This is a genomic window from Sphingobacterium sp. Ag1 (assembly GCF_000988325.1).
Classification (GTDB): Bacteria; Bacteroidota; Bacteroidia; order Sphingobacteriales; family Sphingobacteriaceae; genus Sphingobacterium.
The window spans coordinates 1-57,671 of the sequence record NZ_LBGU01000023.1; the positions used below are offsets into that span (position 1 = coordinate 1).

Here is a 57,671-nt window from a genome sequence, read left to right on the forward strand (position 1 = left end):
TGTTTTCTTAAAGAACTTTTGTCGCTTCAACTTCCGTATCCGCTATATTCCGACAGGCATTGCGCCCCTCTTTATCGTTTTGTTTTTCCCTTCGTTTCCGTTGGGACTGCAAAGGTAGAAATCTTTTCTGAACTTCCAAAAACTTTCTGAAGTTTTTTTTCTTTTCTCTTTTTCCGATTTCCGCGTTTAAAATAAACCCAGCGGGATTTTAAATCCTGCCAAACTCCCTTAAACCCTTCTTTTTTTCATGGTTTCTTCCTGCGAAGCAACCGTCCCTCCCTTGCGGAGTGGTGCAAAGATAGGGAGTTTGTTAACAAACTTCCAAGCCTTTTGTTTATTATTTTTTAATATTAAGGTTAACTAACTGTAACATTGAACGATTCATTTAAGATAGCTATGCCTTAAACCGTCCTATCAGGTAAAATTAACCAATTAAACGGCCAAGCTGCTCGCTATAAATTTCAGTTCACGCCCTCCCCTAACAAGCAATTTCACAGCTAAAAGGGTAGTTAAATATATTTTACGACCTTCTTCAATATCAAATAAGGTTACTATAGAAACAAGAAAGGTCCAGACATTCGTCTGGACCTTTCTATATAAAATAATCTATGATAGATTAATCTTCTTCTTTCGAAGCCAACAATTGATCGTACTCCTCGCGAGAGCCGACGATTAAATTGCTGTACTGACGGATACCTGTACCAGAAGGGATCAAGTGACCAACGATTACGTTTTCTTTCAAACCTAATAAGTTATCACGTTTACCTGCGATGGCAGCCTCGTTCAACACCTTTGTAGTCTCTTGGAAAGAGGCTGCAGAGATGAACGATTTCGTACCCAATGAAGCTCTTGTAATACCTTGCAACAATGGACTTGAAGTTGCCGGAATTGCTTCACGAACTTCAACAAGCTTTAAGTCACGACGTTTCAGGCTAGAGTTCTCTTCTCTTAACTTACGTAAAGAAACAATCTGTCCCGGACGTAAGTTATTGGAGTCTCCTGCATCAACGACAACTTTCTTGTCAAACAAGGAATCATTTTCTTCCATGAAATCCCATTTGTTAACCGCTTCTTTTTCTAAGAAACGCGTATCTCCCGGATCTTCGATGTTAACTTTTTGCATCATTTGGTGAACGATCGTCTCGAAGTGTTTATCGTTGATCTTCACACCTTGCAGACGGTATACCTCTTGGATACCATTCACAATGTAATGTTGTACCGCTGATGGACCTTTGATCGACAAGATATCCGCAGGAGAGATCGAACCATCTGATAATGGCATACCCGCTTTCACAAAGTCATTATCCTGAACAAGGATATGTTTAGAAAGAGGTACCAAGTATTTCTTGATTTGACCATCACGAGACTCGATAGACATCTCACGGTTACCACGTTTCACACCACCCAACGTTACCACACCATCGATTTCTGTTACAACAGCAGGGTTAGAAGGGTTACGTGCTTCGAATAACTCGGTTACACGTGGTAGACCACCCGTGATATCTCGTGTTTTACCTGTAGAACGAGGGATCTTAACAAGGATACCACCTTCTTTCACAGTCACACCATTAGCAACTGCAACGTGGGCGCCTACTGGGATATTGTAGGTACGAATAACCTCGCCTGATTTATCAAGAATCTTGATGGATGGGTTTTTCGTTTTATCACGTGTTTCAATAATTACCTTTTCTTTGTGACCAGTTTGCTCATCTGACTCCTCACGGAAGGTAACACCTTCAATGATTGCATCAAATTCAACTTTACCGGCAAATTCGGAAATAATTACTGCATTATATGGATCCCATTCCACTAATTTATCACCTTTAGACACGTTGCTGCCATCTTCAACAAATAACTGCGAACCGTAAGGGATATTTTGCTGGAACACGATTTTATTATGTGCATCGATAATCTTAACCTCACCAGAACGTCCTAAGACAACTTGATGTGTACCATTATCATTTGTTTGCGAAACAGTACGTACGTTTTCAAATTCGATTTTACCATCGTATTTAGAAATAATACTTGAATCAGCAGCAATGTTCGATGCCGTACCACCCACGTGGAATGTACGAAGTGTCAACTGTGTACCTGGCTCACCAATTGATTGAGCGGCGATAACACCCACAGCTTCACCTAACTGAACACGCTTACCTGACGCCAAGTTACGTCCATAACAACAAGCACAAACACCGCGCTTAGACTCACAAGTTAATACCGTACGGATCTCAATTCCTTCAATACCAGCTTTTTCGATAGTCTCAGCGATTTCTTCGGTGATATCTTCATTTGCAGAAACGATCAATTCCTCTGTATCTGGATGGAATACATCATGCAATGGCGTACGACCCAAAATACGATCGAACAATGGCTCAACAACATCATCATTATCTTTCAATGCTGTTGTATAAATACCACGCAAACCACCACAATCTTGTTCCACAACGATCATATCTTGTGCTACGTCATGTAAACGACGGGTCAAGTAACCCGCATCCGCTGTTTTCAATGCCGTATCGGCAAGACCTTTACGCGCACCGTGGGTAGAGATAAAGTACTCCAATACGGACAAACCTTCTTTAAAGTTTGATAAGATCGGGTTTTCGATAATCTCACCACCAGATGTACCTGATTTTTGAGGTTTCGCCATCAAACCACGCATACCACATAACTGACGGATCTGCTCTTTCGAACCACGGGCTCCAGAATCCAACATCATGTAAACTGAGTTGAAACCTTGATTATCATTCGAAAGAATATCCATAACGTGCGCAGTCAATCTGTTATTAATACGCGTCCAGATATCGATGATTTGGTTGTAACGTTCGTTGTTTGTAATGAAACCCATGTTATAGTTATTCATTACTTCTTCAACCTCGTTAGTTGCTTGTTGAATCAATTCAGCTTTCGCAGCAGGAATGTTCAAATCTTCCAAGTTGAAAGAAAGACCACCTTTGAAGGCTGTTTGATATCCCAATTCTTTCATATCATCCAAGAACTGTGCTGCACGAGCCATACCCGTAGTCTTCACAATCTCACCGATGATATTACGCAACGATTTTTTAGTAAGCAATTCATTGACAAAACCCATTTCATCAGGAACAACTTGGTTGAAGATCACGCGACCTACTGTTGTTTCTAACAAGGTATCAACGATGCTACCATCTTTTTGTCTAACTTTTGTTTTTACTTTAATCCAAGCGTGAAGGTCAATTTGCTTCTCATTTAAAGCGATGATAACCTCTTCAGCCGAATAGAAAGTCATATCTTGACCTCTTACGATATGATCGCCAGCAGTTCTACGGCCTTTAGTAATATAGTAAAGACCCAATACCATGTCTTGAGATGGTACTGTGATTGGAGAACCATTCGCAGGGTTTAAGATATTGTGCGCGCCTAACATCAAGATTTGGGCTTCCAAAACTGCAGCATTACCAAGAGGTAAGTGGACTGCCATCTGGTCACCGTCAAAATCGGCGTTGAACGCTGTACACACTAATGGGTGTAATTGAATAGCTTTACCTTCTACCAATGTAGGTTGGAAAGCCTGAATACCCAAACGGTGAAGCGTAGGTGCACGGTTTAGTAATACAGGGTGACCTTTCAATACATTTTCAAGGATATCCCATACCACAGGATCTTTACGATCCACAATTTTCTTAGCTGATTTTACTGTTTTTACAATACCACGCTCGATCATCTTACGGATGATAAACGGTTTGTAAAGTTCAGCAGCCATATCTTTAGGAAGACCACACTCGTGTAATTTCAAGTGAGGACCTACAACAATTACCGAACGAGCCGAATAATCCACACGCTTACCTAACAAGTTTTGACGGAAACGACCTTGTTTACCTTTTAAAATATCAGATAAAGACTTCAATGCACGGTTACCTTCTGTCTTAACAGCATTCACTTTACGTGAGTTGTCAAACAAAGAGTCTACCGCTTCTTGAAGCATACGTTTTTCGTTACGTAAGATTACTTCAGGAGCTTTGATTTCGATCAAACGTTTTAGACGGTTGTTACGGATAATCACACGACGGTATAAGTCATTCAAATCCGAAGTCGCAAAACGACCACCATCCAAAGGCACTAAAGGACGCAATTCAGGTGGAATGATTGGAACGATTTTCACAATCATCCATTCTGGACGATTCTCGATATTTTCACGTGAGCTACGGAAAGCTTCAACCACATGAAGACGTTTTAAAGCCTCATTTTTACGTTGTTGCGAAGTCTCATTAGCAGCTTGGTGACGTAAGTCGTATGACAATTGATCCAAATCAATACGTTTCAACAAATCTTCCAACGCCTCAGCACCCATCTTAGCAACGAATTTTTGAGGATCGTTATCGTCTAAATATTGATTTTCTTTTGGTAGGGTATCTAAAATATCTAAATATTCTTCTTCAGTCAAGAAGTCCATGAAGTTGATACCATCTTCTTCCTTAATACCAGCTTGGATAACCACATAACGTTCGTAGTAAATGATCATATCCAATTTCTTGGTAGGAAGTCCCAATAAATAACCAATTTTATTAGGAAGAGAACGGAAATACCAAATGTGTGCAACAGGAACTACCAAGTTGATATGTCCCATACGCTCACGACGTACCTTTTTCTCTGTTACTTCAACACCACAACGGTCACACACAATACCTTTATAACGGATACGTTTGTATTTACCACAGTGACATTCGTAATCCTTTACAGGACCAAAAATACGCTCACAGAATAAACCGTCACGTTCCGGTTTGTAGGTACGATAGTTAATCGTTTCCGGTTTTGTAACTTCACCACTTGAGCGTTCCAAAATAGTTTCTGGAGAAGCCAAGCTGATCGTAATCGAAGTGAAGTTGCTTTTAATTTTATTATCTTTTTTGTAAGACATACTTATTCAAAAGTTAAAGCTTTATAAAGAAGCCTTGAAGGACTGAGTCCTTCAAAGCCCTAATTGCTTAATTAATCCAATGTGATATCTAGACCCAATCCACGTAGCTCGTGTACCAATACGTTGAACGATTCTGGTACCGATGGTGTCGGAAGATTGTTACCTTTTACGATAGCCTCGTAAGTTTTGGCACGACCAACCACGTCATCCGATTTCACAGTCAAGATTTCTTGAAGGATGTTAGACGCACCGAATGCTTCCAATGCCCAAACCTCCATCTCACCGAAACGTTGACCACCGAATTGCGCTTTACCACCCAGCGGTTGTTGTGTGATCAATGAGTACGGACCGATTGAGCGTGCGTGCATTTTATCATCAACCATGTGACCTAATTTCAACATGTAGATTACACCCACTGTCGTTGGTTGATCGAAACGGTCACCCGTCAATCCGTTGTACAAATATGTACGTCCTGATTTTGGTAAACCAGCTTTCGCAACCCAATCCTGTACCTGATCCATTTCAGCACCATCAAAGATAGGTGTAGCAAATTTCACACCTAGTTTTTGACCAGCCCAACCCAATACGGTTTCGTAGATCTGTCCCAAGTTCATCCGTGAAGGTACCCCGAGTGGGTTCAACACGATATCAACTGGTGTACCATCTTCTAAGAATGGCATATCCTCATCACGTACAATACGTGCAACGATACCTTTGTTACCGTGACGACCGGCCATCTTATCCCCTACTTTCAACTTACGTTTTTTAGCAACGTAAACCTTAGCCATCTGCACAATTCCTGATGGAAGTTCATCACCGACAGATACTGCGAATTTATCACGTTTGAACGAACCTAACTCTTCATTAATTTTAATGTTGTAATTATGAAGGGCCATTTTGATCAACTCGTTTTTATCTTCGTCAGTTGTCCATCCCATTGGGTTGATGTTGTTGTAATCTAATTCAGCTAGAATTTTTTGTGTAAACTTAGCTCCCTTAGCAACCAACAACTCTTTATAGACATTGTATACCCCTTGGCTAGTTTTACCATTCACAACAGTGAATAATTTTTCAACCAAACGGTCTTTCAATGATTTAACCGCTCTATCGTGAGCAACCTCTAGTTTCTCTAAAGTTTTACGTTCAACCTCTTTAGACATTTTCTTCGCACGCGAGAATAACTTCGTATCGATAACAACACCTTTTAATGACGGTGGAGTTTTCAATGAAGCATCTTTCACGTCACCAGCTTTGTCACCAAAGATTGCACGTAACAATTTCTCTTCTGGAGAAGGATCAGATTCACCTTTAGGTGTGATTTTACCAATTAAGATATCACCGCCACCAACTTCAGCACCGATACGGATAATACCGTTTTCGTCCAAATCTTTTGTCGCTTCTTCAGATACGTTAGGAATATCAGCTGTTAACTCTTCTTCACCACGTTTTGTATCACGAACTTCAAGTTCGAATTCTTCGATGTGAAGAGAAGTAAACCAGTCTTCTTTCGCTACACGCTCAGAAATTACGATCGCATCCTCAAAGTTATATCCTTGCCAAGGCATGAACGCTACTTTCAAGTTACGACCTAATGCCAATTCACCATTTTCAGTCGCATAACCTTCACATAACACCTGTCCTGGTTCAACTCGTTGACCTTTCTTAACGATAGGCTTCAAGTTCATACATGTATTTTGGTTGGTTTTCTTGAATTTGATCAATTTATACGTTTTGACATCATCATCAAATGATACAAGACGATCATCGTCGTTTCTGTCGTAACGGATTTTGATTTCATCAGCATCTACATATTCTACTACACCATGACCTTCCGCATTGATCAATGTACGCGAATCTTTCGCAACACGACCTTCAAGACCAGTACCTACGATAGGCGCTTGCGGACGCAATACAGGCACGGCCTGACGTTGCATGTTTGATCCCATCAATGCACGGTTAGCATCATCGTGTTCCAAGAAAGGAATCAATGAAGCCGCAATAGATGTAATTTGGTTTGGAGCAACGTCCATATAATCAAGCATATTAGGCTCGATAATTGGGAAGTCACCCTCATATCTGGCTTTCACTTTCGCATCTTCGAAATTACCTTTGTCATCATACAAAGCATTCGCTTGTGCGATTGTTTTACCATCTTCATCCTCAGCAGATAAATATACAACCGGCTCATCAACCACAACAACCCCATCTTTTACCTTACGGTAAGGAGTCTCGATAAATCCTAAGTGGTTAATTTTCGCATGTACAGCCAATGAGGAGATCAAACCGATGTTTGGACCTTCAGGAGTTTCAATTGTACAAAGGCGACCGTAGTGTGTGTAGTGAACGTCACGAACTTCGAAACCTGCACGCTCACGAGAAAGACCACCTGGACCTAAAGCTGACAAACGACGCTTGTGCGTAATTTCAGCAAGAGGGTTAGTTTGGTCCATGAACTGAGACAACTGGTTTGTACCGAAGAACGAATTGATTACGGACGAAAGTGTACGTGCATTAATCAAATCAGTTGGCGTAAACACCTCATTATCACGAATATTCATACGCTCACGAATGGTACGAGCCATACGCGATAGACCTACACCAAATTGAGCATATAATTGTTCACCTACAGTACGTACACGACGGTTTGACAAGTGGTCAATATCATCTACTTCGGCCTTAGAGTTGATCAAATTGATCAAATACTTCACAATTGCAATGATATCCTCACGGGTTAATACTTTCGTATCATCCGGAGTTCCCAACTTCAATTTACGATTGATACGGTAACGACCTACATCACCCAAATCATAACGTTTGTCAGAGAAGAATAAACGATCGATGATACCACGAGCAGTTTCCTCATCTGGTGGTTCAGCGTTACGCAATTGACGATAGATATGCTCTACCGCTTCTTTTTCTGAGTTGGACGTATCTTTTTGTAAAGTGTTATATATAATAGAATAGTCTGCATTGTTTGACTCATCATCTTTCGCTAAGATAATAGACTTAACGCCAGCTTCGATGATCAAATCAATGTGATCTTCTTCTAGAACAGTTTCACGCTCAAGGATAATTTCGTTACGGTCGATAGATACTACTTCACCTGTATCCTCATCCACGAAATCTTCTACCCATTTTTTCAATACCCTAGCCGCAAGACGACGACCAACATATTTTTTAAGACCAGATTTACTAACTTTTACTTCATCCGCTAAATCGAACAATTCCAAGATATCTTTATCCGAATCGTAACCGATAGCACGCAATAAGGTAGTCACTGGGAATTTCTTTTTACGGTCGATATACGCATACATGACGTTGTTTACGTCAGTTGCAAACTCGATCCAAGATCCTTTGAAAGGAATTACCCTTGCAGAATAAAGTTTAGTACCATTTGTGTGTCTACTTTGACCAAAGAAAACGCCTGGTGAACGGTGTAACTGCGATACGATCACACGCTCTGCACCATTTACCACGAAAGTACCTTTAGGAGTCATATAAGGGATAGTCCCTAAATACACATCCTGAACAATAGTTTCGAAATCTTCGTGTTCTTCATCATTACAAGATAACTTTAACTTAGCCTTTAAAGGAACGCTATAAGTCAAGCCGCGCTCGATACACTCTTGGATATCATAACGTGGTGGATCAATGAAATAATCCAAAAACTCTAGCACAAAAATGTTTCTTGAATCAGAAATAGGGAAGTTTTCCGAGAATACCTTGAACAGCCCTTCCTGATGGCGGTTGTCAGAAGTAGTTTCTAATTGAAAAAACTCCTTGAAAGATTCCAATTGCACATCTAAGAAATCTGGATATTCCAATACTTTCTTACTTGTTGCAAAGTTTATTCTTTCTTGTTGAATATTATTGTTTGCCAAGGGAATATGAATTTTAGTTTTAAAAAAACTGCGCTTACATTTATGCTGTAAACCACGTGTCCACTGTGCCCAGCATATACACAGCATAGTGGCGTATTGATATAAATAGGAATAGACTCTGACGAAAAATCGTCAGAGTCTAAACCTTTTCGGGCTAATTAGTTGAGATTATTTAATCTCAACAACAGCACCAGCTTCTTCTAATTGTTTTTTCAAAGCTTCTGCTTCGTCTTTAGATACACCAGCTTTTAATTCTTTAGGTGCTCCGTCAACTAAATCTTTAGCTTCTTTCAAGCCTAATCCAGCTAAATCTTTAACCAATTTAACTACAGCTAATTTTTGACCACCAGCTTCTTTCAAGATAACGTCAAATGAAGTTTTCTCTTCTGCAGCAGCAGCACCACCTTCAGCTGGAGCAGCAGCTACAGCAACAGCAGCAGCAGCAGGCTCGATGCCATACTCGTCTTTTAAGATATCAGCTAATTCTTTAACTTCTTTTACTGTTAAGTTAACTAACTGTTCAGCAAGTTGTTTTAAATCTGCCATTTTATTTTGAATTTTTGAATGTACTTTATAAAAATTGTTAATTAAATTGTAACGAATGTTTCTGTTCTAGAGGATTCGTTAACCTCTTTCTTCTAAAGCTTTTACTAAACCTGCAACAGTATTTCCTCCTGATTGAAGAGCTGAAATAACATTTTTCGCAGGAGATTCCAAGGCTGCGATAACGTCCGCAATAAGTTCGTTTTTAGATTTAAGATTAACTAATGCAGTTAATTGATTATCTCCAACGAATGCAGTTGCTTCAATGAAAGCCGCTTTTAACAACGGTTTTTCACCTGATTTACGCAATTCTTTGATTAATTTCGCAGGTGCGTTAGCGACTTCTGAAAACATCATTGTAGACGCTCCTTTAAGCGTTCCAAAGATTTCTTCTTCATCAACACCAGCTTCGATTAATGCTTTCTTGATTAAAGTGTTTTTTACAGCTTTAATTTCGATGCCTTGTTCAAAACATTTACGACGAATGTTATTCACTTTTTCAACTGACAATTCAGCAGTATCGGTAATGTAGAAGTTACCGTAAGATTTAATCTGTTCGGCCAAAGCTAGAACAATTTCTTGTTTTTCTTCTTTTCTCATGATTAAATACCTGCTACTGATTTAGTCTCAATATGAATACCAGGACTCATAGTTGAGGAAATGTGAATACTTTTAAAGTAAGTTCCTTTAGCTGCAGATGGTTTCAAACGAGCTAGAGTTTGTAATACCTCTAGTGCGTTATCATATATCTTATCTGCATCGAACGACGCTTTACCAATAGAAGTATGGATGATACCGGTTTTGTCAACTTTGAAATCGATCTTACCACCTTTTACATCTGTTACAGCTTTACCAACTTCTGTTGTAACTGTACCAGTTTTAGGGTTAGGCATCAAGTTTCTTGGACCTAAAATACGACCCAATTTACCAACTTTAGCCATAACACTAGGCATAGTAATAATGATATCAACGTCAGTCCAACCACCTTCAATTTTGCTGATGTAATCATCTAAACCTACGTAGTCTGCACCTGCCGCTTTAGCTTCTTCTTCCTTATCAGGAGTACATAAAACTAAAACACGAACAGTTTTACCAGTACCGTGAGGTAATGTTGCAATACCACGAACCATTTGATTTGCTTTACGAGGATCTACGCCCAAACGAACGTCGATATCCACAGAAGCATCAAATTTGGTCAATGAGATTTCTTTAACTAAAGCCGAAGCTTCTTTCAAAGAGTATGCTTTACCAGCTTCAATTTTGGATAGTGCCGCTTTTTGATTTTTTGTTAATCTAGCCACTTTTCTTAAATTGATTTCTTAATTAATTGTTCCAAGGAGCATTACCTGATACAGTAATACCCATACTACGTGCTGTACCAGCTACCATTCTCATAGCAGCCTCTACAGTAAATGCATTTAAATCAGGCATTTTATCTTTAGCGATTGTCTCAACTTGTTCCCAAGTGATAGCCGCAACTTTTTTACGGTTAGGCTCGCCAGATCCACTTTTTAATTTAGCAGCGTCTTTCAACTGAACTGCTACCGGTGGAGTCTTGATGATAAAATCAAATGATTTATCAGCGTAAACTGTAATGACAACAGGTAATACTTGACCTGGTTTGTCTTGCGTACGAGCGTTAAACTGCTTACAGAAATCCATGATATTCACACCTTTAGCACCTAATGCAGGTCCTACTGGAGGTGAAGGATTCGCAGCTCCGCCCTTAACTTGTAATTTTACTAACGCACTGACTTCTTTTGCCATTTTGTTTTGAATTTAATTTTGTTAAATGTCTGTTAGTAAGTTGGAAGCAAATAACGTAACATTCATCGGCCAGGACGTAACACCCCAACCGAGGTGCAAAGTTAATAAGAAGATTTGAATCCTGCAAGTATCTAACTTTTAATTTTTCAGGAATTTATGTTTTTTTTATCCCCACCTAGATCCGACATCCTATTACAAAAAAAATAATCTTAGCACTTTTCTAAAAATCAAGGCTAAAAAAATCGGTTTTAACGAAGTCACAACAGCGCTACTGCCTTTTAATAATCTTCAACACCTTATCCAATACCGGATCCTTCCCTTTTACAACATCATCAACATTTCGTACAATGGAAACATCCGGCATAACACCCCGTCCCGCTTCGTTTACATGATAATAAGGCTTCACGTCCATTAAGCCAAAGCGCCACCGTAAATGGGAGTTTGGCAGTTTCAGTACAGGAAGAACTCCTGCAACCGTACCACTAGCAGCCCCGCCAGTCTCTTCACCAAAGAAAACAGCACGTTTCCCAACTTTCAGATTTGTAGCAATCAAACTCGCTGCAGAAAAAGTCCCGCCATCGATCAATACAAATAAATCACCGCGATAGCGATTCGCTTTTGATTTTTCAATTTTGCTTCCCGTAAGGTGAGTATAATTTATCCCATCTTTGGAAAAGGTCTTTGTCCAAGATACTACAGCACTTGGTATAATAAATGGTGATAAAACGGGATAAGACCAGCCTGGCAATCCTTTTATCTGATAGAACGGCAACTTGAATTTTGAGGTGATCACTGCTGGCTGAACAAATTGGAACTTATCCGCTTCTACCAGATAGCTATATAATTCACGAACATCGGACAAACGTCCGCCCAGATTGCCACGAAGATCCAAGATCAGGTATTGAACCGAATTAAGCTCCAGTCGATCAAAAATCCTTCGATAGGCTTCTTTTGGACGCCCATAGGAAAAGTCTGCCACCTTCAATAAAGCAATACTGCTATCGCCTTTGACAGGGAAAGAGAGCTGTTTGCTCATTCTTTTTAGATTGGCATTATAGCCGAATATCTTGCGCTGCTTTTTCGTATCGGACTTCTTTTCTATTGGCTTATCCTTCTTTTCCAAAGGCTTTTTATTCGGTTTTTCCGTATCCGCATGGCTTGTCCCGACCTTTCCCTTCTGTTCAGGTGCTTCAAATCTTCTGACAACAACCCGCTCATACGTACTATCGGCACGAGAAAACACCACAGCAATAGAATCGCGATACCCCAATTCCAATTGGTAATACCGCGGTAATAAACGTTCAAAAGCCTGATCTATAAATGTTGTATTATACCCATCCGAGGTAAAGGTTGGGCGATATTTTGTGTATAAATTTTGTGGCTGTATCCCTTCAATAGCCAGAATTTTTGATCCGACAATCAGCGTTGAATCTGCCGTTCCATTTTTTGAAAGATACAATGTATTTTCTTGCCAATGAAATCCTAATTGTGAGAAGGGTCCCTTACTTTTTTGGTAACGTACTTTATCTTTACCTTTCGGGTCAAATTTGGAAATAAGCGGGCTTAAGGTCATATGCCCCTGCCTGACTTGGGACAAAACAGCCGCTAATGCCAGCTGAAACTGGTTGGGTAGTAAGGGTTGACGGATCGTAGAACGGAGGCTATCAAACTTAGTCTTTAATTGATCTTCCCCTATATACAAAAACAGGTCCGGATGCATTTTCCATAAGTTATGCTCAACATAGTTGATATCTTGCTGCATAGCTTCCACTGCCAGGGGAGTTTCGATAAATCGATTATACTTCTCGACATTTGCACAGCTCAGCAATGTCAGCACATAAAACAATGCGAATAGATAAATACCTGGCCTTTTCATTTACGGTAAGATACAAAAAAAAAGCCTTCCAATTTTCATGAAAAGCTTTTCTCTATCGTTAATTACTAATCTTACTCTTTTTCTACTTGCATGTAGTTCAGTTCAAGTGGAGTCTTACGACCGAAGACTTTCACCATCACGATTAATTTCTTTTTATCTTCGTGGACTTCTTCGATCTCTCCAGTAAATCCATTGAAAGGACCATCGTTTACTTTCACTGTTTCACCCACATAGTAAGGAACGTTAATGGTTTCACCTTGTTCGGCCATTTCATCCACTTTACCTAAGATACGATTTACTTCTGCTTGGCGTAAAGGGACAGCATTACCAGCTTTATCTCCCAAGAAACCAATGACGCTATTGATATTTTTGATGATGTGCTCCAACTCACCGTCAAGAGCTGCTTCCAATAAAACATAACCAGGGTAGTAATTACGTTCTTTAGCAACTTTCTTTCCATCGCGCATCAAGTAGTATTTTTCCATTGGAATCAACACCTGAGGAATCAAGTGCTCAATACCTAAACGGCTAACTTCGGCATCAATATATTGCTTTACTTTCTTTTCTTTACCACTTACAGCACGAACTACGTACCACTTTAAACCTTGATCTGCCATAAATAAATACGATTGAAAAATTAAGAAGCAATACCGTACAAGAATTCTAACCCTACACTTGAAGCTTTATCCATCACAAAGACAACCAATGCAATAAGAAGAGACGCAACAAGCACAATAACAGCTGAACTTTGTAACTGAGACCATGTAGGCCAAGTCACTTTCTCAGTGATCTCTACATAAGAGTCTTTAAAAAAATCAAGTACTTTTGCCATTTTAGTTTATCTGTTTTTATAAGCACGGGCACCAGGACTCGAACCCAGACCAAAGGTTTTGGAGACCTTCGTTCTACCTTTAAACTATGCCCGTGTATTTCTTATTTTGTGATGCAAATATAGTGTTTTAAACCACTTTCTGCAAATCTTTTTTTACTTTTTTTTATTCTAATCCGATAAATCGCTTATCGAAAAAATAAGCTAATCAACCTCAGTCGATTAGCTTATTCTATGTGATTCTAAATCTTTATTAAAGACTAGATAATTTCAGTTACCTGACCAGCACCTACTGTACGACCACCCTCACGGATAGCGAAACGTAGACCTTTTTCCATTGCAATAGCAGAAATTAATTTCACGCTGATTGTAACGTTATCACCTGGCATAACCATTTCAGTACCTTCTGGTAAAGAGATCTCTCCAGTTACGTCAGTTGTACGGAAATAGAATTGAGGACGGTATTTGTTGAAGAATGGAGTGTGACGGCCACCTTCAGCTTTTGACAATACGTAAACCTCAGCTTTGAAATGATCGTGAGGAGTTACTGAACCTGGTTTACAGATAACCATACCACGTTTGATATCAGTTTTCTCAATACCACGTAACAATAAACCTACGTTATCACCAGCCTCACCGTAATCTAAGATTTTACGGAACATCTCAACACCTGTTACTGTAGATTTCAAGTTTTCAGCACCCATACCTAAGATCTCAACTGGATCACCAGAGTTGATTACACCTCTTTCGATACGACCTGTAGCAACTGTACCACGACCTGTGATCGAGAATACGTCTTCTACTGGCATCAAGAAAGGTAAGTCAGTCAAACGTGGAGGAATTGGAATGTAGTTATCTACAGCATCCATCAATTCCATGATTTTATCAACCCACTCAGGCTCACCGTTCAATGCACCTAAAGCAGAACCTTTGATTACAGGGATATCATCACCAGGGAATTCGTAGAATGATAATAACTCACGAACTTCCATTTCAACTAAGTCTAACAACTCAGGGTCATCAACTAAGTCAGTTTTGTTCATGAATACTACTAACGCAGGAACACCTACTTGGCGAGCCAACAAGATGTGCTCACGAGTTTGAGGCATAGGACCATCAGTCGCAGCAACTACGATGATAGCACCGTCCATTTGAGCAGCACCAGTTACCATGTTCTTAACGTAGTCAGCGTGACCTGGACAGTCAACGTGTGCATAGTGACGGTTAGCTGTAGAATATTCTACGTGTGCAGTATTGATTGTGATACCACGCTCTTTTTCTTCAGGAGCAGAGTCAATTGAATCAAATGAACGAGCTTCTGACAAACCTTTATCAGCCAATACTTTAGTGATAGCAGCTGTAGTTGTAGTTTTACCGTGGTCAACGTGACCGATAGTACCAATGTTTAAGTGTGGTTTACTACGGTCAAATTTCTCTTTTGCCATGTTTATGCGAATTAGTAATTATAAATTATTTCTATTTGTTATATACTCTTGCTTAACTTTACACAAGTACGAGCCAAAGATGGGATTTGAACCCACGACCTCTTCCTTACCAAGGAAGTGCTCTACCCCTGAGCTACTTCGGCTTACTAAAAAACCTTATTTACGTATTAATGCCCCCACCTTTAGATACATTATTATCAAAGAAGATAGAGACTAAATTTAATACTTGAAAAATTTGAGCGGAAGACGAGGTTCGAACTCGCGACCTATAGCTTGGAAGGCTATCGCTCTACCAACTGAGCTACTTCCGCTTAATAATTAGAAACTAGAGCAAATCTAACACCCTAATTAAAATAAAGTGTGGAGGGAGAAGGATTCGAACCTTCGAAGCCGAAGCAACGGATTTACAGTCCGTCCCATTTGACCGCTCTGGAACCCCTCCAGACCTGTAACTTTCGTTACATTTAGAGCCTCTTATCGGAATCGAACCAATGACCTACTGATTACAAGTCAGTTGCTCTACCAGCTGAGCTAAAGAGGCTTCTAATATCTTTATTTAAACTTACATTCTATCAACGTCTGACTAAGCATTTCTACCTTTTCAGCGAGTGCAAATATCGAATTTACTTTTGATTTCTGCAAGTTTATTTTTTATTTTTTTTCATTTAAAGAACTAAGCAAACTTTCGTTGTTTTGAACCGTTGTTCCCTTGTTTGCTGATGCAAAGATAGACACAAAACTCACTTTACAAAAATATTTGTCAAAAAAAAAAGACAGTTTTCGGCAATTATACTGATATGCAGCACAATAATTTTTGATTGCATATTTACCTGTTTTGGTTATTTGGCTAATATACTATCTTTGGGCATGCAAATTTTACCGCAATCACTTTCAAAACTTACCCGATACTCCGTACTATTCACGGTATTTTTAGTAGGATCGGCCGAATTGAAAGCTCAAAATATTATTCAAAAATTGAGTAAAAAATTTCTTTCCTCCGAAAGAGATTCTACACGCTCCGGTAGTTTTATGGTTTTACCGGCCGTTGGTTATGCGCAGGAAACAGGCGTCGAATACGGCCTGGCAAGCGCTTATAATTTCTACCTGGACAAATCTGATCCCAAAATCCGCACCTCCACCGTCATGGTCATGGGAACCTTTACATCCAATAGTCAGTCTAACTTCAAGCTGCAGACAGATCTTTGGACCAAAAACAACGATTATCATCTGATCAGTGAAATACGCTACCGCAATTGGCCCTTTAACTATTATGGCGTCGGTATGGACACCTGGAAAGCAGATGAAGAACGCATTGATCAAAAATTATTTCGCGTCAAACTCGAAGCTGAGAAAAAAGTCAGCAATAACCTCTATTCGGGTATCAACATTCAATACGACAACTTCACCATCCGTAGCGATAGTGCCGATCGCATTTTCAATCATTCCGATCTTATTGGAAAGCATGGTGGGCAACAGTTACTCGTAGGTCTCTCACAATTGTTTGATAATAGGGACAACGTTTCTTATACAACAAAGGGATATTATGCTAAATTGCGACTGGCCTATGCTCCAAAGTTATGGACAAGTACTGATTTTACGGGGGCAAACCTTGATGTAGATCTCCGTGGCTTTATTCCCCTGCACAACCAGGTCACGCTAGCCCTGCAAGGAATCTTTCGCTCCACATTTGGAAAAACCGTACCATTTTACAACTACCGTGAGCTCGGTGGAGACATGATGATGCGCGGATATTACCTCGGACGTTATCGCGACAAAAATTACCTTGCCTCGCAGGCTGAACTCCGTTATCGCTTTCATCCACGCTTTGGCATTGTTGGATTTTCAGGGCTCGGATCGACCTTTTCCAAGGAAAATAGCAGCCGATATGTCGCAAGTTATGGCGGTGGCTTAAGATATTTCTTTAGTCTCGAACACAATAGCAGTATACGCTTTGATTATTCCTTTGGTGAACAACGGCCTGGAGAAAAACGACAATCGGGTTTCTATCTGTCCCTAAGTGAAGCTTTTTAATAAAAAAATAGCCCTGTAAAAAAGAACAGCATCCCTGATTAGACCTTATGGATGCTGTTCCCCGCTCCCTTTCCAATGCCCACACATTTAAAAAGCACATATCAGTTTCAACGGAACGCTGTTGATGACTGTCCAACCCCCAACCAGGCCGTGTCAGTAACAGCAATCTAAAATCGTATCAGAAAATGCTCTTTTCGTTGTTCTTTTCTAAAGTAAACCAACCCAATTCGGTATAGATCTATGGTAACCACAACACGATTATCCTGTTTCAGCTTGTTCCAGTAGGCTTCCCTTTTCGCTGACACATGGGGTTCGTTTATAATCAATAGATCTCGATCGCCAACATTTTCTAAAAAATTCAGGTCAAGATCCTCCAGGTCAATATAATAAATATGTCGGTACGCATAACTCCCACATTGGTCCTGCAAAAGATTCCGATAGCTTTCGAGCGGACAATCGGCCCAATAGCTAAAATTGTCGTAAGCAAATGTCTTTAATAGTCGATCGATTAATGCATACTTTTTCTGTTCTAGCTTGCTTCCGTTTTGAATAGTTTGCGGTAATTCTGAAACGCTCGCTTTGGATGCCCTTCGATAGATCACTTCGTCAACCAATTTATAAACAAAAGGAGAATGGGTCCCATGGCGACTATGGGATACAAAATAATGCCGCCAATACTTAAGCATGTAGTTCATTTCGCTGCAAACATCGCTAAATTTTATGATTTTTCACATGGAACATTAGGTTTTTTGCTACCCCGGAATACATGCTATTAAACTGGAAAAATAACAGACCAGAAGAAATATGCCTGCTAAAACTGAAGGACAAAAACACTTCCCTCTCCCTCCGTGCTATTGAGAAAAATAGTCCCTTTGTGCAATAGCATGATCTGTTTGCTTAGGGTAAGGCCGACACCTGTGCCCGTTTTCTTTGTTGTAAAAAATGGCGTGAAGATCTGCTCCTGAAGGTCGGCAGGAATCCCTGCCCCGTTATCTTCAATCCGGATCTGCACCTTGCCGTCCACTTCAAGAGCAGATAAACTTATATAGGCTTCTTCCCTATTTTTAACCGCATCTATCGCATTCAACATTAAGTTAATAATAACCTGTTCGATCAAATTGACGTCGGCAGATAAAATGAGCCTTGTATTTTTCAGGATAATATCGACATCAATATTTTTCTGAATCAAGGTTGGTTCAAGCAGTTGATAGATATGTTCAAATAACTGCGAAATTTGAATCGGCGCTAGCTGCGGCTGATCGACTTTATTGATCATGCGATAACTCTTCGCAAAATGTAAAAGTCCTTCGCTACGGCGTTTTATGGTGGAAATACCTGTTTTTAGATCATCAATATCCTCAGCTCCTTTAAAATGGTCCAAACGACCGTTTAAGGTTTCAGCCAGTGAGCTGATTGGAGCGATGGAATTCATGATTTCATGTGTCAATACACGCAATAACTTGTGCCATGCCTTTGTTTCTGTCTCATCAATTGCTTCGTTGATATTTTGGTACACGACAATGCGAAACAAAGCGTCCTGTGTCTCAAAGCTTGAGCTCTGAATCAATAATTTTATTTTTCCTTTACTTGACTGAACGGACTCCATCTGCTGCTGTCCGTTTTCAAGTAACATGGTTTTTTCATAAAGATCATTGTTTTTTTTCTTCAACCCAGCGATGTTTCCGAGATGTGGCAAATGAAATAGTTGCTTAAAAGCCTCATTCACCCACATCACCTTTCCACTATCCATTTCGTAAAAGATAATTGCCGAATTTAGCATATTGATTACACGATCGAGGTATTGATGCTGAATTTCCTGCTTAATGCTGATCTCTTTATAGGTTTCGTTGATCTGATTAAAGGCCATAAAAAGCTGCCCCTCTACCGACTTGGTATTTTTCACCAGGAAACGTCTGGTAAAATCACGGTATTTGACCGCTTCGGAAAATTCAATCAGCTGTCTGGCCAAAAAATTATATTGTGCATATAGGTTAAAACCAAGGTATAGCATTATACAGAAGATCAAAGCCGCCTGTACATATTCCCTTTTAAGTAACAGATAAGCACTCACAAGTGCTGCTATCAGCAGTACTATAACCTTGATTGCATTTAAGATTTTTCCGTGCCTCATTGACTAAATATCATATTTCTCCAAACGTCTATACAACGCTGCTCTTGTAAGCCCTAATTCTTTTGCTGCTTTACTGATATTTCCGTTATAACGCTCGATTGCCGACTTGATTGCTTTACGTTCCAATTCTTCCAGATTCTGACTGCTCGGACTGGATTCGACAACTCGGTTATCTGTTTGCTGTTCTATTGGTGAGAAAAAGAGGTCATTTCCGGCAATACTGAGTTGATCAGCCATAATAACGGCACGCTCGATGCTGTATTGGAGTTCTCGGACGTTGCCGGGAAAATGATATGCACACATTTTTTTTACTGCATCCGTTTCGAAGCCTTCAATCCGCTTATTATATTTCTTTGAATAAATATCGAGAAAATGATCAGCCAATAGTTTGATATCTTCCCCCCTTTCACGCAATGGCGGCACCTGAATTTCAACGGTATTGATCCGATAAATTAAGTCTTTTCGAAAACGGCTTTCATCAGCGAGCTGTTTCAATGGAACATTGGTTGCTGAGATCAAGCGTATATCCACCGATATTGGTTGGTAGGAACCTAACGGTGTCACCTGTCTATTCTGTAGTACCGTCAACAATTTGGCTTGTTGCTGCAAAGAGATATTGCCAATTTCATCGAGGAACAAGGTCCCCCCATTTGCCGCTTCAAATCGCCCTTGACGGTCTTCACGTGCATCCGTAAATGCGCCCTTCTTATAACCGAAAAGCTCGCTTTCAAACAATGTTTCTGTGAGCGCCCCAACATCAACCTTAACATAAGTCCGATCTGAACGCAAGGATCTTCGTTGAATAGCTTGAGCAATCAGGTCTTTCCCTGTCCCATTTTCACCTAATATTAATATATTGGCATCAGTTGGCGCTATTTTTTCCAATTTATATTGCAGTTCGTCCATAACAACAGAGTTACCAATCAAATCAAGACTATTGGCACTACTGAGCAAGGAACTTTTACTTTTCTTTTCTTTATTTTTTGATTCAGCAAGAGCGCTTTCGATCGTTGCCAATAATTGTTCATTTTCCCAGGGTTTCACAACAAAATCTGATGCTCCCTGTTTCAGCGATTTCACAGCGAGGTCGACAGCTCCATACGCCGTAATCATAATGACATGTATCTGAGGAAACTTTTCTTTGATCCGGGACAACCAATATAATCCCTCATTACCGGTATTGATCGTACTTTTAAAATTCATATCTAAAAGTACCAGATCATAAGGCGTTTTCTCCAGATGTGCTATTAAGTTCTCGGGATTGGGTTCAACTTGTATATGACTGACTTTAGGTTTAAGCAAGATTCTTGCCGCAGTTAATAAATCCTGGTCATCATCAACGACTAAAATAGATGCTTTTTTCATACTTCCTGACTTCATTGAAGATACTAAGATAATTATAAATTCAACGAGCCTGCGTAATAATCATTGATATATTTTTGCAGCAGCCATTCATACTGCTTGACGACCAATTGAATCTGACTGTTGTCAAATTTGTTTTTTGCCGTTAAAAAAATCACTGAATTACTGTTTCCCAATTCGAAAACGACTTTGGCTATGCGAAAAGACTCCGCGTAGTTTTCATTTTGACTACGTAATTGTGTAATCATGTTACTCGCATTCTGTAGATTAAAAACCGCATTGGACGTCGCCGATCGTAAGACATTTTGTTGGATCTCTTTTTGAAATTTAGCAGCTTGTAGATCTAATTTTGCCAGGCGGACGTTGTTATATACTTGCAAATGATTAAAAATGGGAATTGAGAGATTTAGAGAAATAGACTTTCCCACGTTATTACGCATTTGGGACCAATACGTTCCTTGAATCCCCAATTTCGAATAATTTGATCCTAAGCCAGCGCTCAGACTCAAAGACGGATAATAGTATGATTTCGCAATCTTAATATCCCGCTCCGCCACTTTAATCCGATAATCCAAAGCTTTAATATCAGGCAATTGGTCGACAGCCATATCATATAATTGCTTCTCATCCAAACGCTGCCCTGTCTCATTTATTCCGATATTGTCCAATTCCCCTAATTGATTTTCAGCCATATTCAATAAGGCCGCCAGTTTCACCCGGCTGCTGTATAGTAACTGACGATTATTTTCAATCGTGTTGACATCATTTGCCAGTTGTCCTTTCAAATCAAAATAATCCCCAGGGTTAATTGCGCCTTCCTTATGCATGCTCTCCGCACGTCTGACCTGTTCTCGGGTTACTTCAGTTTGCATTTCGGATTGCCGCAATATATCCTGGGCAGTCAAGCTTTGAATATAAGCGGTAATAACATCTAGTTTTAGGTTATTAATCTGCGTATCAAAAGTCAATTTACCAGCTGTCTTTGCATCAGCACGCATCCGAATTTCGTTAAATAGACGAAACCCTCTAAATAACGGCAGGCTGGCTCCCAAAGAAAAATTCCCTGTTGAGTTGTTGGATGAAATATATTGAAGGGTCGAGTTATCCTGCGATCGACCTGAGGTCAGGCTATGTTGTAGGCTCGCATCGACATCGGGAAGTCTATTCGCTTTCGCCTGAGCTAAATTCACCTCCGCACGCTTCACATCGAGTTCATTCTGCAATAAGGTTGGATTGGCCTTTATTGCCAACTGGATACACTCAGCTAAGCTCCGCTTGGCAATTTGTTTATCGTCGACCGCTGCAATTGTTGCTGTCCCCGACACTCTTTCCGTTAGTTGCTGCTCCGTCTGTTGCGCCCCTGCCTTAGCATAACTCAATAAAAAGCATAATGTACTATATATATAAACTCTCTTCATATCCATTTTTTATTTTCTTGCCGACCATCGCCATGCCAAACAACAAAAACACTAACTATCAAATAGATACAAAAAACATATTTTCAAAAATGTTCATTAATGAACAGTCGGTGTGCGTAGTTGGACAATAGCAAAGTCAAACTGTATAAATAGAAGAATGATTCAAATCAAATTCGGCATTTATTCATCTATTCAATGGATATAAGTCGGTGCTTATTCGGTTTTTCTTCGGTTACAACCGAACAAGCACCGAAGGAGTACCGAACAAGTACCGAATAAGCACCGAGTAATCTCCGAATACAATAGCTATTGTCTTATACTGAAATAGATCGAAATCCTGACTTCTGAATAGACCTCTTTTGCCAACCTTCAGGACTAATCGATCATTATAGCTACGTCCCCTTAACCCATTTACGCTAGCAGAATAACCTTTGCTCCACCGGAACTTATGTGCATCACCGCAGCCAAATTATAGTTGCTCACAGCGCTTCAGTTGACGCCCTAAACAGCAAAAAACTTCCAGTTGTACGCCTTCGTACAAGAAGTGTCCGCTATCGAACACCAAGCTTAACACTCAACAAAATAAAAACCTACCAATCAGCAAATTACATTCTTGGCACAGCTTTCATAGTTACATACAAAATTGATATTAAATTATGGACAGACCTTTAGAAAAGAAGAAGTGGAATAGCAAACGTATCATGACTATTGTGGGGGTTGCTGGCTTAGTTGGATTGATCAGCGCCAGTTTCTATTTTACCTCCGGCAAAAGCAAACTGAATGTTGAAGCTGACCGCATCTCTATTGTCGAAATAAAAAACGGTAACTTTCAAGAATTTATCCCCATAAATGGCACAGTGCTTCCCATTAGCAGTATATACCTCGATGCATCTGTAGGTGGACGTGTAGAAGAAAAATTTGTAGAAGATGGCGCTATCCTGAAAAAAGGGGATGCCATCATGCGTCTTTCCAATACCGATCAGGAGCTTACCCTGGTACAACAAGAAACGCAAGTGCTCAATCTATTGACACAGTCACAAATTGCGCAGACCAATGCACAACAAGCATCAATCAACAACCGCAACCAAATGGCTGATGTAGAACAGGCCTACCGGGAAGCGGAGCGGATCTATAATCTAAACAGAAAATTACTTGCCGAAAAAGCCATTGGGACACAGGAGTTCGAAAAATCAAAGAACGAATACAACTATCAAAAAGAACGGGTCAACTTGACCAAACAGATCCTGAAACAGGACGAAATCTCCAATGCGCAGAAAACCAATCAGGACAAACAAACCTACCAACGCACGCAGAGTGCATTGGAACTGATGAAAAGGAAAATTGGCGACTTGATTGTTAGGGCACCTGTTGACGGGCAATTGACCGCCTTCGATGCAGAAATCGGGCAAAATAAAAACGCAGGGGAACGATTGGGACAAATCGACGTCTTAACAGGATTCAAAGTGCGTGCTGACATCGATGAACATTATATCAACCGTATTTTCCCAGATCTACAAGGGGAGTTTTCTATCGGTGAAAAAACCTACAAACTCCGTATCAAGAAAGTCTATACACAAGTCACCAATGGCCGATTCCAGGTTGACATGGAGTTTATCAATGATGTTCCCAAAGGGATCCGCCGTGGACAGACTTTACAAATACGTTTGGCATTAAGCGATGAAACCAAAGCGTTATTGCTGGCAAAAGGCGGTTTTTATCAACAGACCGGTGGTAACTGGATCTTCAAATTGGATAAAAATGGAAGTACAGCATATCGTGTCGATATCCAATTAGGAAGACAAAATCCGGAATATTATGAGGTTATCAAAGGTCTACAACCGGGCGATAAGGTTATCGTATCGAGCTATGAGACCTACGATAAGGTGCAAGAGCTAAATATTAAAAAGTAACATCTAGCGGTTATCGAGCACATCAGATCTCTCGATAACCGCTTTTATCATACGACTTAATTATGATTAAAAACTTTATTAAAACCGCACTTCGCAACCTTTGGAAAACCAAGGGGTACAGCTTTCTTAATATTTTCGGATTGGCGGTCGGTATCGCTGCGGCATCGTTGATTTTTTTATGGGTTGAAAGCCAGTTGGGCTACAACGGTAATTTCGCCAACAAAAAGAATATCTATGTTGTCAAATCAAAACAGACTTACGATGGCGCTACTTATGTATTCGAATCGACACCCGGACCATTTGCGCAAAGCGTAGCAAAAGAAATACCCGGTATTAAGCATGCCGTTCGCATGAGCTGGAATTCGCCCATGTTATTTTCTGTAGGAGACAATAATATATTTCAGACAGGGGTATATGCCGATGGCTCCATTGCAGATGTGCTTTCCTTGGAATTTTTGGAGGGTGATCGAAAGACCGCCTTCGATCAGGTCAACAATATCGTATTATCAGAAACAGCTGCCCATAAATTATTTGGTAACCGCCCGGCATTGGGAAAAACCGTTAAAACAAACAATACTGAGCCATTTATTGTTGCAGGGGTAATCAAGGACCTACCCAAAAATAGCAGCTATGATTTTCAATGGCTGATTCCATTCAAAAAGTTTGAAGCTGGTCAGGATTGGTTGGAAAACTGGGGAAACAATGGTGTACAAACATTGGTTCAGGTCGAAGATAATGCCCATGTTGATCAGATCAACAAACAGATGATGGATTTTGTCAAACGCAAAACCAATGGTGAAGTCACGTTCTCACAAAATTACCTCTATCCAATGGAACGTTGGATTACTTACAACCAATTTGACAATAGCGGAAATGAAATAGAAGGCGGTATTAAAAATATACGTCTATTTACCTTTATTGCTTGGGTTGTTCTATTAATTGCCTGCATCAATTTTATGAATCTCGCAACAGCAAGATCAGAAAAAAGAGCAAAAGAAGTCGGTATGCGTAAAGTTGTTGGCGCAAGCCGCAAATCTTTGGTGACGCAATTCCTAGGGGAATCGCTCGTATTGGCAACCATCTCTTCCCTGGTAGCCTTGTTGCTGATTTACATCTTTATCGGTCCCTTCAATGCAATGATAGGCCAAGAGCTGAAGGTTAATTTATCGGCACCTTTACACCTCCTTTTTCTGTTGGCAATTACCCTTGCCTGTGGCCTATTTGCAGGTAGCTATCCCGCATTTTTCCTATCCGCATTCAAACCACTAACGACAATTAAAGGTGCGAAGCAAAAAGCCGGAAGCGGAAGTCTTGTACGCAAAGGATTGGTGATTTTACAATATACGGCATCCGTCGTTTTGATTATCTGTACCATTATTATCTACCAACAGATTCAGCACAACAAGAACAGGGATCTCGGATTTGATAAGAGTCAGGTGTTGACAACAGCGCTACAAGGCGATATGGCCAAACATCTCCCACTGATTAAAAATCAATTATTGGCAACAGGAGCTGTGCAAGAGGTCGGTGTCAGTGATATGAGTATACTCAATATCAACTCCAATACGTCCGGTTTTAGCTGGGATGGAAAAGATCCAAATGCCAGTATTTTGATTGGCATGTTACGTTCTGATGAAGGTCTTATTCCAGCTTTGGATCTAAAGCTTTTTGACGGTAGAAACTTCCATCAAAATTTTGTAGGTGATAGCACCTCGGTTATCATCAACGAAGCATTTGCAAAACTGATCAAAAAAGATGGCCTTGTGGCCGGTAATATCATCAGTTACGGTGAGGAAAAGTTCACCATCGCCGGTGTCGTCAAGAACTTCGTTTATAACAATGTGTATGCCGATCCTGAGCCGATGCTATTTCTACCGATGAATAGAGATAATGGCATCATGACCATCAAAACAAAGGCTGGAGTAGATTTACCAGATGCCATTCAACAAATTGAGAAGGTCATCGTCAAAAATAACCCGGGCTTCCCTTTTGACTATAAATTTTTAGATGATAGTTTCAATAATAAGTTTAAAGCTGAGCTTTTTGTACAGCAACTATCCAGTGTATTTGCACTGATGTCTATCATCATCTCCTGCCTGGGCCTGTTTGGTTTAGCCGCCTTTGCAACAGAGCAACGCGCAAAAGAAATCAGTATTCGTAAAGTCCTGGGGGCCTCTGTTTCGGGACTTATCCAAATGCTCAACCGTGAATTTGTTACGCTTATAGCGATCTCCTGTATCATTGCCTTTCCTATTGCATGGATCATTATGAGCAAATGGTTAACCAACTATGCACATCATGTAGAGATTTCCTGGACCATCTTTGTCATCAGTGCTGTGGCAGCAATTGTTATTGCCCTACTGACGATCAGTTCACAGGCATTTAAAGCGGCGATAGCCAATCCGACGAAGACTTTAAGAGATCAATAAACAATTAAATAAACAGAATTTAATAACAGAAATAATAACTGTCCAAGGCAATATCGCCAAGGATCCAAAACATAAAAACCATGAGCACAAAAAATATGATCAAGATCACAAACCTTCAAAAGTATTACCGCACTGAAGAAGTTGAAACCGTCGCATTAAACAACCTAAACATTCATGTCAAAGAGGGCGAGTTTGTTGCTGTAATGGGTCCTTCGGGCTGTGGAAAATCGACTTTACTCAATATTATCGGATTGCTGGATGATTTGGATGAAGGAAGCTATCTGTTCAACGAGATTGAAGTTGCCAAATTCAAAGAACGTGGTCGCTCAGATCTCCGCAAACATAACATTGGTTTTGTATTCCAGAGCTTCAATCTAATCGATGAACTAACGGTATTTGAAAACGTGGAACTTCCACTGGTTTATACCAATGTTCCAGCTGCAGAACGCAAAAAGCGTGTAGAAGAAGTTTTGGAAAAAGTCCAGATCATGCACCGCCGAAATCACTTTCCACAACAGCTTTCCGGAGGTCAGCAACAACGTGTGGCCGTTGCTCGCGCAGTCGTGAATAATCCAAAATTGATTCTTGCCGATGAGCCTACAGGTAACCTCGATTCCAATAATGGTAACGAAGTCATGCAGCTCCTTACTGAATTGAACGAGGCCGGCACAACCATCGTCATGGTAACACACAGTGAGCACGATGCTAAGTTTTCTGATCGTGTGATCCGGATGCTAGATGGGCAAGTAATTATGGAAACAACTTCAGTATAAGACAACTCATATATAACCAAGATATTAAACCTAATAACCTGTAGATGATGAGTACGATTAAATTAATTTTCAGACAACTATGGCGTAACCGTCTTTTCACATTTTTAAATGTACTTGGGCTTGCCATCGGAATAAGTGCCTGTTGGCTTATTTTCCGTATCGTCAATTATGAATTTAGTTTTGATCAGCATCATCCGGAAAGTGAGCAGATTTACAAGGTCCATACCTCCTATGAAGAAAAGGATAAATTAGATCATTTCGATGGTGTTCCCGCACCATTACCGGCATATATCAAGGAAAACTTTGTCCATGTTGAACTAACAGTACCCATCTTTAAACAATACTTTGAGCGTGTCAGTAATATTGGCGGCACGCAGAAAATAGAGTTTGAAGATCAACCCGATATCATCGGTACCACGGGAGACTATTTCAAAATGACACCTTATGTTTGGTTAGCTGGCGACCAAAGGAATATACTAAAAAATAGCCATGAAGTCATCCTGACAGAATCGCGGGCTAAATTGTATTTCCCAAACAGGTCAATAGACCAAATCATAGGACAGACTTTGTCCTATGATAGTACATTATACAATGTCACCGGCATTGTAAAAGATCTAGCCCATCCAAGCAGCTTTTTGGGTAAAGAATTTATCCAGATTCCAGAAAAGGAATGGAATAGCACAAACTGGAACAATTCAAATTCAAATTGGCAGCTCTTTATTAAGGTAAAATCATCGGCTTCCCTTCCTAACCTCATAAAGACAGCCGATAAAAAGGCCTATGAGATGACGCATGCCGAATTTGACAAGTTTGGGTTTAAAATGCATGTAAACACAGTACCTTTAAAAGACTTACATTTTACTTCTTACGCGCAAAATAATGTTAATAAGAAAATAATGTATGGCCTAATCGGCATAGGTATATTTTTGCTTTTACTCGCCTGTGTCAATTACATCAATCTCGCTACCGCCCAAATCCCACAGCGGGCTAAAGAGATTGGTATCAGAAAGACATTAGGAGAAAGCCAGAAAAGAATTACAAAGTCCTTTTTGTTGGAAACATTTTGCATTACAGCTTTTTCGGTGCTTTTATCTTGGCCTTTACTTATTCTCATTCAAACAGTTTTAGCCTCCTATATTCCCGATCAGCTCAAGTTGTATCCCGATCCATGGGGAGTATCGCTATTTTTAGCAACACTTACAATCACGATTACCTTAATTTCCTCAGGTTACCCGATTTTATTAACAAACAAAGTCAAGATTGTTGAAGTCATTAAAATATCAAATGCGCAAAGTCTCAAATTTGGCAATCTTTCTTTTCGGAAAATGCTCATTATATTTCAATTTTTGATTGCTCAGCTGTTTGTTATTTCAACTTGCATCATTGGTCTACAGTTGAAACATGCGCTACAGAATAACTCCGGCTTCGATAAGGATGCGATCATTACCCTACGTTTCCCGAGTAAAAGCTACCAGGACAGTAATGTTGATCCTTTTGTTTTTAAGCAAGCGATTAAGCACATCACAGGTGTAGAGCAGGCTTCATTGGGGCATCTGCCCATGAGTAACGACCATTGGGGAAATGCCTTGTTTGCGAAAAGTGATACGGGACAGGTACAAGCTGATGTACAAATGAAATTTGTCGACCAAGATAACTTTAAACTCTATAATTTTAAAATGCTTGCTGGCCGCCCGCTGCAGTTGTCCGATACGAGCACAGGCATCGTGTTAAACTTAGCCGCCGTTCAAAAGTTAGGCTTTAAATCCGCTGAAAATGCTGTAGGTAGCTTTGTCACCTATACCGACAAACAGCGGCAGATTGTGGGTGTAACCGACAATTTTCACACAAAAAATCTCCATGCAGCCATTCAACCTGTTGTCATGCTGGGCTCTATTAAAAAATGGGAATTAAACAGACTAAGCGTCAAACTCAATAGTAATTCAACTACCTGGCCGGAAACTTTAAAACAGATTGAGAAAGAATGGAAAAAATATTATCCAAAAGCCCCATTCAAATATGATTTCTATGATCAGCAAATCAAAGAACTCTATAGCAGTGATCTAAAATTTTCGAAGATTATCAATCTATTTACATCGACGACAATTCTCATCAGCTGCCTGGGATTGATCGGTCTGGTTACCATCACCACGGTACAACGTACCAAAGAAATTGGTATTCGAAAAGTATTGGGAAGCACGGTATTGGGGATTATTGGATTATTATCAAAAGATTATATCAAACTTATACTCATTTCTATTTTGATTGCTACCCCAATTGCTTGGTGGGCGATGCACAAATGGTTGGATGATTTTGCGTATAAAATAGAGCTATCCTGGTGGATGTTTATTATTCCGGCTGCCGCAACCTTACTTATTGCATTTTTTACGATGAGCTACCAATCCATAAAAGCGGCACGTGCAAACCCAGTACATAGTTTAAGAGATGAATAAGATGATAAAGAAGCTCATTAATGAACAATACAACTAACACCTGCCCCTATGATAAAGAATTATTTAATAACCGCAATTAGAGAATTAAGGAAAAGAAAATTCTATACCGCGATCAATATATTAGGTCTGTCGGTCAGTCTTACTGCAGCGATATTAATTATTTTTTGGGTACAGGATGAACAGAGCTTTGATAAATTTCACCCAAACTATGAGGCCATATATACCGTAAATTCCCATTTAGATCCAGAACACAATGGCGCAATATGGGGGATTACGCCGGGTCCTGTAAGCAACTATGCCCAAAATGCACCCGACGTAGAATTTGCAACGCGCGTTTCACAGGATTATAATGTTACTTTGGTCAACGATAAGCTGAAACGCCCTGTAACGGATATGAGTATCTATTATGTTGATAGCAGTTTTTTTAATATGTTTCATTTTCCCTTACAAGAGGGCTCGCTTGTAGGTTTTCAGGAAAATTATAAACAGGCACTGGTCACAGCATCGACAGCGGAAAAACTCTTTAGCAGCCAGCAGGCCATTGGAAAGACCTTCCGTTACGGTACAGATCTGTTCACCGTAGCCGGTATCTTAAAAGATGTTCCACAAAATTCCTCGATGCAATTCAATGTGATCATTCCATTAGGTTATCATGCACAACGGTTTACAAATTGGGGCGGTAATGGAAAATGGAAAACAATCGATGAAGACTTAGGCAATTACAGCTTCGCTACCTACGTCAAAGTAAAACCAACGGCTTCTCCTACCCTCATTGGAAAATTTATCTCGGATAATTATACCAAAGCCCGCGATGGTGAAAATTCAACCATCTTTGTTTTAGATCCTTTAAAAACCATGCACTTAATCGCCCCGGACGGCAATAAATCGACACTTCGCATGGTGCAAATTTTTGGGATCATTGCAATCTTATTATTGGTTATTGGTGCAGTAAATTATGTCAATCTGAGTACTGCACGGGCATTGGACCGGGCGAAAGATGTTGGCATCCGAAAGATAATCGGTGCCAATCGTCTCCATCTATTCTTACAGTTTATCACCGAAACGGTTGTTGTATTCTTTTGCTCGCTCGTAATAGCTTTCATTCTTATCCTTTTACTTCATACTGGATACAATCAAATTGCACAGAAATCAATCAGCTACTCCTTCCAAAACAGTACAATATGGTTATATATAGGTGTTGCGATTATCGGCACACTAGGCTTATCCAGTATATATCCTGCGATACAGCTTTCCTCATTCAATCCCATTCATTCGTTAAAAGGAAAATCAGTTAAAGGAGTTTCCTCAACGACCATTCGTAAAATATTGGTGGTTTTTCAATTTACACTGTCTGTAACACTGATTGTATGCACCTTGGTTATCCGCAATCAACTGGATTTTATCCAAAAGATCAACCTCGGATACGACCGAGATCATGTCATTACACTTGGTCTTCCTGAGGAGGCCTACAAACATATGGACGCCATACAGACCGAACTCAAAAATAACGACGCAATACAAGGAGTCTCTCTTTCAAGTGTTTACAACATGACGGATTTCGGAAATGCCACGGGCGATATAGATTGGCCTGGCAAATCCAAAGACAACAAGCTAATTGTAGCGCAAGCCAAAATTGACAAGGATTTTATTCCGTTAATGAATATACAGTTCGTTGAGGGGAAAAATTTCACAGGCCTGCCAGCGGATTCTTCCGGATATATTATCAACGAGACCTTAGCAAAACAAATGGGGTTAAAGCCGCCATATGTGGGATCCAATATGAGTTTCCACGATTTCCCTGGACAAATTATCGGTGTGGTGAAAGATTTTCACTTCAAATCCATCAAAGATAAAATAGGTCCAATGGTCTTCTGGACGCGCTGGGGCTCGGGCACGCTTTATGTTAAAACAAGTACCAAAAAAGCCACTGAGGCCATCAAAGCATTAGAAAAGGTCTATAACCGCTATCCATCAGACACTCCTTTCAAATATACTTTCATTGATCAGCAATTTGATAGTCTATATAAATCCGAACAGCGTACAGGTTTGTTGTTCAATGTTTTTGCAGGTATCGCCATTTTTATATCTGCTTTAGGTCTGTTTGCATTGGCAACTCACGAAGCGCAAATGCGTATAAAAGAAATCGGCATCCGTAAAGTTCTTGGAGCTAGCACCTTTGGTGTCGTCCGGCTATTGGGAAAAAATTTCGTGCTACTCGTTTCCATTTCCATTCTGATTGCCTGTCCCATCGCGGTTTACCTGATGAAACAATGGTTGAGCAATTTTGCATATAAAACAGATCTAGAGCTGCAAACATTTGTCTTCGGTGGTATCCTGGCCTTGCTAATTGCCGTTGTCACCGTCAGTTATCAGGCCGTTAGAGCAGCTTTATCCAATCCCGTAGATAGTTTAAGGGACGAATAAAAAGAAATATAAGAACGTGGATGATTGATATGCATTCACTGGCACTCAAGAAATAAAGCTATGATCAAGAATTATATAAAAATAGCCTGGCGCAATATCCAGAAGAACAAAGGATACTCGACCATCAACATCATTGGCCTTGCGATAGGTTTGGCCTGTTGCCTATTGATCGCAATTTATGTTCAGAACGAACTTTCCTACGATAAGTATCACGTAAACAAAGAGCGGATTTACCGCATCGTACACGACTATAAAGATGTTAGCAGCACAGAGCAGCATCAAATCTGGGGCAATGGACCTATTGGTGAAGCTATCAAAGCAGACTTTCCAGAAATCGAGAAAGTTGTTCAATTCTCGGGTCAAACGTCTATCCTGCTCAAACAGGGCGATAAAAGATTCCAGGAGGAAAATGTATTTTTCATGGACTCTACTGCATTTGATGTCTTCAGTTGGAAGGTTTTGGCCGGCGATCCTCATACAGCTTTAAAAAACGCCTATTCTGTCGTATTAACAGAAAGTACTGCAAAGAAATATTTCGGAGATCAAAATCCCATTGGCAAGACGCTTGAGGGAGGCTTAGCTGCGGGCCGTGCTGACGCAGGTCTATATACTGTAACAGCCGTAATGGCCGATGTACCTGCTAATTCACACTTTACGTTCGATGCATTGCTCTCGATGAATACATTCAGAAAAGCACGGCCAGACGTATTTAATAAAGAAGGCTGGGATTATGTAGACTTCTACACGTACTTTCTCGCTTCAAAAGACTTTGATCCTGCTAAGTTCGACCAAAAAATACCGGAGTTTCTCAAGCGGCATCTCCCTACAAATCAAAACCCCAACGCAAAATACAATTTCCATATCGAGCCTCTCCTCCAAGCTTACATGCACTCGTCGGCAGATCGTCAACCCGGTTCAAACGGAAGTTATCAAAATCTCTATATATTCACCATCATTGGTGGCTTTATCTTACTTATTGCCTGCGTGAATTTTATGAATCTTGCGACCTCCAGGTCAATGGAAAGAGCAAAAGAAGTCGGTGTCCGAAAAACCATTGGCGCGAGCAAGAACAATCTGATCTTTCAGTTTATGTCTGAATCATTGGTTCTCGTATTCGTCAGTAGTATTTTGGCTATACTGCTCGTTATGGCTTTTCTTCCCTTTTTGGAAGCATTTTCAGGCAAACACCTCAATTATTCGTCCCTGAAAAATGGGACGACCTGGGCAATATTCGTATTCACTACCATTTTTACGGGACTTCTTGCTGCCAGCTATCCCGCGTTGATTCTAGCAAATTTCAAACCCATTACAGTACTTAAAGGAAGTTACAGTAACAGCAAAGGTGGCACATTATTACGTCGCGTATTAGTTGTTTTCCAATTTTGCCTTTCCATTGCACTCATTGCAGGTACAGTCGTCGTTTTTTCTCAACTAGATCAATTACAGCACCGAGATCTTGGATTTCAAAAAGATCAACGGCTTGTCATTGATTATAATTTCGATGATAAGGTAAACAATAACCTGGAAGCGATAAAATCCACACTCGCCAAAGACAAAGATGTCTTGTCTGTCACCGCATCACGTACGGTACCGGGAACGTTTTTTCCAAATGCCGGAACCGAAATCATGTCAGCTAACGGAACGATGACTCAATTTGCTCCTTTCTTATACGAAGTCGATGTTGACTTTATTCCTAATATCGGTTTACAGATGGCTGCGGGACGTGCTTATTCGAGAGATTTCCCTGCTGATACCGCTCATTCACTTGTTATTAATGAATCTGCGGCAAAGCAATGGGGCTATTCAAATTCACAGGATATCATAGGCAAACAATTCCGTCAATGGGGAAGAGAAGGAACTGTTATTGGAGTGGTGAAAGATTTCAACTACCTTTCTTTGCACCGTAAGATTGAGCCTTTAGCATTGCGACTTGAACCAAGCAGCAGCCGGTATTTAACCTTGAATATCCAACATGTAAACCATCCTGAGACCGTTGCGAGAATCGGCAAACTGTGGAATGAGCTCGTACCACACCGCCCATTTTTATACAGCTTTCTGGACGATAATTTCAATCGGCAATATGAAGCGGATTTTAATTTTAGAAGACTTTTTACAGCTTTCTCCGGATTGGCACTTTTTATTGCCTGTCTGGGTTTATTGGGACTTGTTACGTATACAGCCCAACAGCGTACCAAAGAAATCGGCGTACGGAAAGTTCTCGGTGCATCCATCTATAATTTAATCCTCCTCCTCTCTTCCGACTTTATCAAGTTATTGGCAGTAGCGCTCTTCATCGCGACACCGCTTTCCTGGATGGCGATGAAAAAATGGCTCGACAACTTTGCTTATCACATTGAGCCACAATGGTGGATGTTTGTCTTTGCTGGTTTCATGGCCATTATGATCGCCTTATTCACGGTAAGTTATCAGACTCTTAAGGCGGCAAGAGCAAACCCGGTAGACAGTTTAAGAGACGAATAATCTGCTATAATCTTATCCAATTATAATACTTCTGCGATGAACAACCTCCTATTAAAATCGACAATTCGACAACTTTGGAAGAATAAACTATTCTCCCTATTAAACATTATTGGACTGGCGATCGGCATTACCTCATGTTGGGTCATCTTTAAGATTGTCAATTATGAGTATAGTTTCGAAGCCGGAGTTCCTCAGCTTGAGCAAACCTATCGGATCATTTCCCAGTTTAAAAATGATGGTAAGGACAATTATAACGGGGGATTGGCAAAACCTTTTTATCAAGCCATTCGAAAAGAAATTCCGGGTGTCGAGCTGGTTGCTCCAGCATTCAGAAATTATCAAATGGAATCTGTCACGATCAACAAGGGACAAAAAGATCAACTGCTCGTTGAAGACTTTGATGAGGCAGAAGGCAATGTAACGGAGACTACCAGCGACTACTTCAAGCTCGTTGGCTACAAATGGTTAGCAGGTTCACCTGAGAAAGCATTTTCAACTGCCAACGACATCGTATTGACAAAAAAAAGGGCAGCCATTTATTTCCCAAACCAGGCTGTCCAGGGCTTAATCGGCAAAACCATCTTTTATAACGACAGTATACCCAAAACAGTAACTGGCATTGTTGATGACCTTGGCTTCAACACGGAGTTCAATGGCACAGAATTCGTCTTGCTTAAAGAAGAAGTCTACCCACTGAATGTCTGGACGAATACCAATGGTACTGACAGACTTTATATCCGATTAAAAGATGGTGTAAAAGACCTTCCAATCCAGGCAGCTATCAATAAGATCGGACAAAAAAAATGGCAGGAATTCAGCCAGGAAAAAAAACCGAGGTTTGACTACAACCGAAAGGTCGTGGTCATGCCACTAAAAGATTCCCATTTTGCAGTCCACATAAAAGAATGGTACGCCGAAAGAACAAGCAAAACCGTTATTTATGGGTTAATTGCCGTAGCTGCTTTTCTGATGCTTTTGGCCTGTATCAACTATATCAATCTTAGTACGGCACAAATACCAGCGCGGAGTAAAGATATTGGTGTCCGTAAAACATTGGGAAGTAGTCAGGGAAAATTGGTTAGCCAAATTATCTTTGAATCGCTTTTAACCATTGCTATTGCACTTGTTTGTTCGGTCTTTCTGACGAAACTGGCCTTTTTCTATTTTCAAGAAATGATTCCGGAGAAAGTAAAGGATTTTACAAGTTCGACGACATCCATGCTGTTTATCGCAATTTTACTGACCGTAACGACTTTAATTTCCTCGGCATATCCTTCTTGGTTAATTAAAAAGGTACAGCCTGTCAATTTATTTCGGGCTGGCAAGCAGTTTCAAATTGGAAAAACACAAATCAACCTCCGGAAGACGTTAATTGTATTCCAATTCTTTATTGCTCAATTTTTTACAGTTTCAGCCCTTATCATCGGCCAACAACTCTCCTATACGCTCAACAAGGATATGGGATTTGACAAAAATGCAGTAGTCACTTTTGACCTCCCGTCCAAACTTGTCAACAAGTTTTACGAGGAAAAAATTGACCAGCGTAAGAAACAAACACTTCTGCACGAGATCCAAAAGATAAAAGGGGTTGCGGCGGTCTCAATTGGTAGCAAGCCTTTAACAAACAATTACTCCTCCTCTTGGTTTCATCGACAAGACCCTACCTTAAAAGAGAAAATTTCATCGGATATTTTCTTTAAAAATGCGGATCCGAATTATATCGCTGTCTATGACATGAAGTTAATTGCGGGCAGCAATCTACCGCAGTCAGATACTGTCAATGCTTATATTATTAATGAATCTGCTGTCAGGGCTTTCGGCTTCAATTCGCCTCAAGATGCCATCGGGAAGTCAATTGGTCAAGAAGACAGTACCTTCCCGATCGTTGGCGTTATTAAAGATTTTCATGCCCAGGAATTCTATAAAGAGATCACGCCTTTGGCTTTGCGCAGTTTTAGCCGTGGTGCCTATACCTTCAATATAAAACTATCGGGAAACAGCAAAGAATGGAAAACCAGTATTGAAGCGATCAACAAAGTATATACGCAGTTTTTTCCGGGACTCCCCATAGAAATAAAGTTCTACGATGAAACGATTGCGTCACTCTATCAAAAAGAGCAAAATCTGGGCAAATTAATTAACGTGAGTACAATTGTTGCCATCTTAATTGGCTGCCTGGGTCTATTTGGACTGATTACCCTTGCAGCTTTCCAACGCAGCAAAGAGATCGGTATCCGTAAAGTTTTGGGTGCAAGTATTCCCAATATCTTCCATTTACTCGCCAAAAACTTTGTACAGCTTATTTTAATCAGCATTCTTATTGCCGCACCATTGACCTGGTGGATGTGCAGCAAATGGCTTGAAGACTTTTATTACCGCATTGATCTGACCGCAAGTCCATTTATTCTGGGCGCCGGTCTGGCTTTGTTTGCAGCGCTGCTGACTATTAGTTTTCAATCGATCAAGGCAGCTATCCAAAATCCCGTAAATAGCTTACGGGACGAATAGCAACACATAGTTTATCAAATTGTAGGGTTAACAAAAACACAGCAACAATGATTGTAAATTCGCTAAAAACAGCCTTTCGTTTTCTAAAAAAACACAAGCTGATCACGTTTATCAATATCATCAGCCTAGCCATTGGCATAACTGCAACACTGGTTATTTTCTTAATGATCCAATACGACTACAGTTTTGATAAACACGTTCCAAATCAAGAACAGGTCTATCGTGTTGTCAATAATGGTGAATTTAAAAATGCCGGTGTTTACGTGCCATTGGTTCGTACCATGGAATCGGAATTACCGAACTTAGAAGCAGTAGCCCCCATTTATCGAAGCCATATTCCCAAACTAAAAGTTTCAACCGCGACGGATAAATTCCAAACTTTTCCAAAAGAGCAAAAGATGGCTTTTACCAACAGTCAATACTTCGATATTTTCCCTTCGAAATGGTTGGCTGGAAGTGCTAAGGCTTTGAATTCATCCGGAAATATTATCCTTACACAGAAAACACTAGAAAAGTTTTATGGAAAAGAACTGCCTGCAAATGTAATTGGCAAAACCATCATCTATGCAGATAGTATACCACTTCAGGTCGCTGGTGTAATCGAAAATCCGCAGCATAATTCGGATTTTAATTTTGATAGTTTTATCGCTGATGCGACCATCGTCCAAGACAACAACCTAAAAAAGATGTATAGTTGGGAAGCTTGGAACAGCATCTCTGATTCACATCAGGTACTCATCAAGACAAAAGCACAGAGCAATCCGCATCTTCTGGAACGAAATATTGCTAATCTCCTTAAAAAATATAAATACAAAGAAGGTGAAAAAATCAACGATAAGCTTGAATTACAAGCCTTATCTGATGTTCATTTCGACACGCGATTTAATTATGAAGCGACTCATCCTGAAGCACTTCGCAACCTCATTTTACTGGCATTCTTCCTGTTAGCCCTAGGGGCAGTAAATTTTATCAATCTATCCACAGCACAATCCATTGAAAGAGCTAAAGAAGTGGGTATTCGCAAGACATTGGGTAGCTCTAAGGCAACATTAATTAAACAATTCTTACTAGAGACATTTCTGATTACCTTATCGGCAACAGTACTCGCTGTTTTATTGCTTCCTTTGTTCTTACATGTTTTTGAAGGATTTATTCCCAAAAACTTAAGTTTAGACCGGTTAGACAAAACCATTATCACTTTATTCCTATTCGGGCAGCTTATCGTGGTCACCATTCTTGCGGGGTTTTATCCAGCTTGGGTATTGACAGGATACGCTCCTGTATTGGCACTCAAAAACCAGCTTGGAAAAAACACCAATCTTTCCCGAAGCGTATGGGTCCGCAAAGCACTGACTATTTTTCAATTTGTCTTAGCTCAGGCTTTTCTGATTTGTGTACTCGTTGTTGTTCGGCAGATCAATTACGTCTCCCATCGAGACATGGGCTTTCAGAAAGACGCCATCGTCAATATCAATATTCCTGGAGCTTTCCAAAATTCTGCTAAAGGTATCGTCCTTAAAAATGAGCTCAAAAAACTAACGGATATCAAAGCGATTAGTTTTGGGAACATTGCCCCCGCAATGAACGGCTGGATGACCACAGCAATCACTTATGATCAGTCACCAACGAAGGAATCGCTAACATTTGACAGCCGCTCAGGTGATGAAAATTATTTGGAAGTGTATCGGATTCCACTTCTGGCAGGAAGAAATATACGTTTACTGGATTCAACCAGTGAAATGCTGATCAATAGAAAAGGACTTGAGCTACTGCATATCAAAGATCCACAGGATGCCATTGGTAAAACCTTCGAAAATGGGCAGAATATCATCGTTGGTGTAATGGAGGATTTTGATCTAGCCTCTGCCCGACAGGCGGTTAAACCAGTCTTGTATACAGGCAGTAAGGAAGGATACGTACTCCATATTGCATTGGACCAATCACATCCCGAAAACTGGAAAAATACCATCGATAGAATAACGAGCAGTTACAAATCTGTTTTTCCAGACGATGAACTAGATCTGAAATTTTTGGATGATGTCGTCCAAAATTTCTACACCCAAGAAAAACAGCTTTCTAAGCTTCTATCATGGGCAGTAGGGCTTTCAATCCTGATTGCTGGCCTAGGTTTATTTGGATTAGCCATATTTACGGCAAATCAACGCACAAAGGAAATTGGAATCCGTAAAGTATTGGGGGCATCTGTTTTCCAGATCACATTTCTACTACTTAAAAATTTGCTTTCGTTGGTTGGCATAGCCTGTTTGGTCGCTTTTCCGATTGCGTATTATTTTATGCAGAGCTGGCTCAATGACTTTGTTTATCGAACCACGATAAGCCCTTGGATTTTTGGACTTTCTGCCTTGGGGTTGATTGCATTTGCGAGTCTTGTCCTATCAACCAAAAGTGTCTTTGCAGCAAAAGCAAATCCGATCAATAGTCTAAGGGATGAATAAATCAGCCGGTAAAAGCAATAAGCGTACTCCTGTGCATAACATATATTAAGAACTTAAAAACCCATAAAAAATGATAAAGAACTTCATCAAAACCGCATGGCGAAGTATTTTTTCTAATAAATTCTACAGTGCCATTAATATTTTAGGACTAACAGCAGGATTGGTTGTGGGGATATTCCTCTTACTGTGGATTCAGGACGAGCTGTCCTTTGACCGGTTCCATAAACATCAGCGCTCCATCTACAAAATTGGTATCGAAGGAGGGACAGGGATATCAAAACGAATCTTTGGATCCATCATTGCTCCTGTAGGAAGTTTTGCAAAAAAGGAAATTCCTGAAGTCCAAGATGCAGTACGCATTTTTAAAATTGGAGATGCCGCCCTCAAATACAAAGAGAAGAGGTTTAATGAAAAGAACTTTGCATTTGTAGACCCCAGTTATTTCTCCGTTTTCGATTTTCCGCTACTACAGGGCAATCCACAACAACCATTCCCCGACAACAATTCCATTGTGATTAGGCAGCGCACGGCACGTCGGTATTTCGGTGATGAAAATCCAATTGGAAAGACTGTGACACTGGGTATAGAAGACCTATGTGTCATCACAGGTGTCATAGCCGATTATCCAGAAAACTCTACTTTTCAATTTCAGGTTCTGCTTCCCATTTCGAGATTTAATGAAAGGGCTTATATCAAAAACAAAACGACCTATGATAATAAGACCTTTTTATCTTCCATGGATGAAGATTGGTCCAATTTTTCATTCGAAACTTATTTGCTGCTGCGACCGGACGCAAATATAACTGCAGTTACACAAAAGTTACAAGCCATACACGAAAGGAACAAACCTGAGGATGCCCCTGTTCCCTATGTCACACAAGCTTTGGCAAAAATGCATCTCTATCAAATGGACGGTAGTGATGGTGGAATTGACAATGTCCGAATTTTCATAGGTGTTGCGATTATGATTCTTGTTATCGCAAGTATCAACTATATCAATCTTTCTACTGCACGGTCGTTGTCGCGCGCCAAGGAAGTGGGAATCCGTAAAATTATCGGCGCTGGTAAAAAGGAACTTTTTTACCAATTTATATTGGAAACAACCATACTATTTGTCATTGCATCAACATTGGCACTTGCGCTAGTATTTATTGGCCTCCCCTTGTTTAATAATTTCTCGGGGAAGCAGATTTCCCTACAATTCTTTAATCCTACACTATGGATAAGCGTGCTGATTATGCTTGTGGGAACACTGGCACTTACAAGTATATATCCTGCCCTGCTTTTATCCAAATTTGATCCGATTAAGGTGCTCAAAGGTAGATTTGCCTTTAAAAATTCCAGTGCACGGAAGATATTGGTTATCTTACAGTTCACGGTTTCCATCATCCTTATTACCTTGACAATCGTTATTGGCCGACAATTGGATTTTATAAAACATCAAAATCTAGGCTACGAAAAGGATCATATTATTTCCGTTGCTATGGCACCAAAAATGTCCAAACATTTTGATGCTGTCAAAACCGAACTTCTAAAAAACAAGGATATTGATGACGTTATCCGTCTTGGCCGGGATATGGTTTATGGTGGAGCTTCAACTGGAGACAACGATTGGGAGGGGAAGCCCAGTAAATCAAATCTTTGGTTCAACATGACCTATTCCGATCAATCTGCGCTCAACTTTTTTAAGATAAAACTTACGCAAGGTCGTAATTTTACAGGCTCAACGGCCGATTCAACACATTTCATTATTAATGAAACGGCAGCACGGGAAATGGGTTTAAAAGATCCCATTGGTGCACGCTTACGTATTCGAACAGTTCCAGGAACTATTATTGGGGTTGTAAAAGATTTTAATTACGCGAGCGCCAGACAAAAGATTGAGCCCATGGCCTTTCAATATAGTCCAACAGATTGCTGGCAGCTATACATCAAAACAACAGCTTCGGGTACAAAATCCGCATTAAACTCCCTGCAACACATCTGGAAAAGTTACTATGATGATATGCCGATGACCTATAGTTTCCTGGATGAGAGTTATCAAAAGCAATATACGAATGAGCAGAAACAAGGCACCTTATTCAATTTTTTTGCCCTGATCGCCATCGCCATATCCTGCTTAGGACTCTTAGGGCTATGTACCTATACTGCACAGGTTAGGACCAAAGAAATTGGTATCAGGAAGGTCCTTGGCGCAACGGTATTTAGCATTATACAATTATTAAACAAGGAATTTTTACTCTTAGTCGTCTTAGCCAATGTCATCGCAGTACCAATCGCTGTATATTTCAGCATAAATTGGCTCGATGGTTTTGCTTTTAGAACGACGCTCCCATTTACCATATTTCTATATGCGGCGGGGATAACCATTGCTATTGCATTATTTACGGTGAGTTTCCAGTCCATCAAAGCGGCATACGCCAATCCTGTAAAAAGTTTGCACGATGAATAGTTTATATTTGATAACCAAAACAACAGCATAAAATGATTCGATTATTCCTTAAAACAGCGCTGAGAAATTTGAAGCGCAGTCCCTTAAATACAACAATTAATATCTTGGGACTAGCACTGGGGTTTACTGTTGCGCTGATCAGTACTTTATGGGTACTAAAGCAATTTTCTTTTGATAAGCATTACAGTAATTATCAGCATATCTATCAGGTCATGATGACGGGGACTTTCAATGACGAAAAATCTACTGATCGCTCCACCCCCATTCCCTTGGTCAAAACGATCGCGTCTGATTTCAAAAATGAAATGCCAGATGCCACTTTGGTCACGAATATGGAAAGCAATAACATCAAAGTAAGTGATAAGAAGCTCAATGCAGTAGGATTTTATGCCCTGGGAAAGTTTGCCGAATTATTTTCCCTAGAGTCCCTCAAAGGTGACAATGCTACCCCAATCAGCCCGTCAACTATTATTATTTCTGAGTCCTTAGCAAAGCGACTGTTTGATCAGACCGATGCTGTCGGAAAAATTCTTCAATTGAATGGTAAGGAACAATATACTGTTCAAGGTGTATATAAAGATATTCCTGAAAACAACACTTTTTATGGCCTAGATTATATATTGCCATTTGACGATTACCTTGCTAAAAACCAAGGCATAGAAGAAAGCTGGTCCAGCTGCTTTTTTAGCACTTTCGCCAAGATCGACAATGATGCCTTTGTTCCCGCTTTGGAAAATAAACTGACAAATATCATTAATAAAAAATTGACAGACATAAAACCGGAGATTTTACTACATCCCATGTCCAAATGGCATTTATACGATTCATTTAAAAATGGAAAGAACGTAGGCGGGCAGATTCAATATGTATGGATGTTTGTTTGGATAAGCCTATTCATCATTTTATTGGCCAGTATTAATTTTATTAACTTGAGTACGGCGAGAAGCCTAAAAAGAGGAAAAGAAATCGGGGTTTTAAAGTCTGTTGGCGTCAACCGCCGGCAGCTTATTGCAGGCTTTCTTTTGGAGTCAATCCTAGCGGTAGCCTGCGCATTTTTGATCGCTGTTCTATTCGCTACACTGCTGTTGCCTTGGGTCAAAACGATTACACATACTTCATTGCATATCCCTTTTGCGGATATTCGTTTTTATGGCTATTCTCTATTAGGAATAGGCGTTATAGGGCTTTTAGCGGGTATGTATCCGGCATTATTTCTATCGGCTTTTAATCCAATTCTTGCACTTAAAGGTAAGATCAACAACCGAAAAGGCGGATCAAGAAGTAGAAAGGCAATGGTGATCGTACAATTTGCGATTTCTATTTTCCTGATGATATCCACTTATCTGGTGATTCAGCAATTGCATTATACCAAGGACCGTCCAATAGGTTATAAAAGTTCAAATTTGGTAAATATTACTTCATCCAATTCAACTATCGTCAAAAACTTTGATGTTCTTAGAAAGGATTTAATCGGTCAGCGTTTAGTTAAAGATGCTTCCCTTTCTTCCAACTTTGTCAACCACCTATCCTTAACGGGTGGTGGCTTTAATTGGCAGGGTAATGATACCAGGGACGGTGCGATCATGGGGATCTTCACCGTGGATGAAAACTTTGCTAATACTGTACAATGGAACTTTATAAAAGGACGCAATTTTTCAAAAGATTTCAAAACAGATTCAACAGCTGTTATTCTGAACGAAGCTGCGGCCAAATTTATGGGAGTCACCGACCTAAACAGCAAACAACTTTCACGTGCCGGTATTGATTACCATATCGTGGGTATTATCCAGAATACGCTGTCCGAATCACCGTTCAAATCCATTACACCGACGGCTTATTTTCTAAAATTTTTACCAAAGAATAAAATAACGCTTCAACTGGATGAAAATCAAGATGTCAAACAAAACCTAAAAGCTATTGCCGCAGCATTCAACCGTATAGATCCTGATCTTATTTTTGATTATACCTTTACGGATCAGGAATATGCCAAAGAGTTTCAACAGATGGAAATGATCAAGAGCTTAACCAGTTTATTTACAGGGCTGGCCATACTCATTTCATGTCTTGGTCTCTATGCGCTGGTTTCCTTTCTTACGGAGCAACGAGAAAAAGAAATCGGCATTCGTAAAGTATTGGGCGCATCAGAACTTGGCTTGTGGCGACTACTTTCCACAGAATACATTTGGCTCACAGGCATTGGCTTTTTACTCGCAGCCCCTTTAGCCTATCTGCTAATGGAATCATGGCTCGAAGATTATGTCTACCGCATATCAATTACATGGACGGTCTTTGCTATCACAGGCTTAACCGCGCTAATCATCACCTTATTAACCGTTAGTTACCAAGCGATTAAAGCAACATTAGCAAATCCTGTAAAAACCTTAAGAAGCGAATAATACCAATTTGTTCGGGGACGGACACTATACTGTCCGTTTCCGAACATTTAAAACCGCTATAAAAACACAACAAAAACCTAAAAATCAATACATTATATTTATGGCAAACGAATTGAACTACTTGGCTTTGCTATTTTTCGAATAACGAAGCGTTCTACTAAAGCGAGCTAAGTGACAAGAATATAGCCTAATTAACAGTATAAATGCTCATAACCATGTTAAAGAACTATTTTAAAATTGCTTGGCGGAATATCAGAAAAAACAAAGGATTTTCTCTTTTAAATATGTTTGGCCTCAGCATCGGAATAACATGTTTCCTATTGTTGGCAGCGTACATCTATCATGAATCCAGTTATGAGCGTTTCCTTCCCAATGCGGACCGCCTGGCTTATATTAGCCTCACCTATAAAGCACCCAACAGCACGGAAGAAGTAAATTCTGCCGTAACACCAACAGGCTTAGCTCCTACGTTGCAGGCTGAATTTCCGGATGTAGAACAAGCAACCAGATTCTACAGCTATTCCAAAGGCGGCAAAATAGAATCCAAAGAGGCACTAATAACTGAAAAAGGCCTACTTTATGCTGACCAAAATGTTTTTAAAACTTTAGGTTATACCTTTCTCGAAGGTGATTCACGATCAGCCTTAGCAGAACCAAATCAGATTGTCTTAACAAAAAAACTCGCAGCGAAATATTTCCCCAATCAGTCGGCCATCGGTCAGACACTATCTATTGACAAAGTCAGCTGGAAAATCACAGGTATCATCGCAGACTTGCCCACAAATACACAATTGAACTTCTCTGCGCTCCTTTCCAACAAAGGATTAGAACGCTACAAAGAAATGGCTTGGTCATCTGCAAATGATATAACCATAGCACTCCTAAAAAACAAAGATCAGTTCGGTTCGATCCAACAGAAATTGGACCAAATGACAAAATCAAAATTCGCCGAAGCAACAAAACAAGGCTATCAATTTCAATTCGTCCTGGAAAAGCTGACCGATATCCATCTTCACTCCAAAGCAGCAGGTACGGGAAACATTACTTATATCTATATTTTATTGGCATTAGGTGCTGCGCTTATTATTTTAACCTGCGTCAATTTTACAAATTTGGTCTTAGCACATGCGCTTGAACGCAAGAAAGAAATCGGTGTCAAGAAAGTTTTGGGTGCTGCAAAGAAAACGATATTCTTTCAGTTCTTTTTTGAATGTAGCCTTATGGTTTTTCTAGCTGTTGCGTTTAGCCTTCTGACTACAGTACTCTTGTTGCCCGTATTCAGTTCATTTATGGGCGCCGAAATGAAATTAACCGTATGGACAGACCCTCGGTTTTATATAATTTTAATTGTTTTCATAGCCTTGCTGACGCTTCTGTCAGGTGGCTGGCCAGCCTATTCAATTGCCAGTTCAAAACCGATTTCTATTTTCAAGCGAAAATTAACTGAAAAACTAGGTGGCCTATCTTTAAGCAAGGTGCTCGTTACTTTTCAATTCAGTATCTCTATATTTTTTATTATCTGTACCTTATTTGCGAGTAGACAGATGGATTTTATCCAATCTAAGAACACCGGATTGGATCGCTCTGATATGCTGGTCATTGATGGCCGAGGATGGCAAGATAAAGAAAGACAGCTATTAAAAGAAAAATTAATGCAGCTCAACAGTGTCCAGGGGGTTACCGCTTCGTATGACAATCCCGTCAATATCCAAGGTGGCTACAGCATCAGTGAAGTAGAAGGCCAACCCAATGATTTTGATATGAATGTCACTGCAATTCCGATTGAAAAAGATTTCGTATCCGTTTTTCATATTCCATCTGTTGCCGGTGCACCGTTGTCAGACGCGGACATTTTGCGCGCGCAAGACACTATTTCACCAGAATATGGTTTTGTAGTGAATACACTTGCTGCATCGGCCATGGGTTTTACTCCTGAACAGGCTATTGGGAAGAAAATCAACTTGAATGGGCGTAAGGGCAGCATCAAACAAGTCGTTGCGAGTTTTAACTTTGCGTCATTACATAACGAAGTCAAACCAATTGTACTTTTTCCTGAATATGACTATTTCGGCAATATTTTCATCCGACTCAATCCAACAGCGCCAATAAAAGATGCGCTTGCGCAGATAAGAGCTGTCATCAAAGATATTGATTCAAAAAACAGCTTTGAATATCATTTTCTCAATGACGACTATAACAAATTATATCTCAAAGATCAGCAAACAACACGGGTAATGCAGTTATTTTCCATCATTACAATTGCTATCGCTTGTATGGGCCTTTTTGCCCTATCAGCTTACGCTGTACAACAACGCTTCAAAGAGATCGGTATCCGTAAAGTATTAGGTGCTTCAACGATCAAGATTGTCAACATATTGAGTATTGACTTTATGGCCCTCGTCCTGTGTGCCGTATTGATCAGTGTACCCCTAGGCTGGTATGCCATGCACCGCTGGGTAGAAAATTTTGCTTACCACATCACGCTAGACTGGTGGGTATTTATTCTGGCAGCGGTAAGTGCATTATTGGTATCATTTATCACCATTAGTTTTCAAACCATAAAAGCTGCTATTCTAAACCCGGTTGATAGTTTAAGAGACGAATAATTGTTAAAGTAGCTATTAAAAATAAAAACACCTGATAAATAACAAGCTGGACCTTTAAAACTCTAGTTTTTCTATTTAGCAATAACTAATACGACAAATATGCTTAAAAATTACATCAAAATAGCATGGCGCAACCTGATGAAAAACAAATCTTTCTCTTTGATTAACATCATCGGATTGGCGATCGGTATGGCCGGGGCATTGCTTATTGCGCTTTGGTTGCAAAACATGTTAACCATGGACCGCTTTCATGAAAAGGGTGATCGCCTGCATGTATTGAGTAATCGAGACGAATTTCAGGGCGATAAATCAGCTTGGGCGTTCACGCCTAAAATATTAGGTCCCTCCTTGTCCGCCGATTTTCCAGATATAGAAACTTTTACCAGATATAATGAGAGCGGCCAATTTCTAACGACATTCAAGGATAAAAAACTGATCGCAAATACTGTTTTCATCGATCCCGGTTTTTTCAAGATGTTTTCTTTGCAGTTTGTTAAAGGGGAACAAAATATTAGATTTGATAACCCTAAAGGCCTTGTTCTCACAGAAAGCTATGCCAAGGCTTTATTTGGCAGCGAAGATCCCATTGGAAAATCAGTTCGGATAGACTCTGTTAATCAGGTCTCCGTACAGGCGGTACTTAAAGACCTTCCGAGTAATTCAAGTTTCAAATTTGATATTCTCCTGCCATTTGAATATGCAAAAATAATTGGTTACGTGGATGATAACTGGAGCAATAATTCATTAACCACCTATGTACTCCTAAAAAAAGGCGTCTCACTTACCGCATTTAACAGCAAAATCAGAACCTATCTGAGAGATCATATCAATGCCAGTAATAAAGCTGCCGGTTACCAATCGGCTAGAAATACGGGTGAGATCTTTGCTTTTCCCTATCCCGATTCGTTTCTTTACAATAGTGGAAAAGGAGGAAATTATACGTCCGGACGTATTGATATCGTCAAGCTTTTTGCCTGGATTGGTGTTTTTATTTTATTGGTGGCCAGCATCAATTTTATGAATTTAAGTACGGCCCGTTCCGAACGCCGCGCAAAAGAGGTCGGTGTCCGCAAAGTAATTGGCGCGAATAAGACAAGCTTAATGGCGCAGTTCCTCGTTGAAAGCATATTGATCAGCATAATCGGCATGGTACTCGCGACGATTCTTGTTTTTATTGTCCTGCCATTCTTTAACGAGCTTGTCGGAAAACAGCTTAGCTTATCGTTATTAAACTTACCCACCTGGTTGTTTTTAATTGGCTTTGCTTTATTTACAGGTATATTAGCAGGTACCTACCCTGCCTTTTTCCTTTCTTCCTTTCAACCTATCAAAACGCTGAAGGGGAAATTCGTTTCTAAAACGAGGGGCCTTAGCATTCGCTCCATCTTAGTCGTTATTCAATTTAGTCTCGCTATTATATTGATTATTGCAACGGTCATTGTTGCCAAACAAATCCAATATACCAAACAGCGGGATCGTGGTTATAATGAAAATGGATTGCTTTATAGCAGTATCAAAGGTGACTTAGAAAAGAATTATAAAATTTTACGCGACGAATTACTAGCCAGCAACGCAGTTGTTTCTGTATCAAAAAATATGTCGCCAGTAACCGATTTCTATAGCAATGGCTGGGGATTTACGTCCGGGACACCAACGGAACAGGACAAACGCATTTCCTATAATCGTTTTAGTACCGATGCCGATGCCGTAAAAAATCTAGGCCTAACTCTTATACAGGGGCGGGATATCGATATATACAAATTTGCGACAGACAGTACGGCTTTGATTTTAAATGAATCCGCGGTAAAAAGTTTGCACCTCAAAAACCCGGTCAATAGCATTGTGGATGGTGACGGAACAAAATGGACCGTAGTTGGGGTGGTCAAAGATTTCATTATGGGATCGCCATTTGGAGACAATAAACCCATGGTGATATTGGGACCGCAAGCCTGGTTTACAACGATCCATTATCGTTTAAATCCAAACAATGACATCGCAGACAACTTAAAGACGATTGAGTCCATCTTTAAAAAGTTCAACCCAGACTATCCATTTGAATACCAATTCATAGACAAGACTTACGAAGAAAAATTTAAAGAGACAAAAGCTATAGGTACGCTAGCCATGATCTTTGCAGGATTGACGATCTTTATTTCCTGCCTTGGTTTATTGGCATTAATAGCCTATATGGCCGAAACGCGCATGAAAGAAATTGCTGTCCGCAAAGTTCTTGGAGCAAGTGTCACCCAAGTAACTTCTTTACTTTCGGTCGATTTTATCAAACTCGTGGTGGTCGCAATTTTTATCGCAACACCCATTGCTTGGTGGGCCATGGATAAATGGTTACAAGATTACAGTTATCGAATTGAGATACAGTGGTATTACTTTGTCATTGCAGGATTATTGGCTATTCTGATCAGTATGGCCACGATAAGTTATCAAGCAATTAAGGCCGCACTGGGTAATCCTGTCGATAGCTTACGTGATGAGTAGACTATATTTTCAAATCATTAAGAGGCCTCAATATGATCAAGAATAATTTAAAAATAGCATGGAGAAATTTAACCCGCAATTTCTCTACATCGTTTATCAACATCGTTGGGCTGGCCATGGGCATTGCAACCTGCCTTCTGATCAGCTTATATGTGACCGATGAATTTAGCTTTGATCGTTATAATGAGCATGCAGACCGTATTGTACGTGTTGTTTTCAGAGGAACTGTAAAGGGAGGAACGATCAATGAGGCACATGTAATGCCACCTGTAGCTTCGACGATGAAGTCAGAGCTACCCGAAGTGCAGGAAACAGCGCGATTAAGAATGGGTGGCTCGCCCCTATTCGTTGCCACCAATAAAGTGTTTCACGAAGAGCGGATGGCTTATGTGGATGCTTCTTTCTTCAAAATTTTCACGTTCCCTTTTATCAAAGGGAATATGTCTACAGCGATTTCTTCCCCTAATTCTGTAGTGATATCCGAATCCACCGCCTTAAAATACTTCGGCACAAACGATGTTGTCGGTCGAGACCTCATCATCAAAGATAATCCAACGATTCTCAAAATCACTGGAGTAATCAAAGATGTTCCACAAAACTCCCATTTTCATTTTGATGTATTTACCTCTTTGGATGCACTGGAAGATTCACGTTCAGATTCATGGATGACCTCCGAATACTATACGTATGCGCTTCTTTCAAAAAATGCGTCACGTGAAAAACTCGAAGAAAACTTAGCCACCCTATTCGACAAACATGTTGCCACACAATTTATGGCCGGTTTTGGTATGAGTTACCAAGAATTCAAAAAAACGGGAAATAAGATCGGTCTTTATCTACAACCGCTAACAGATATCCATCTACATTCGAATTTCAACTATGACCTCAGCGCCCCTGGGGATATACGGTACGTTTACATCTTCAGCGCTATTGCACTTTTTATGCTATTGATAGCCACCATTAATTTTATGAATTTATCTACAGCCAGTGGTTTTAAGCGATGTAAGGAAGTAGGGGTACGAAAAGTACTGGGTGCTGACAAGCAAAACCTGATGCGACAATTTATACTAGAGGGTGTCCTCCTGACTTATATTGCCTTGGGAATAGCTTTGGGGATTGTTTTACTTGCCCTCCCCCTATTTAATCAGATTTCCGGAAAAGAGATTGATATTCAAAAACTTGAAATATCTAAAATCATCCCCATCCTACTCAGTTTTGGTCTAATGGTCGGTCTATTTTCCAGTAGCTATCCCGCCTTATATCTATCCTCATTTAATCCGCTCCGTGTATTAAAAGGGAAAATAAGCCGCTCGACTAAAGGCTTTAATTTACGCAGCGGACTTGTTGTATTTCAATTCATCATTTCCGTCGGGCTTATCTTTGGAACCGTGGTCGTTGTTCAGCAGCTGGATTATATGCGTCATATTAAACTTGGATATAACAAGGATAATGTCCTTATTATACCGAGCTGGCCTTTGGGAAAAAACGAAAAGACATATTATAATTTATTGATGCAAGATAGCAGGATCAAGCATGTCTCTCATTCGTCCTATCTTCCTGCTGGAGAAAGCAACAACAACAATTTTTTCATCTATCCAGATGGCAATACTGATCAATGGGTCAAAACAATTCGTTACGATGTTGATGAAGAATATATTCCTGTTATGGGTATGCAACTTAAAGAAGGACGGAATTTCGCAAAAACATTTGGTAATGATAGCCTTTCTGTCATCATTAATGAAACCGCAGCAAAAGATCTTGGTTGGAACAATCATAGCATTGGTAAAATATTAACCAATAAAGACAACAAAAGCTATCGTGTTATTGGTGTCGTTAAGGATTTTCATTTTCGCTCTTTGCATGAGCAGATCTCTCCGCTTGTTATGGTTCTTAGCGATCAAGCCGGCAGTTTGATTCTTAAAACACAAACAACCGATATGGAGAAGCTCATTCAAAAATTAGCGTCTCTCTATCGTTCCTTTCCAACAGACATTCCATTTAGCTATTCCTTTCTGGATGAGCGATACGCACAAACCTACCAAGCAGAAGTGAAAACGGGTAAATTACTGAGCATCTTTGCCGGGCTGACTATTTTTGTGGCTTGCCTCGGTTTATTTGGCTTGGCTATTTTTACCGCCAATCAACGCAAAAAGGAAATAGGGATCCGAAAAGTTGTTGGAGCTACAGTTCCCGACATCACACGCATGCTTTCCACGGAGTTCGTCAAACTCGTTCTAATTGCCATTATCATTTCTTCTCCCCTAGCTTGGTGGATGATGCACAAATGGTTAGAAAATTTTGCGTACCGAATTGAGATGCAATGGTGGATGTTTGTACTAGCAGGTGCGCTAGCCGTTTTTATTGCTTTAATTACGGTAAGTTCACAAGCGATACGTGCCGCCCTAACAAAACCTGTTGACAGTCTACGTGATGAATAAAAATAGACTCGTCTGTTCAGCTATGGACAAAGCACTGTCCGATATCGAACAGCGAGTAAAAGAATCAGGAAGACAATCCGTTAATGATCAACAGGATAATTACTTGGCCAAACATTTGTATTTTTAATTTCCTAGTAGAGCACAAGCTATCAGCAGCTCCACGACCAAAATAAATTCATATTATAAGACAATGAACTTTACAAACTTCAAGATTGCCTGGCGAAATATCGGAAAGAAAAAAGTACAAAATCTGATCAATCTAATTGGATTGACCTGCGGTATTACTTTTCTATTACTTGTAAGCGCTTATGTATGGGATGTACATCAAGTGAATAGCAATATCAAAAATATTGATCGGCAATTTTTGTTGCAAAGCAACTATAAGAAAGAAGGATTTGGTATTAACTTAACCACAATAGGGGCACTCCCCAAAGCCTTACAGGAGGAGTATCCCGACCTCGTCTCTAATTATTATCGGATTGACGGATTGACCGGTATCGTAGCGAACGGAGCAACAATACATGAAGAAGGAATGTCTCTTGGCGATCCTAGTCTATTGACGATGTTCGGATTCCAGATTTTAGCAGGCAATGCCAATACCGCTTTGAATAATCCCTTTTCAGTAGTCATCAGCGACAAAGCAGCCATAAAATATTTCGGGCATGTGGATGTACTTGGCAAATCGCTACAAATAAAAAATTTCAAGGGTGAAAAACATGATTTTGAAATTACAGCAATCATCAAATCTGATGTCCAAAACGCCATTATGGATCTCACAAAGAATATGCATGCCGACATATTTTTACCGATCATCAACGAGCAATTCTTTGGCCGATCGATAGACAATTGGGATAACCCTTATATTGCCGGTTATATCGAATTGAAACCAGGTGTAAGCGTGGAGCGTGTAGATGCCGCCATCGAAACGCTGGTAAGAAAGAATACCGATAAGGAATTTTCCAGTCAATACAGCCCTAGTCTAAAACCACTGAAAACCTATTATTTGGATGACAATCAAGGGGCCGTCCGCAAAATGATACAGACATTAATTTGGACAGCTGTTTTCATCTTGATCATGGCCATTATCAATTTCATCAATTTTAGTATCGCTCAGCACATTACGCGATTAAAGGAAATCGGTGTTCGCAAGATGATGGGCTCATCTCGAATGCAGCTTATTAGGCAACTGATGACCGAATATATCCTGATTGTGGCCATAGCAGCATTGATCAGTCTTCCAATTTATTTCATCACAAGTCCAATCTTCGAACATGTCTTGATGCGCAAGCTACCCTCGTTGGTGGAATTGCCTATTTACTTTTTTGGTTTACTGGTTATAATGACGTTGTTCATTGGACTACTAGCCGGGCTCTATCCAGCCATTAAACTTTCCAATGTCGCCATACTTCCGGCAGTCAAAAGTCAGTTTTCGACGCTGGGGGGCAAACAACTGGTGCGAAAAATTCTTTTGTTTTTTCAATTTGGAGTAGCCTTGCTCCTGCTTGTCTGCACACTAATTATTTCCAAACAGGTGGATCTATTTCTCCATAGCAATCTAGGGTACAACAAAGACTACTTATTAACCGTTCAGGTACCTAGGGATTGGTCCGAAAATGGTGTTCGCAAAATGGAAACTTTACAACAGGAACTCAGCCAACAACCAGAAGTAAAATCAGTAAGCTTATCTTATGAAACTCCTGGATTGCTGGGGTCCAATATGCAGCCTGCATTCGGGACGACAGACGACAAAGAAATCCAGGTACAACGGATTACAAGTGATAGTCACTTTTTGGAAACCTACGAGATACCACTAATTGCGGGAACTTTTCTTCCTAAACATTATGCAACGAATACGGATAATAGACCAGTTGTCATCAACAAGAAGGCTATGGATGATTTTGGCTTTAAAAATGCCGAGCATGCAATTGGTCAGCAAATAGCAATAAATGATCCTAATTACAAAATGACTATTGTGGGCGTTGCTGAGAATTTTGTAGCCAACTCACTGCATCAGGCATCTCCGCCTATTATCTGGATGGATGTACATGAGAGCCTTCAATACCGATACCTTAGCATTCGATTGAAGCAGGAACCTCTTTCCAATGCAGTACAACAGCTCGAAAAAAAATGGAAAACACTGCTGCCTGATGCACCATTCGAATATCAATTTATGGATGAACGCATCAAAAATCTATATGAAACTGAGCTGCAGTTGCATCGCGCTTCCCAGATTGCCACGGTTGTTTCGCTGCTGATTGTTGTATTGGGACTTACCGGATTAATATCGCTTTCCATCCATCTGCGTAATAAAGAAGTCGGCATTCGTAAAGTACTTGGGGCTTCACTAGCACATTTAATGTTGCTCTTTTCAAAAGAGTACTACGGAATATTCCTATTTGCAGCATTTACAGCGGTTCCACTGAGTTATCTATTGATGCAATACTGGCTACAAAATTACATCGTCCGTATAGAGATCAATGCACTTATCTACCTGCTACCACTAGGTATGTTGATTGGTTTACTGAGTTTGTTGGTTGGCATTATTGTATTTCGATCAACCCGCTTTAATCCCGTTGAAAAATTAAGAGATGAGTAAAAAAATAAGCCGTAGGTTATCTAAGCTTAAAAGTGTATTTATTATTAACCTATTGGGAATGGAAGTTTATAATTGGTGTACCTACGGCTTAGGATCTTTGAAGCAATTTTTAGCTGTCCGCTTTGGACAGCTAAAAATTGCTTATTTCTTTTCAGTCGATTCCATGGGAGCAGCTAAAATATAACCAAATCCGTATTGCGATGCCTTTCGAATAACTTTGCGTTCATCAGACCTATTAAGGAAATCATCTAGCACTTTAATCAGGTTTTTAGGATGTATATCCCTATCTAGTTTAGCACAGCATAAGTTGTGTATTTCGTCAGGTCTCTTTTCCTCATTAAAATATCCCATAGCCATATTCTCATCCAAAAGAGCACTTATCTTTTTTACTTCTTCTATTGTAGAAATTTCATACGGGTCGAGATCATGTCGAATATCGATTAACTTAAATTCGAGTACTTTCTGCTCTTGCTCTACATCAACTTTATACAGTTCATAAATAACGCGGTCACCCAATTTAGTCAGATGCAATTCATATGTATACTTCTGTGACGCCAAATCAATTCCGTAAGGCATCAATTCATTCATACTCTTTATTTCTAGTACATGCTGCATGACAACCAAATCATGAACAAAAATTCTTTTTATTTTGAATATCTCGACTTTGTTTATAAAATCGAATGACTTTCCCATTAGAAAAGAAACTTCTTCGGGTGATAGGTGCCGCGAAATACGCTGTAGCAACATACGATAATATATTTGCATATGTAACTCTTCGCATCTTCTCCTATATACTTTTGTTTTTTGAATTTTCGCTGTTTTCATCATCGATACATTTAAAACATATAGATTTTCAATACAAAAGAACAGAAAATATTTTAAAATAAAAACATATGTATAAATAAAAATAACATTATCTATATTTATCTATACAAAAGGACAGATTATTAAAATATAAGGATGACGAAATTAGGTGAATTTTTAGCGAAGAAATCTGTGAATAAATCCCAGATTGCGCGTAAAACAGGTTTAAGCAAAGCAAGAATCAATGAGTTGACAATGACCGAATCGGCTAAATTGCGTTTGGATGAGATGTATTTGATCGCGTTGGCCATCGACACTGATCCCGCTAGAATGATGTTCGAACTATGTGATCATCTCCAGCTAAAAGAGATCGTGGAATAAGCGATTCTTTTTAATCCCCAACCGAAAACCGCTGTGCGGTACTGAACGCTAAACTGTTCGATATCGTACAGATACAGCAGGTTACAATAAAAATAAAATATTAATAATCAGAACATTACAAAAATGGCAATGCAATTGATTTTGGGATAAAGGTCTGCTTTGATTATAACGACCAATCATTCAGGCATTAAAAACATTCTGCTATGATAGGAAATAATCTCAAAATTGCCTGGCGGAATATGGCAAAAAACAAGCTATATTCATTCATCAAAGTTGGTGGATTTGCCTTTAGTATTGCCATCTGTATTCTTATTGTTTTATATATAAAGCATGAGACAAGCTATAATAAGTTTTATCCGGCGATGGATAGAGTTTACCGTTTGGTCGTTCAGTTACCGATTGAGAATAAAATCGAGCGCTGGGTTTCACTTTCTGCCCCTGTGGCGCCGACCCTGAAAGCAGAAATCCCGTCCGTTGAGCAAACGGGACGCATTCTACCAAACCCTTTATTCGGTGCGGGCAGTAACCAATTGTCATTAAATAACAGCCCTGATAGCCATTATGATGATGGATTTGTCTATGTCGATCAGTCCATTCTCGACATGTTTCCTATGCCCATGGTTTCGGGCCAGCTGTCCCACGCACTTGACAAGCCCAACACATTGGTAATCACCAGAAGCAAAGCCGAAAAATATTTTAAAAATAATCCAATTGGACAAACGATCTATCTCAACAACAATACATCGAAAGCCTATACCATTACTGGGGTCATTGAAGATATGCCCAACAATTCGACCCTTGCCGGTTATAGTTTTTTTATGTCGCTCGCTGGAGAGCCTTTTTATCAAGGTGAACAGACTGCTTGGCTCAATAACAACTATACCGTCTATGTCAAATTAAAACCCAATGTAGACGTTGCACTGGCAGAAAAAGAAATTTCAAAGAATTACTTAGAAGTACATTATCTCCCTGAATATCTAAAATCAGGACGTAAACTTAATCCGCTTTTCAAGCAGGCAAAAATAACCCTACAGAATGCTCTCGACATACATTTAAAATCCGCGGATGTAAGCGACGATAAAGTGAGTACATTGAACAGAGGGGATATTCGAATGGTTTGGACCTTCGCAACTGTAGCCTTATTTATTTTGTTCATTGCCTGTATTAACTTCATCAACTTATCGACAGCAAATGCAGCAACAAGAGCAAAAGAAATTGGTATCCGTAAGACTATTGGCTCCTCCAGGAAGCTGCTTATTGGACAATTTCTTGTTGAAGCAATCTGTTATAGTGTACTGTCACTGATTATCGGGCTCTTTCTAAGCTGGCTACTACTACCGGTATTCAACCAGCTAGCCAACAAATCCTTGACCATTCCTTGGCTATCGGTCTATTTCTTTCCTTCTCTTTTGGCGGCGATATTGGTGATCGGCGTCCTTGCCGGAATCTACCCAGCACTGTACCTATCCAAATTTAAACCAATCACTGCACTGAAAAACAACGTCATTGGTGCCAAATCTTCGCTTTTTAGGAATAGTTTGGTTGTCTTTCAATTCGCAACCTCAATAATCCTTATCGTTGGCGCATTGGTGACCAATAAACAGATAAACTACATATTAGACAAAGATCTGGGATTTGACAAGGACCAAGTCGTTGTGCTTCGCGGAATTGGAACATTATCGAAACAGCTTCCAAGTTTAAAAAATGAACTAAAAAGCCTCCCCGATGTTGCTTCAGTTTCCCTGAGTGACTTTCTTCCTGTACCCATCGATGGTGCCAAACGAAATGGCAATCCGTTCTGGATTGATGGCAGAAGAGATTTTGATATGGCTACACAAGGCCAATTTTGGGAAATCGATCAGGATTATCTGAGTACATTCGGTCTTCATTTAAACAA

Annotated in this window: 33 protein-coding genes and 5 tRNA genes (1 of these 38 running past the window's edge); 18 read left to right on the forward strand and 20 right to left on the reverse strand. The window is 40.0% G+C overall.

All coding sequences use genetic code 11. The annotated features are described in order from the left end of the window. Window positions 1-616 precede the first annotated feature (616 nt). The 15 genes from rpoC to AAW12_RS03595 form a co-directional block, all read right to left on the reverse strand. Window positions 617-4,894 (reverse strand): DNA-directed RNA polymerase subunit beta', encoded by a 4,278-nt coding sequence (rpoC, locus tag AAW12_RS03525; protein ID WP_046672238.1) that lies wholly within the window; start codon window positions 4,892-4,894, stop codon window positions 617-619. A gap of 71 nt (window positions 4,895-4,965) precedes the next feature. Next, a complete protein-coding gene (rpoB, locus tag AAW12_RS03530; RefSeq protein ID WP_046672286.1) occupies window positions 4,966-8,775 on the reverse strand; it encodes a DNA-directed RNA polymerase subunit beta in 3,810 nt (1,269 codons plus the stop codon). A 168-nt stretch (window positions 8,776-8,943) separates the two neighbouring features. Then, window positions 8,944-9,321 (reverse strand): 50S ribosomal protein L7/L12, encoded by a 378-nt coding sequence (rplL, locus tag AAW12_RS03535; RefSeq protein WP_002992785.1) that lies wholly within the window; start codon window positions 9,319-9,321, stop codon window positions 8,944-8,946. A gap of 78 nt (window positions 9,322-9,399) precedes the next feature. Further along, complete coding sequence (rplJ, locus tag AAW12_RS03540) at window positions 9,400-9,918, reverse strand: 50S ribosomal protein L10 (protein ID WP_046672239.1); 519 nt, start codon at window positions 9,916-9,918, stop codon at window positions 9,400-9,402. 2 nt (window positions 9,919-9,920) lie between these two features. Continuing rightward, entirely contained in the window at window positions 9,921-10,619 is a 699-nt protein-coding gene (gene rplA, locus AAW12_RS03545; RefSeq protein ID WP_046672240.1) for a 50S ribosomal protein L1, read from the reverse strand. Window positions 10,620-10,641: 22 nt separating this feature from the next. Then, window positions 10,642-11,085 (reverse strand): 50S ribosomal protein L11, encoded by a 444-nt coding sequence (gene rplK, locus AAW12_RS03550; protein WP_028072660.1) that lies wholly within the window; start codon window positions 11,083-11,085, stop codon window positions 10,642-10,644. A 268-nt stretch (window positions 11,086-11,353) separates the two neighbouring features. Then, window positions 11,354-12,961, reverse strand: coding sequence for a S41 family peptidase (locus AAW12_RS03555; RefSeq protein WP_046672241.1), 1,608 nt, complete (start codon window positions 12,959-12,961; stop codon window positions 11,354-11,356). Window positions 12,962-13,032: 71 nt separating this feature from the next. Further along, window positions 13,033-13,578: a transcription termination/antitermination protein NusG gene (gene nusG, locus AAW12_RS03560; protein ID WP_046672242.1), complete on the reverse strand. Its 546-nt coding sequence runs from the start codon at window positions 13,576-13,578 to the stop codon at window positions 13,033-13,035. 20 nt (window positions 13,579-13,598) lie between these two features. Then, window positions 13,599-13,793, reverse strand: coding sequence for a preprotein translocase subunit SecE (secE, locus tag AAW12_RS03565; protein WP_028072657.1), 195 nt, complete (start codon window positions 13,791-13,793; stop codon window positions 13,599-13,601). Window positions 13,794-13,816: 23 nt separating this feature from the next. Then, window positions 13,817-13,887 (reverse strand) — tRNA-Trp (locus AAW12_RS03570). 163 nt (window positions 13,888-14,050) lie between these two features. Beyond that, window positions 14,051-15,235: an elongation factor Tu gene (gene tuf / locus AAW12_RS03575; protein WP_046672243.1), complete on the reverse strand. Its 1,185-nt coding sequence runs from the start codon at window positions 15,233-15,235 to the stop codon at window positions 14,051-14,053. A 71-nt stretch (window positions 15,236-15,306) separates the two neighbouring features. Next, window positions 15,307-15,378 (reverse strand) — tRNA-Thr (locus AAW12_RS03580). Window positions 15,379-15,473: 95 nt separating this feature from the next. After that, window positions 15,474-15,546, reverse strand: a tRNA-Gly gene (locus AAW12_RS03585). 50 nt (window positions 15,547-15,596) lie between these two features. Continuing rightward, window positions 15,597-15,677: transfer RNA gene (locus tag AAW12_RS03590), tRNA-Tyr, on the reverse strand. Window positions 15,678-15,703: 26 nt separating this feature from the next. Next, window positions 15,704-15,776 (reverse strand) — tRNA-Thr (locus AAW12_RS03595). Between the two features lie 326 nt (window positions 15,777-16,102). On the opposite strand from AAW12_RS03595, the gene AAW12_RS03600 reads away from it, so the two are divergent. Next, the gene (locus AAW12_RS03600) at window positions 16,103-17,266 is read left to right on the forward strand and encodes a BamA/TamA family outer membrane protein (RefSeq protein WP_046672244.1); all 1,164 of its coding nucleotides are present in this window, start codon (window positions 16,103-16,105) and stop codon (window positions 17,264-17,266) included. Between the two features lie 167 nt (window positions 17,267-17,433). On the opposite strand, the gene AAW12_RS26595 is transcribed toward AAW12_RS03600, so the two are convergent. The 4 genes from AAW12_RS26595 to AAW12_RS03620 form a co-directional block, all read right to left on the reverse strand. Beyond that, entirely contained in the window at window positions 17,434-17,952 is a 519-nt protein-coding gene (locus AAW12_RS26595; RefSeq protein ID WP_046672245.1) for a hypothetical protein, read from the reverse strand. Window positions 17,953-18,077: 125 nt separating this feature from the next. After that, window positions 18,078-19,397 carry a sensor histidine kinase gene (locus tag AAW12_RS03610; protein ID WP_046672246.1) on the reverse strand — a complete coding sequence of 440 codons (1,320 nt, stop codon included), beginning with the start codon at window positions 19,395-19,397 and terminating at the stop codon, window positions 18,078-18,080. 3 nt (window positions 19,398-19,400) lie between these two features. After that, entirely contained in the window at window positions 19,401-20,762 is a 1,362-nt protein-coding gene (locus AAW12_RS03615; RefSeq protein ID WP_046672287.1) for a sigma-54-dependent transcriptional regulator, read from the reverse strand. A 32-nt stretch (window positions 20,763-20,794) separates the two neighbouring features. After that, the gene (locus tag AAW12_RS03620; RefSeq protein WP_197083967.1) at window positions 20,795-22,177 is read right to left on the reverse strand and encodes a TolC family protein; all 1,383 of its coding nucleotides are present in this window, start codon (window positions 22,175-22,177) and stop codon (window positions 20,795-20,797) included. 656 nt (window positions 22,178-22,833) lie between these two features. On the opposite strand from AAW12_RS03620, the gene AAW12_RS03625 reads away from it, so the two are divergent. The 15 genes from AAW12_RS03625 (at window position 22,834) to AAW12_RS03690 (ending at window position 54,589) form a co-directional block, all read left to right on the forward strand. Further along, a complete protein-coding gene (locus AAW12_RS03625; protein WP_046672247.1) occupies window positions 22,834-24,087 on the forward strand; it encodes an efflux RND transporter periplasmic adaptor subunit in 1,254 nt (417 codons plus the stop codon). A gap of 62 nt (window positions 24,088-24,149) precedes the next feature. Beyond that, on the forward strand, window positions 24,150-26,516 hold the full coding sequence (locus AAW12_RS03630) for an ABC transporter permease (protein ID WP_046672248.1): 2,367 nt from the start codon (window positions 24,150-24,152) through the stop codon (window positions 26,514-26,516). Between the two features lie 95 nt (window positions 26,517-26,611). Then, on the forward strand, window positions 26,612-27,289 hold the full coding sequence (locus AAW12_RS03635) for an ABC transporter ATP-binding protein (protein WP_046672289.1): 678 nt from the start codon (window positions 26,612-26,614) through the stop codon (window positions 27,287-27,289). 44 nt (window positions 27,290-27,333) lie between these two features. Further along, on the forward strand, window positions 27,334-29,739 hold the full coding sequence (locus AAW12_RS03640) for an ABC transporter permease (RefSeq protein WP_084823066.1): 2,406 nt from the start codon (window positions 27,334-27,336) through the stop codon (window positions 29,737-29,739). Window positions 29,740-29,787: 48 nt separating this feature from the next. Then, entirely contained in the window at window positions 29,788-32,163 is a 2,376-nt protein-coding gene (locus tag AAW12_RS03645; RefSeq protein ID WP_046672250.1) for an ABC transporter permease, read from the forward strand. A gap of 60 nt (window positions 32,164-32,223) precedes the next feature. Next, on the forward strand, window positions 32,224-34,644 hold the full coding sequence (locus AAW12_RS03650; protein WP_046672251.1) for an ABC transporter permease: 2,421 nt from the start codon (window positions 32,224-32,226) through the stop codon (window positions 34,642-34,644). A gap of 36 nt (window positions 34,645-34,680) precedes the next feature. Then, window positions 34,681-37,152, forward strand: coding sequence for an ABC transporter permease (locus AAW12_RS03655; protein ID WP_046672252.1), 2,472 nt, complete (start codon window positions 34,681-34,683; stop codon window positions 37,150-37,152). 47 nt (window positions 37,153-37,199) lie between these two features. Next, window positions 37,200-39,608 carry an ABC transporter permease gene (locus AAW12_RS03660; RefSeq protein ID WP_046672253.1) on the forward strand — a complete coding sequence of 803 codons (2,409 nt, stop codon included), beginning with the start codon at window positions 37,200-37,202 and terminating at the stop codon, window positions 39,606-39,608. Between the two features lie 70 nt (window positions 39,609-39,678). Next, the gene (locus tag AAW12_RS03665) at window positions 39,679-42,060 is read left to right on the forward strand and encodes an ABC transporter permease (RefSeq protein WP_046672254.1); all 2,382 of its coding nucleotides are present in this window, start codon (window positions 39,679-39,681) and stop codon (window positions 42,058-42,060) included. A gap of 32 nt (window positions 42,061-42,092) precedes the next feature. Next, window positions 42,093-44,456, forward strand: coding sequence for an ABC transporter permease (locus tag AAW12_RS03670; protein ID WP_046672255.1), 2,364 nt, complete (start codon window positions 42,093-42,095; stop codon window positions 44,454-44,456). 215 nt (window positions 44,457-44,671) lie between these two features. Further along, window positions 44,672-47,062, forward strand: a complete 2,391-nt coding sequence (locus AAW12_RS03675; RefSeq protein WP_046672256.1) for an ABC transporter permease — start codon at window positions 44,672-44,674, stop codon at window positions 47,060-47,062. Window positions 47,063-47,161: 99 nt separating this feature from the next. Then, a complete protein-coding gene (locus AAW12_RS03680) occupies window positions 47,162-49,555 on the forward strand; it encodes an ABC transporter permease (protein ID WP_046672257.1) in 2,394 nt (797 codons plus the stop codon). A gap of 32 nt (window positions 49,556-49,587) precedes the next feature. Further along, the gene (locus AAW12_RS03685) at window positions 49,588-51,993 is read left to right on the forward strand and encodes an ABC transporter permease (protein ID WP_046672258.1); all 2,406 of its coding nucleotides are present in this window, start codon (window positions 49,588-49,590) and stop codon (window positions 51,991-51,993) included. Next, window positions 51,986-52,120 (forward strand): hypothetical protein, encoded by a 135-nt coding sequence (locus AAW12_RS26715; protein ID WP_262506834.1) that lies wholly within the window; start codon window positions 51,986-51,988, stop codon window positions 52,118-52,120. The genes AAW12_RS03685 and AAW12_RS26715 overlap by 8 nt, the downstream gene beginning before the upstream one ends. A 63-nt stretch (window positions 52,121-52,183) precedes the next feature. Beyond that, complete coding sequence (locus AAW12_RS03690; protein ID WP_046672259.1) at window positions 52,184-54,589, forward strand: ABC transporter permease; 2,406 nt, start codon at window positions 52,184-52,186, stop codon at window positions 54,587-54,589. A gap of 141 nt (window positions 54,590-54,730) precedes the next feature. Here the strand turns inward: AAW12_RS03690 and AAW12_RS03695 are convergent, their stop codons facing one another. After that, entirely contained in the window at window positions 54,731-55,354 is a 624-nt protein-coding gene (locus tag AAW12_RS03695) for a hypothetical protein (RefSeq protein WP_156167529.1), read from the reverse strand. 195 nt (window positions 55,355-55,549) lie between these two features. Between AAW12_RS03695 and AAW12_RS03700 the strand changes: the two genes are divergently transcribed. Further along, entirely contained in the window at window positions 55,550-55,774 is a 225-nt protein-coding gene (locus AAW12_RS03700; protein WP_046672261.1) for a helix-turn-helix domain-containing protein, read from the forward strand. Window positions 55,775-55,977: 203 nt separating this feature from the next. After that, a protein-coding gene (locus tag AAW12_RS03705; protein WP_046672262.1) for an ABC transporter permease crosses the window boundary here: on the forward strand, window positions 55,978-57,671 show its 5' portion. It continues 748 nt past the right edge of the window; only the first 1,694 of its 2,442 coding nucleotides appear in the window; its start codon is at window positions 55,978-55,980; its stop codon lies beyond the right edge, outside the window.

Bases quoted from the DNA above. Each gene is read 5' to 3' on its own strand.
- rpoC (WP_046672238.1), bottom strand. From the start codon at position 4,894: ATGTCTTACAAAAAAGATAATAAAATTAAAAGCAACTTCACTTCGATT.
- rplL (WP_002992785.1), bottom strand. From the start codon at position 9,321: ATGGCAGATTTAAAACAACTTGCTGAACAGTTAGTTAACTTAACAGTA.
- rplJ (WP_046672239.1), bottom strand. From the start codon at position 9,918: ATGAGAAAAGAAGAAAAACAAGAAATTGTTCTAGCTTTGGCCGAACAG.
- rplK (WP_028072660.1), bottom strand. From the start codon at position 11,085: ATGGCAAAAGAAGTCAGTGCGTTAGTAAAATTACAAGTTAAGGGCGGA.
- AAW12_RS03555 (WP_046672241.1), bottom strand. From the start codon at position 12,961: ATGAAAAGGCCAGGTATTTATCTATTCGCATTGTTTTATGTGCTGACA.
- nusG (WP_046672242.1), bottom strand. From the start codon at position 13,578: ATGGCAGATCAAGGTTTAAAGTGGTACGTAGTTCGTGCTGTAAGTGGT.
- secE (WP_028072657.1), bottom strand. From the start codon at position 13,793: ATGGCAAAAGTACTTGATTTTTTTAAAGACTCTTATGTAGAGATCACT.
- tuf (WP_046672243.1), bottom strand. From the start codon at position 15,235: ATGGCAAAAGAGAAATTTGACCGTAGTAAACCACACTTAAACATTGGT.
- AAW12_RS03600 (WP_046672244.1), top strand. From the start codon at position 16,103: ATGCAAATTTTACCGCAATCACTTTCAAAACTTACCCGATACTCCGTA.
- AAW12_RS26595 (WP_046672245.1), bottom strand. From the start codon at position 17,952: ATGCTTAAGTATTGGCGGCATTATTTTGTATCCCATAGTCGCCATGGG.
- AAW12_RS03610 (WP_046672246.1), bottom strand. From the start codon at position 19,397: ATGAGGCACGGAAAAATCTTAAATGCAATCAAGGTTATAGTACTGCTG.
- AAW12_RS03615 (WP_046672287.1), bottom strand. From the start codon at position 20,762: ATGAAAAAAGCATCTATTTTAGTCGTTGATGATGACCAGGATTTATTA.
- AAW12_RS03620 (WP_197083967.1), bottom strand. From the start codon at position 22,177: ATGAAGAGAGTTTATATATATAGTACATTATGCTTTTTATTGAGTTAT.
- AAW12_RS03625 (WP_046672247.1), top strand. From the start codon at position 22,834: ATGGACAGACCTTTAGAAAAGAAGAAGTGGAATAGCAAACGTATCATG.
- AAW12_RS03630 (WP_046672248.1), top strand. From the start codon at position 24,150: ATGATTAAAAACTTTATTAAAACCGCACTTCGCAACCTTTGGAAAACC.
- AAW12_RS03635 (WP_046672289.1), top strand. From the start codon at position 26,612: ATGATCAAGATCACAAACCTTCAAAAGTATTACCGCACTGAAGAAGTT.
- AAW12_RS03640 (WP_084823066.1), top strand. From the start codon at position 27,334: ATGATGAGTACGATTAAATTAATTTTCAGACAACTATGGCGTAACCGT.
- AAW12_RS03645 (WP_046672250.1), top strand. From the start codon at position 29,788: ATGATAAAGAATTATTTAATAACCGCAATTAGAGAATTAAGGAAAAGA.
- AAW12_RS03650 (WP_046672251.1), top strand. From the start codon at position 32,224: ATGATCAAGAATTATATAAAAATAGCCTGGCGCAATATCCAGAAGAAC.
- AAW12_RS03655 (WP_046672252.1), top strand. From the start codon at position 34,681: ATGAACAACCTCCTATTAAAATCGACAATTCGACAACTTTGGAAGAAT.
- AAW12_RS03660 (WP_046672253.1), top strand. From the start codon at position 37,200: ATGATTGTAAATTCGCTAAAAACAGCCTTTCGTTTTCTAAAAAAACAC.
- AAW12_RS03665 (WP_046672254.1), top strand. From the start codon at position 39,679: ATGATAAAGAACTTCATCAAAACCGCATGGCGAAGTATTTTTTCTAAT.
- AAW12_RS03670 (WP_046672255.1), top strand. From the start codon at position 42,093: ATGATTCGATTATTCCTTAAAACAGCGCTGAGAAATTTGAAGCGCAGT.
- AAW12_RS03675 (WP_046672256.1), top strand. From the start codon at position 44,672: ATGTTAAAGAACTATTTTAAAATTGCTTGGCGGAATATCAGAAAAAAC.
- AAW12_RS03680 (WP_046672257.1), top strand. From the start codon at position 47,162: ATGCTTAAAAATTACATCAAAATAGCATGGCGCAACCTGATGAAAAAC.
- AAW12_RS03685 (WP_046672258.1), top strand. From the start codon at position 49,588: ATGATCAAGAATAATTTAAAAATAGCATGGAGAAATTTAACCCGCAAT.
- AAW12_RS26715 (WP_262506834.1), top strand. From the start codon at position 51,986: ATGAATAAAAATAGACTCGTCTGTTCAGCTATGGACAAAGCACTGTCC.
- AAW12_RS03690 (WP_046672259.1), top strand. From the start codon at position 52,184: ATGAACTTTACAAACTTCAAGATTGCCTGGCGAAATATCGGAAAGAAA.
- AAW12_RS03695 (WP_156167529.1), bottom strand. From the start codon at position 55,354: ATGCAAATATATTATCGTATGTTGCTACAGCGTATTTCGCGGCACCTA.
- AAW12_RS03700 (WP_046672261.1), top strand. From the start codon at position 55,550: ATGACGAAATTAGGTGAATTTTTAGCGAAGAAATCTGTGAATAAATCC.